Source organism: Streptomyces sp. NPDC001852 (assembly GCF_042891825.1).
Classification (GTDB): domain Bacteria; phylum Actinomycetota; class Actinomycetes; order Streptomycetales; family Streptomycetaceae; genus Streptomyces.
Window position 1 is genome coordinate 482768 of record NZ_JBIATN010000003.1, and the last position, 55546, is coordinate 538313.

The following is a 55546-nucleotide window of genomic DNA, read 5'->3' on the forward strand; positions in this document are numbered from 1 at the left end:
ATCCAGGGTCAGGTGACCCGCGACGGCGAGCCGGTGACGGGCTACGTCCGTCTGCTGGACTCGACCGGCGAGTTCACGGCCGAGGTGCCCACCTCGGCGACCGGTCAGTTCCGGTTCTACGCGGCCGAGGGCACGTGGACGGTCCGGGCGCTCGTCCCGGGCGCGACGGCCGACCGCACGGTCGTCGTGGCGGAGAAGGGCGCGCTGGCCGAGGTCGCCATCGCGGTCTGAACGGGCCTGCGCGAAGCAGCTGCACAGTGACGGTCGAAGGGCCGCACCCCTGGGTTGGACGCCAGTGGGGGTGCGGCCCTTCGGCATGCGCGGGCGCCCGTTGCTAGCGCGGCTCGCCCCATTGCGCCAGCAACGACACGCTTGCCGCTGGGGTAGCGACTTGTCATAAGATCATCCAAAAGGTCTAGCGCTCTGTCAATTACCCCTTTTCCATGGGGAATTGACATCCTCTCGAGGAACGCTGAGCGGCCGTCATGTGCTGCAATTCCCCCGTTTGGTGCACAAAATCCCTGTCTCCCGGCATTCCCGACATGACAGCCATGGCGGTCGGTCCGTACGTTCATGACGACCGGCCAACGAGTCGGCGTCTCAGAGACTGGAGTTGCACCATGAAGTTCTCTCGTTCCACGATCGTCACCGCCGCCGGCCTGGGGGCCGCGGCTCTGGCGGCGACTGGCGTGACCTACGCCTCGGCCGCCTCCTCGCCGGAGGCAGCGCCGGCCGCTCCCGCGCCCCAGGCGGCCCCGGCCGCCGCCGCACCTCTTGGTGGCGCCGGTGAGAACAACGGCAACGGCAACGGCAACAACAACAACAGCAACGTCAACAACAACAACGGCAAGGGCAACGAGGGCAAGGGCGAGGAGGGGCGTCGCGAGGGTCGCCGCCACTTCGAGGGCCGGATCCAGATCAACGAGCGGTCCTACTCCGCCCACCCGGGTGACTGCATCACCGTGATCAGCGGCCTGGGTGCCCGGACGCTGAACATCCGCAACGACAGCCACAAGGTCGTCGAGGTGTTCCGCGGTGCCGTCTGCGACAACGGCGCTCCCGTCGCCACCGTCGGACCCTTCAGCCAGAGTGACGGCGTGCACGTCCACCGCACGGAGGGCATCCACGTCAAGGACGGCGTGGTCGGCAGCTTCCGCGTGGTCGGGCACGACGGCTGGGGCTGGGGCGGCGAAGGCGGCTGGGGCGGCGAGGGTCGCGACGGCGGCGAAGGCGGCTGGGGCGGCGGCGACGGCGGCTGGGGCGGCGAAGGCGGCGGCCGGTAACCCACAACCCCTTGCAGGAATGGAGCCCCGGCCCGCCGGAATCGGGCCGGGGCTCCGGCTTGTCCGGCGTCCGACGACGGACGGGACGTGATCGGGCCGGAACGGCGCTAACCGAGCGCCCGCCCCAGTACCCACACCACCGGCGCGGCAGCCGACAGCGGCAACGCCACGCCGGCCGTGAAGTGCACGAACCGGGAGGGGTAGTCGTAACTGGCCACGCGGTGACCGATCAGCGCGCACACCCCCGCGGCCGCGCCGAGCAGCGCGCCCTTCGCGCCCAGTCCGGTCATCCCGCCCACGGCGATCCCCGCACCCGCCGCCGCCAGCAGCGACACCACGACCGACGCCGGTGCAGGCAGCGGCAGGGCCCGGGCCAGGACCGCCACGGCCACCGCCGCGGCGCCCACGGACACCGCGTGCGCGTCGGCACCCAGGTACCCGGTGGCCAGCACCGACAGCGCCGCCGAGACGACCGTCGCCATCAGGCCGTACATCCGCTCGTCCGGCGAGGCGTGCGAGCGCAGCTGCAGGACCAGGGCCAGCAGGACCCAGACGCCGAGCGGGCCGAGGATGGCCGCCGGGGCGTGGTCGCGGCCGGCGGCCAGGACCGCCGCGTCGGCCGCCAGCCCGCCCAGGAACGCCAGCGCGATGCCCTGCCGGGCCGGCCACATGCCGTTCAGCCGGAACCAGCCCGCCGCCGTCACGCCCTGGAGCACGATGAGCGGCACGACCAGCGCGTACGAGGCGACCGGCGCCGACGCGGCCAGCAGCAGGCCGAGCACCGCGGTCAGCAGCGCCGGCTGCATACCGGGCTCGATGACCGGCGAGCGGCCCTCCAGACGGGCCCGCTGGGCATCGGTGATCCGGGCGTTCCCGGCGAGCGTGGCGGGGCCGTAGTCCGGCCCGGACCCGGGTGCGGCGTCCGGCGCGGCTCCCGGCGTGGGCGCAGGGGCCGGTGCCGGGGCGGGCGCGGGTGCCTGCTGCGGGTGCGGGGCGGCCGGGTACTGCTGCTGGTACTGCCCGTCGAAGCCCTGCGGCGCCGGATACGACGGCTCCGCCACCTGCGCGGGCATCTGCGTCGGGGCGTGGTTCTGCGTCTCCCAGGTCTGGCCCTGCCACTGCTGGGTGAGCTGGGGGTCGTAGCCGGGGTGCTGTCCGTGCGGTTGTTCGTACCCGGGCCATTGCTGCTGGTACGGGTCGTAGCCCTCGTAGCCCTCGTACGGGCCGCCCTGATAGGGCTGACCCCCCTGATACGGCTGGTCGGTCACTGCCTCACCCTCCTGCGAACGGCGGGAGCACCTCGACCGTGCCGCCCTCGGCCAGCCGTACCGTCTCATGCGCGCGGGTCCCGACGGGGTCACCGTCGACGAGGAAGGAGCATCGCTGCAGCACGCGCGTGAGTTCACCGTGGTGTCGCGCGCGCACGGCGGCCAGCGCGTCGGCCAGCGTCTCCGCGTCGTACGGCTCCTCGGCGACACCGGCCGCGGCCTTGGCGGCGGCCCAATAGCGCACCGTGACCTTGGGCATCTGTTTCCTCAATCGACGGCAAGAAAGAAATCAAGAGTGCTGTCAGGCTAGCCCGCCTTGGCGGCGGCCCATTCCCCGATCCGGGCGAGCAGGCCGTCGTCCGCCGCGTGCTCGGCGTGGCCCATGCCCGCCTCCACCCAGAGTTCGCCGTGGTCACCGGCCGCCTCGGCGAGCATCCGGGGGTGGTCGAGGGGGAAGTAGCCGTCGCGGTCACCGTGCACGATCAGCAGGGGCGTGGGGGCGATCTCGGGCACGGCCTCGGCCGGGGAGAGCGGCACCGGGTCCCACTCACGGCAGTGGATGCGGGTGCGCAGACCGTAGCGGCCGACCAGGCGGCCCTCGGGGCGGGTGACCAGCCAGTGCAGGCGGCGCATGGGGGCCGTGCCCCGGTAGTACCAGCGGGCCGGGGCGCTCACCGAGACCACCGCGTCGACCGTGCCGGGGCCCAGGGCGGCGTGCCGCAGGACCACCGAGCCGCCCATGGAGAACCCGACGGTCGCCACGCGTGCGTGCCCGAGGCCGCGGGCCCACGCGACGGCCGCCGCGAGGTCCAGGACCTCCCGGTCGCCGACCGTGGAGCGGCCGCCGGAGCGCCCGTGGCCGCGGAAGGAGAAGGTGACGACCGCGCCGTAACCGCGCAGCACGCCCGCCACCCGTCGTACGTGCGGACGGTCCACGTCCCCGGTGAAGCCGTGCGCGACGACGAACACCAGGTCACGAGAGGGCGAACGGCGGGCGTCGGGATCGGATCCGGAGGTTTCGTATACGACGGCGCCCGGATCGTATACGGAATCGATCGGAATTCCGTCGACGGTGCGCAGAAACGTCCGGGTAGGGGCCTGTCTGTGCGTCTCGGTATTCGGACGAACGGTGGAATGCGCCACGTGACCTGCCGAACGGTTCCTCATGTGGGCTATTCTGCTGGGCAGAGGACTCGGGCAGCGCAGCCCCCGGGTCCTTTTGTGCTTTCGGAAGCGTTGTATACGAAGTGGGAAACCTCAGGTGAAGGCGCCGGGGCGACCGCCGGTGTACGGGCCTTCGGGATCGCAGAGCAGTGCCCGTCCGCACAGCCTCGCAGGGACCGAGGAGGAACCAGACGTATGAGTTCTCTGCTGCTCCTGACCAACGCCCTCCAGCCGTCGACGGAGGTGCTGCCCGCCCTCGGCCTGCTCCTGCACAATGTGCGGGTGGCCCCGGCGGAGGGCCCCGCCCTCGTCGACACGCCGGGCGCCGACGTCATCCTCGTCGACGGCCGCCGTGACCTGCCCCAGGTGCGCAGCCTGTGCCAGCTGCTGCGCTCCACCGGCCCCGGCTGTCCCCTGATCCTCGTCGTCACCGAGGGCGGTCTCGCCGCCGTCACCGCCGACTGGGGCATCGACGACGTGCTCCTCGACACCGCCGGTCCCGCCGAGGTCGAGGCGCGGCTGCGGCTGGCCATGGGCCGGCAGCAGATCGTCAACGACGACTCCCCGATGGAGATCCGCAACGGCGACCTCTCCGTGGACGAGGCGACCTACAGCGCCAAGCTCAAGGGCCGGGTCCTCGACCTCACCTTCAAGGAGTTCGAGCTGCTGAAGTACCTCGCCCAGCACCCCGGCCGGGTCTTCACCCGCGCCCAGCTGCTGCAGGAGGTGTGGGGCTACGACTACTTCGGCGGCACCCGGACGGTCGACGTCCACGTACGGCGGCTGCGCGCCAAGCTCGGCCCCGAGCACGAGTCGCTGATCGGCACCGTCCGCAACGTCGGCTATCGGTTCGTCACGCCCGAGAAGGCCGACAAGGCCGAGCGGGCCGGCGAGGAGGCCCGGGCCAGGGCGGAGCGAGCAAAGGCGGAGGATGCGGACACATCCGCCGTCCATGACGGCGCCGAGGTGCACGCGGAGGCGTAGATGCATTGCTTCCGCACATCCAAGCACTGATACGCCCTGCCCAGAACGGGTCAATCCGCGTAGACTCCGCGCGTGGCCAAGGTGACTCGGGATGATGTGGCGCGACTGGCGGGCACTAGCACCGCCGTCGTCAGTTATGTCATCAACAACGGACCCCGGCCGGTCGCCCCGGCCACGCGCGAGCGTGTCCTCGCCGCGATCAAGGAGCTGGGGTACCGCCCCGACCGGGTCGCGCAGGCGATGGCGTCCCGGCGCACCGACCTCATAGGCCTGATCATCCCGGACGCCCGCCAGCCCTTCTTCGGCGAGATGGCGCACGCGGTCGAGCAGGCCGCCTCCGAGCGCGGAAAGATGGTCCTGGTCGGCAACACCGACTACATCGGCGAGCGCGAGGTCCACTATCTGCGCGCCTTCCTCGGCATGCGCGTCTCCGGGCTGATCCTGGTGAGTCACGCCCTGAACGACCTCGCCGCCGCCGAGATCGACGCCTGGGACGCCCGGGTGGTACTGCTGCACGAGCGCCCCGAGGCCATCGACGACGTGGCCGTGGTCACGGACGACCTCGGCGGCGCCCAGCTCGCCGTGCGCCACCTGCTGGAGCACGGCTACGAGTACGTCGCCTGTATGGGCGGTACGGCCGAGACGCCCGCCGTCGGCGACCCGGTCTCCGACCACGTCGAGGGCTGGAAGCGGGCCATGGCCGAAGCGGGCCTGTCCACCGAGGGCCGGCTGTTCGAGGCGCCGTACAACCGCTACGACGCCTACCGGGTCGCCCTGGAGGTCCTCTCCGGCCCCGAGCGGCCGCCGGCGATCTTCTGTTCCACCGACGACCAGGCGATCGGTCTGCTGCGGGCCGCGCGCGAGCTGCGCATCGACGTGCCCGGCAAGCTGGCGGTGGCCGGGTTCGACGACATCAAGGAGGCGGCGCTGGCCGACCCGCCGCTGACCACGGTCGCCTCGGACCGCTCGGCGATGGCCCGGGCGGCGGTCGACCTGGTGCTGGACGACGGGCTGCGGGTGGCGGGGTCGCGGCGGGAGCGGCTGAAGACGTTCCCGTCCCGGCTGGTGGTGCGCACGTCCTGCGGCTGCGAGTCCTGAGCCACGCCGACGCGTCTTTATATCGGGCAAACGAGGTTCTGCCGGGCTTCTCAGCGAGCACTCAGGAAGCTCTCATGGTCACAGGGGAGGCTTGTGGACATGACCGAGAGCCAGGGTGACCACACCCAGCCGCAGCAGCCGCACAGCTACGCCGCTCCCGTGAACCCGGAGTGGCCGCCTCCGCCGCCGTACGGGCCGGCCATGGCCACGGAACCCGCTCCCCACAAGGGGAAGCGCACCCGGGGTCCGGCGGCCCTGCTCGCGGCCGTCGCGATCGTCGCGGCGGCGGTCGGCGGCGCCACGGCGTACGGCTTCCAGGAGCTGACCGGCAAGGACACGGTCGCCTCGGCCGGCACCGGCACCACCGTGGTGCCCACCGGAAAGAGGGGTGACGTCGCCGCGATCGCCGCCGCGGTCAGCCCGAGCGTGGTCGAGATAAACGCGACGCTCAGCAGCGGCTCCTCCACCGGCTCCGGCGTGATCATCACGTCGAACGGCGAGATCGTCACCAACAACCACGTCATCTCCGGCGCACAGTCGATCAAGGTGCGCACCAGCGACGGCGAGAGCTACACCGCCGATGTCGTCGGCACCGACAGCTCCAAGGACCTCGCGCTGATCAAGCTGCGCGGCGCGTCGGGTCTGAAGCCCGCCGCCCTCGGCAACTCCTCCGGCGTCCAGGTCGGCGACACGGTGGTCGCGATCGGCTCCCCCGAGGGCCTGAGCGGCACCGTCACCAGCGGAATCGTCTCCGCCCTCAACCGGGACGTGACGGTCTCGACGGACGAGAACCAGGGCCAGGACCAGGGCGGCGACGGCAACTGGCCGTTCCAGTTCGGCGGCCGCCAGTTCAACGGCGACACGGGTTCGTCGACGACGACGTACAAGGCGATCCAGACGGACGCCTCCCTCAACCCCGGCAACTCCGGCGGCGCGCTGATCGACGCGAGCGGTCATGTCATCGGCATCAACTCCGCGATGTACTCGTCGAGTCAGCAGTCCTCGTCGTCCTCGGACGCGGGCAGCATCGGCCTCGGTTTCGCGATCCCCGTCAACACCGTCACGTCCGACCTGGCCAAGCTGCGGGCGGGCAACAACAGCTAACGCTTCACCCTCAGTCAGCAGGGAGTACGTCATGATCACCAAGGTCTCGCACCAGATCGCCGACCACGGTCCCGCCGCCCTCGCCCTGGCCCTCACGGTCACCCTGGACCTGCACCTGCCCATCCCGGCGCCCCGCAGGCCCGAGTCGGCGGCCCGCGCACCCGAGGTGGTCGTCACGCCGGTCCCCGAGCTGATGGGCCTGCGCACCGCCCCCGTCCGCACCCACCGCCGCAAGGTCCCCCTGAACCGCCTGACCGCAGTCCGCGCCTGACCGCGGCCGGGCCCGCCCTCCGGTCGACCACCGCCCCCAGCCGGGCCCGGCTCCCAGCCGGGCCCGGCTTCGGGTCGGGCCCGGCCGCCGCCTCAGTCGGTCGCCTCCCGGGCCCGCCCAGACAGGTCCGCCTCTCGGGGCGTCGGCCGTGGCAGGCTGAGAGGCAGGCGAGACACATCCGTCCATATCAACCACCGCACCCCGAGGAACCGCGAGCCATGAGCCCCGCCGAAGGCGACCGTGACCCCCAGCGCATCCTGATCGTCGACGACGAGCCGGCCGTACGCGAGGCGCTCCAGCGCAGCCTCGCCTTCGACGGGTACGACACGGAGGTGGCCGTCGACGGCGCGGACGCGCTGGAGAAGGCGACCGCCTACAAGCCCGACCTGGTCGTCCTGGACATCCAGATGCCGCGCATGGACGGGCTGACCGCGGCGCGCCGCATCCGCGGGGCGGGCGACACCACCCCGATCCTCATGCTCACGGCCCGCGACACCGTCGGCGACCGGGTGACCGGCCTGGACGCCGGCGCCGACGACTACCTCGTCAAGCCCTTCGAGCTGGACGAGCTGTTCGCCCGCATCCGCGCCCTGCTGCGCCGCAGCTCATACGCGGCCGCGGTGTCGGCCGAGGCCCAGGAGGACGAGGCCCTCACCTTCGCCGACCTGCGCATGGACCTCGCGACCCGTGAGGTGACACGGGGCGGCCGGCAGGTCGAACTGACCCGCACCGAGTTCACCCTCCTGGAGATGTTCATGGCGCACCCGCGCCAGGTCCTCACCCGTGAGCAGATCCTGAAGGCGGTCTGGGGCTTCGACTTCGAGCCCTCCTCCAACTCCCTCGACGTCTACGTCATGTACCTGCGCCGCAAGACCGAGGCCGGCGGCGAGCCACGCCTCGTGCACACGGTGCGGGGCGTGGGGTACGTGCTGCGCCAGGGCGGCGCCGAGTGAGCAGGCTGGTACGGCGCTACCGGTCCCTGCCGATCAGGGCCCGCCTGGCGATGCTGGTCGCGGCGGCGGTGGCGTTCGCCGTGGCGGCGGTCTCAGTGACCTGCTGGTTCATCGTGCAGGGGAAACTGTACGACCAGGTCGACAAGGATCTGCAGAACGCGTCGCAGCATCCCGTGCGGACCGGGCAGGTACTCGATCTGCTGGCCACCTGCCCGCAGAAGCCGACACAGTCCGCCAGCGGGCCGCCCCGCAACACCCTCTACTGGCAGCTGGTCAAGGCGGACGGCACGGCCTGCGTCAACTCGGACTCCCCGGGCGTTGTGAAGATCACCCGGGCGGACCGCGAGGTCGTGGGACGCGAGAGCGGCCGGGGCATTCTCCGCAACGGCACGGACACCGACGGCAACCCGGTCCGGGTACTCACCCTTCCTCTGCTGGTCGTCCAGGACGGCGTGCCCCAGGTGTATCCGGGTGCCGCCTGGATGACCGCCGTGCCGCTCGCGAACACCGAGAAGACCCTGAACGACCTCGCGCTCGTCCTTCTCCTCGTGTCGGGGATAGGAGTCCTCGGCGCCGGCGCCGCCGGCCTCGCCGTCGCCCGGGCGGGTCTGCGCCCCGTGGACAAGCTGACCGAGGCCGTGGAGCACGTGGCACGGACCGAGGACCTGACCATCCGGATCCCGGTGGAGGACGACAGCGAGGACGAGGTGGCCCGGCTCTCCCGGTCCTTCAACTCCATGACCGCCTCCCTGGCCAGCTCCCGCGACCTCCAGCAGCAGCTGATCGCCGACGCCGGCCATGAACTCCGTACGCCCCTGACGTCGTTGCGCACGAACATCGAGCTCCTCACCCGCAGCGAGGAGACGGGCCGTCCGCTCCCGCCGGAGGACCGCAAGGCGCTGCTCGCCTCGGTGAAGGCGCAGATGACCGAACTGGCCGCGCTGATCGGCGACTTGCAGGAACTGTCGCGCTCGGAGGGGCAGCGCGGCGAGCGCGTCCAGGTGGTCTCGTTCCAGGACGCGGTCGAGGCGGCCCTGCGCCGTGCCCGGCTGCGCGGCCCGGAGCTGACGATCACCGCGGACCTGGAGCCCTGGTACGTCCGCGCGGAGCCCTCCGCGCTGGAGCGGGCGGTCGTCAACGTCCTCGACAACGCGGTGAAGTTCAGCCCCGAGGGCGGCACGGTCGAGGTGCGGCTGACCGACGGTGTCCTGACCGTCCGCGATCACGGCCCAGGCGTCCCCGAGAACGAACTCCCGTACGTCTTCGACCGCTTCTGGCGCTCCCCCAGCGCGAGGGCCCTACCGGGCTCCGGCCTCGGCCTGTCCATCGTGGCCCGTACGGTCCACCGGTCGGGCGGCGAGGTCACCCTCTCCCCCGCGGAGGGCGGCGGCACGGTGGCAACGGTACGCCTGCCGGGAGCACCGACACCGCCCCCGGAGACACCGGAGCCGGCCGGGTGATCGCCAACGGTTCGTTCTCGGTGTGGTCGTCGTGTTCACTCGAACGGGTGGACGCTTGTCATGTGCCCTGGTCATATACATCGCCACGCCTACGGTGATCGCGTTGCTTGTGCCGCACGCACACCCAGCCCACACTTGAGGAGGAGGTGCCACCTTGACCGCTCTCGCACAAGAGAGGCCGAAGACCATGTCCGAGGCTCAGGCCGAATCTCTGAACGGACCGGACCTGGACGAAGTCCTGTGGCAGGCATGGAAGGCCATGGAACTCCCCGAGGGCTACCGCGCCGAGATCATCGAGGGAGCCATCGAGGTGTCGCCCACCGGACGCTTTGCTCATGCCCAGGTCGTCAACCGCCTTCGGGATGCCTTGGTGCTCCACCTGAAGGACAGTGAGTGCGCGGCATGGAACGACACGAACGTAATCCACTCTCGTAAGGCGTGGATTCCCGACGCACTCGTGGCTCCCCGGGACGCCGAGCTGATCGAGGACGAAGAAGGCCTCGGCATCAAGGCCTCTGCGGTCGCGGTCGTCATCGAAGTCGTCTCCCCCGGCAAACGCAACCAGGACCGCGACCGTATCCGCAAGCGCCGCGAATACGCCCGTGCCGGCATTCCCGTCTACGTCCTCATCGACGACTACGACGGTCAGGGCGCCGTCACCCTCTTCACCGGACCGCGCCCCGACAAGGCCGACTGGGAGGACATCCACCGGGTCCCGTACGGCACGGAGGTCACCGTCCCGGAAGGCCCCGCCAAGGGATTCGTCATCGGGGAGGGCATCACCGGGCCCAAGCGGACCTGAGGATCAGCGTGTCGTCGGTCGTCGGGGCGGGTGCCGTCAGCGCGTCCGGCAGGGGTGATGCCGGCCGGGCCGGCGGTCCCCCCGCGTCAGCGGCCAGAACCGGTGGAAGGCCTTCCGGGCTTCCCTGAGCATCGACGAATCCTTTCCACAGCTGTGGACACACGGCCTGCGCACATGCCCGAGGCGGAGCCACCGGTGCGACCACGCAGTAACCGGTGACCCCGCCTCTGGAAAGACATGGAATTTCCCCTCCCTGATTCTTGATTTATACCCAGCTCGCTTTTACGACGGGATCACTTGTGGCCCACCGGTCGCTTGGGCTCGTGCTTCTTCGGCTCGTGCTTCCGGGGCTTCGGAGCCGAAGCCGGGCGGGCTTGCGGGTCTTCTTCACCGGGAAGATCTTGTGGAAGCTCATGGTTTGACCTCTCTCTTCGGTGTCGTCCGCGCCTTTCGCTTTCGACATGGAAAACATTACGAGATACGAGAGCCGAGAAAAGCCAATTCCGATGAGACCTCAATTAAAGAGCCCTGTGGGTAATACACAGGGGTTTTGCGGAACCGCGGCGCCATTCACATGGGTTTCACGGGACGCCTGCCGTACCCTCTACGCATGAGCAGCGACGACATCGCCCGCCCCTTTCCCGCCCGCTCCATCGAGACGCGCTCCGCGCTCACCCCGGACCTGGCCGAGGCCGTGCGGGCCCTGCTCGCCGAGGCTGTCGCGGTCGACGGGCAGCAGCCGGTGTCCGAGCAGGGCCGGCTGCAGTTGCGCGGTGGTGCCCGCGAGGGCGTCTCGCATCTGCTGCTGTCCGTCGACGGCGAACTCGTCGGCTACGCGCAGCTGGAGGACACCGATCCGGTGGAGGCGCCGGCCGCCGAACTCGTCGTACACCCCGCGCACCGCGGGCACGGGCACGGCCGGGCGCTCGGCTCGGCCCTGCTCGCCGCCTCCGGCAAGCGGCTTCGGGTGTGGGCGCACGGCGGGCATCCCGCCGCCCGGCATCTCGCCCAGGTGCTCGGCCTGACCCTGTTCCGCGAACTGCGCCAGATGCGGCGGCCGTTGACCGGTCTGCAGCTGGCCGACCCGGTACTGCCGGAGGGCGTGAGCGTGCGCACCTTCATGCCCGGCAAGGACGACGCGGCCTGGCTCGCGGTCAACGCGGCCGCCTTCGCCCACCACCCCGAGCAGGGCTCGCTGACCCAGCGCGACCTCGACGACCGCAAGGCCGAGCCGTGGTTCGACCCGGCCGGGTTCTTCCTCGCCGAGCGACGCGGGGAGTTGGTCGGCTTCCACTGGACCAAGGTGCACGCCGAGGAGGGGCTGGGCGAGGTCTACGTCCTCGGGGTCCGCCCCGGCGAACAGGGCGGCGGGCTCGGCAAGGCCCTCACCACGATCGGCCTGCGCCACCTGGCCGGCCAGCAGCTGCCGACGGCGATGCTCTACGTCGACGCCGACAACCAGGCGGCGGTGTCGGTGTACGAACGGCTGGGGTTCACGACGTACGAGACGGACCTGATGTACCGCACGGAGACGTGACCCTGCGGGGCTGAGACGGGCCGCCCGCGCGCCGGGAGGCCTGCTCTCCGTACGCGGGTGCGGGCGGACTGTGGCTGGTCGCGCCCGCGCGGCGGAGCCGCATGTCGAACACAGCCCCGCGCCCCCTTGCGGGGCGCTGCAGTGCCGCCCGCTTCCGGCCACCGCCGCTGCGGGCGCCCGGCACCGGGTGCCACGCGACCCCGCCCAGTCCCCGCACCGGCCCTGGCCCCGCCGCCCAGCCCGTCGCTTTCGCGGCCGTGACCCCCGCGATCCGCCCCGCGCTATCCCGCACGTCATGTCGCCGTAACCATCGATTCAGCCGGGCTTGCGACGCTCGGCCAATGAAGCCCGTCGTGCCAGAGCCTTCGCCGCCCCCCGAGGGGCCTGCGGGGAACGGGGCCGTGACGCTCCCGCCCGCACGCTCCGACGCGCCTGTGATGCCCTTGGCGCGGAAGAATGGGGTCATGAGTCAGCCAGACACCCAGGCAGAGGTCCAGCGCATCCAGCCCGACGTGGGCTCCATAGCCGCGCACCGCACGCATGTCGCGCAGGGCGCGGTCTCCGACCTCGAACCCGACCTCGACGCGGACCTGGACGCGTACGAAGAGTCGAAGGCCGAGGGCACCCTCCTGCCCCAGGGCCGTTTCCTCGACCGGGAGCGCAGCTGGCTGGCCTTCAACGAGCGCGTTCTGGAGCTGGCCGAGGACCCGAACACGCCGCTGCTGGAGCGGGCCAACTTCCTCGCGATCTTCGCCAGCAACCTGGACGAGTTCTTCATGGTCCGGGTGGCAGGGCTGAAGCGGCGCATCGCCACGGGCGTGGCCACGCGCTCCGCCTCCGGGCTGCAGCCGCGCGAGGTGCTGGAGATGATCTGGGCCCGCTCGCGCGAGCTCATGGCCCGGCACGCCGCCTGCTACCACGAGGACGTCGCCCCCGCGCTCGCGGAGGAGGGCATCCACCTGGTCCGCTGGAACGAGCTTGCCGAAAAGGAGCAGGCCCGCCTGTTCACGCTCTTCCGGCACCAGATCTTCCCGGTCCTCACCCCCCTGGCCGTGGACCCCGCGCACCCCTTCCCGTACATCTCCGGCCTGTCCCTGAACCTGGCCGTCGTCGTACGCAACCCGGTCAGCGGCCACAAGCACTTCGCGCGCGTGAAGGTGCCGCCGCTGCTGTCCCGCTTCCTGGAGAGCAGCCCCGGCCGGTACGTCCCCATCGAGGACGTCATCGCCGCGCACCTGGAGGAGCTGTTCCCGGGCATGGAGGTGCTGGAGCACCACGCCTTCCGGCTCACCCGCAACGAGGACCTGGAAGTGGAGGAGGACGACGCCGAGAACCTGCTCCAGGCCCTGGAGAAGGAGCTCATGCGGCGCCGCTTCGGCCCGCCGGTGCGCCTGGAGGTCGAGGAGTCCATCGACCGCGAGGTGCTGGACCTGCTGGTCCGCGAGCTGAAGATCAGCGAGGCGGAGGTGTACCCGCTGCCGGGCCCCCTCGACCTCACCGGCCTCTTCCGCATCCACAGCCTCGACCGGCCCGAGCTGAAGTACCCGAAGTTCGTCGCCGGCACCCACCGCGACCTCGCCGAGGTCGAGTCGGCGTCCGCGCCGGACATCTTCGCCGCCCTGCGCACCCGGGACGTGCTGCTGCACCACCCGTACGACAGCTTCTCCACCTCCGTGCAGGCCTTCCTGGAGCAGGCGGCGGCCGACCCGGACGTCCTCGCGATCAAGCAGACCCTGTACCGCACCTCCGGCGACTCCCCCATAGTCGACGCGCTCATCGACGCCGCCGAGTCCGGCAAGCAGGTCCTCGTCCTGGTCGAGATCAAGGCCCGCTTCGACGAGCACGCCAACATCAAGTGGGCGCGCAAGCTGGAGGAGGCCGGCTGCCACGTCGTCTACGGCCTGGTCGGCCTGAAGACGCACTGCAAGCTGTCCCTGGTGGTACGCCAGGAGGGCGAGACCCTGCGCCGCTACAGCCACGTCGGCACGGGCAACTACCACCCGAAGACGGCGCGCCTGTACGAGGACCTGGGCCTGCTCACCGCCGACCAGCAGGTCGGCGCGGACCTCTCCGACCTCTTCAACCGTCTGTCGGGCTACTCCCGCCGGGAGACCTACCGCCGCCTGCTGGTGGCCCCCAAGTCCCTGCGCGACGGTCTGATCTCGCGGATAGAGAAGGAGGTCCAGCACCACCGCGCGGGCCGGCCGGCCTTCGTCCGCATCAAGGTCAACTCGATGGTCGACGAGGCGGTCGTCGACGCCCTCTACCGCGCGTCCCAGGCGGGCGTGCCGGTGGACATCTGGGTGCGCGGCATCTGCGCGGTCCGCCCCGGCGTCGCCGGCCTGTCCGAGAACATCCGGGTCCGCTCGATCCTCGGCCGCTTCCTGGAGCACTCCCGCGTCTTCGCCTTCGGCAACGGCGGCGAGCCCGAGGTGTGGATCGGCAGCGCCGACATGATGCACCGCAACCTCGACCGCCGGATAGAGGCCCTGGTGCGGGTCGTCGACCCCGCCCACCGGGCGGCCCTCAACCGGCTGCTCGACACCGGTATGTCCGATTCGACCTCCTCCTGGCACCTCGGTCCGGACGGCGAGTGGACGCGACACGCGACCGACGCGGACGGCCAACCCCTGCGCAACGTCCAGGAGATGCTCATAGACGCCCGGAGGCGCCGGCGTGGCACAGCAACACCTTGACCCGACGGACCCCACGGCCGAAGCGGTGACGGGGGACGCCCTCGCGGCGTACCTGCGCGCCCAGGCCACGGAGTTTCTCCGCGCCCTGCGCCTGCACCGCGAGAACGGCGGCAACGGTGGGGGTGCCCCTGCGAGAACGGCGGCAACGGCGGGCGGGGGCGGCGCGGAGGAGTCCGTCGACGCGGCGCGCCTGCTGCGCCGCTCGGCCCGCCGCATCAGCGGCAGCCTGCACACCTTCCGCGCGCTCCTCGACCCGGACTGGTCCGAGGAGATGCGGCCCGAACTGGCCTGGCTGTCCGGCACGCTGGGCCTGGAGCACGCCTACGAGTCCCGGCTGGAACGGCTGTTGCTGGCGTTGCACCGGTTGTCGGGGGCGACGGCTTTCCCGGGCCAGGTGGCCCCCGTCGAGGCCGCCGCAACGGCGCTCTCCCCCGCCGGTGGACCGGCGGCCCCGGCACCGGAACGCGCCAACCTGACCGTGGGCGCGGCCAAAGCGGGCGCCCTGCTCGAACGGCAGCTGACCCTGGCCCGGACCCGGGCCCACTCCACGGCGCTCCAGGCGCTGGGATCCAGCCGCTTTCACGCCGTCGCCGACAAGGTCGCCGTACTCGCCAGCGAGGTACCCCTCACCCCCACCGCCCCCACCACCGACCTGCGCCCCCTGGCAGCCGCTGCGGAGGAACGGCTGACAGACGCCGTCGCAGGACTCCCCCTGGTCACCGCGGGCCACCCGTACAACGCGGAGGCCCTGGTGCACGGCCTGTCCCCGGACCCGTCCCCGCACCCCCAGGACGGCCCCTGGCACCAGGTCCGGCTGCTGCTGCGCCTGCACCGGTACGCCCAGGAGGCGCAGCACGGCGGCAACGCGCCGGTGGATGTGCGCGTGCTCACGGCCGGCCAGGCCCTGAACCGGCACCGGGACGCCTCGGAGGCGGCAGCGGCGGCGGCCCAGGCCGCCCGTACGCCCCGGATCGCCCCGGCGACGGCGTACGCGCTCGGCGTGCTCCACGCCGACCAGCGGCACGAGGTGGAGGCCGCCAGGTTCGCCTTCCAGCAGGCCTGGCAGAAGCAGACCGTCAGCACACCCTGAGTTCTCCGAGGAGGCGGTGTGAACGACACGTTGGTGCGGGCGGCCGGCTGCGTGCTGTGGCGCCGCTCACCGGTCTCCGGCGACCTGGAGATCTGTCTGGTCCACCGGCCGAAGTACGACGACTGGTCGCACCCGAAGGGCAAGCTCAAGCGCGGCGAGGACGCGCTCGCGGGCGCCCTTCGGGAGGTCGCGGAGGAGACCGGGTACACGGCCGCACCCGGCGCGGAGCTGCCGACCCTGCGGTACTTCGCGAACGGCCGCCCGAAGCAGGTGCGTTACTGGGCGGCCGAGGCGGTCTGCGGGCACTTCACCCCGAGCGACGAGGTGGACCGGATCCTGTGGCTCTCCCCCGCCGCGGCCCGCAGCCGCCTCACCCAGCCGCGCGACCGCGAGCTCGTCGACGCCCTTCACAGCTCGGCGGAGTGAGCCTCCGCGTCCGTACGGGCCTGGCTGCGGGCCCGGCGGGCCGGACCGCGCCAGCCACAGCTGCAGCGGGCCACGCAGAAGCGGCCCTGTTCCGTCGTCGAGGTGCGGTGCTCCTGCCCCTGCCGGACGCGCTCCGGCCCCTCCTCCTGCGCCACGCTGACAACGTTACCGGCCGCACGGTAAAGGGCTCGTGCGGCTTTCCCCGCCTCCGACGGCGCGTGACGGCGCCCCCCACCCGTCGTTATCCGGACGTGTAGGGGGCCCGTGACGGACGTACCGGCTGGGGGTAGGCAGGCGATGGATCGGCGGCAGCACAGGAACGCGGGCAGGACGGTCGTCGCGGTGGGCATCATGCTCGGCCTCGGGGCGGGTGCCACGGGCTGTTCCGGCTTCGGGGCCGCCGCCGAGGACGTCAAGGGCGGGGGCGATCCGGTCGCCGTCCTGCGCCGGACCGCCGACACCCTGGGCGGCGCGGGCACGTCCAAGGCCACCACCTCCATGGAGATGGCCACGGGCGGCACCCGGGTCACCATCCGCGGCCGGGGCGTCTACGACTACCGGCACCGGCTCGGCCGGCTCACCGTCGTCCTGCCCGAGGACCCGGCGGGCACCTCCGAGCACAAGCCGATCACCGAACTCCTCGCCCCCGGCGCCCTGTTCATGAAGAACCGGGGCGCGGGCGTGCCCGCCGACAAATGGGTGCGGGTGGACACCGCCACGCTGTCCGACGGCAATCTGGTCACCGGTGGCGCGACCGACCCGTACGCGGCGGCCGAGGTGCTGCGCGGGACGCGGACGGCGGCCTACGTCGGCCGGACCGAGGTCGGCGGCACCGCCGTACGGCACTACCGGGGCACGGCGGACCTGAGCAGCGCGGCCCGCCAGGCCTCCGCCGAGAACCGGGCACCACTGGCCGCGGCGGCGAAAGGGTTCGCCACGGCCGAAGTCCCGTTCGACGTGTACCTCGACGACCAGGGCCGCATCCGCAAGCTCAGGCAGCGCTTCAGCTTCGTCAACGGCCTGCAGAAGACCCCCGTGGCGGTCGCCTCGACGACCCTCCTGTACGACTTCGGCGCCCCCGCCGACGTACGGCTGCCGCGCTCGGCGGACATCTACGCGGGCCGGATCGCCGAGGAAGGCAACTAGTCCCCGGCACCACCCCGTAAGTAGCCCGTCCGTGCCATGCGCGGTGTGTAGAGCGCTGCCTACTCTAGGAAGTCGGTGACGGCGGAGAAGAGGTGAGGCGGGTGGCTCGGGCCGGCGGTGCGGCGGTGCAGGACCATGTGGCCCTCGCCGAGATCGAGCTCTGCGGAGAGCTGATCATCGCGGCCTCCGCGGCCGAGGACCGGCTCAGCCTGGAGAGCATCGACGAGGTGCTGCGCGTGTCCGAGGAACGCGACGGCCAGGACCGCCAGGCCTAGGACCTGTCGTCAAACTCCCGTCGTCCGCCCGAAGGGCGGGCCCTGCGGCGTCAGGTGCGTGCTCTGGGGGTCCCCCCGGCCGAAGGCTGGGGGAGTGCCGGGCCCTGGCCCTCGTACTGGACGTACTTGGGCCCGGGCCCGGTGCGGCGAGAGTGCGTGCATGGCGTCGCGGGGCTGGGGGCACCTCCCGGCCGAAGGCTGGGGGAGGGAGTTTGACGACAGGGCCTAGGACCGGAGCAGGCGGCCGATCGCCTTGGTGGCCTCGTCCACCTTCACGTCGATCTCGTCGCCGCCCTTGAGGGCCGCGTCGGCCACGCAGTGCCGCAGATGCTCCTCCAGCAGCTGCAGCGCGAAGGACTGCAGCGCCTTGGTGGAGGCCGAGACCTGGGTGAGTATGTCGATGCAGTACGTGTCCTCGTCGATCATCCGCTGCAGGCCCCGGATCTGCCCCTCGATCCGGCGCAGTCGCTTGAGGTGCTCGTCCTTCTGCTTGTGGTAGCCGTGCGTGGCGCCGGCCTCGGTCGTCGTCATCACAGGCCTCCCTCTCCCGACGAGCTGCGGATACATACCCCTGGTGGGTATATGGTAACCAATTCCGCGGGGTAGGGAGCCCTTGGTACGCCCCCGTGCTGATCACTGTGCCCGATGGGCGACACTGGGATGCGGCCCGTTAGCCGTGGCCGGATGATGCGCCTAGCATCAGCCTGACCGAAACCGAAGCACCCCGAGGACCCCACGTGCGCTTTCGTCTGACCCCCAGGGAGACGAGCTTCTACGACATGTTCGCCGCCTCCGCGGACAACATCGTCACCGGCTCGAAACTCCTGATGGAACTGCTCGGGGCGGACGCATCTGCCCGAGCCGAGATCGCAGAGCGTATGCGGGCCGCGGAACACGCGGGTGACGACGCCACGCACGCGATCTTCCACCAGCTGAACTCCTCGTTCATCACGCCGTTCGACCGCGAGGACATCTACTCCCTCGCCGGGTCCCTCGACGACATCATGGACTTCATGGAGGAGGCCGTCGACCTGGTCGTCCTCTACAACGTCGAGGAACTGCCGAAGGGCGTCGAGCAGCAGATCGAGGTCCTGGCCCGGGCCGCCGAGCTGACGGCGGAGGCGATGCCGAACCTGCGCACCATGGACAACCTGACCGAGTACTGGATCGAGGTCAACCGCCTCGAGAACCAGGCCGACCAGATCCACCGCAAGCTGCTGGCCCACCTCTTCAACGGCAAGTACGACGCGATCGAGGTGCTCAAGCTCAAGCAGATCGTGGACGTCCTCGAAGAGGCGGCGGACGCGTTCGAGCACGTGGCGAACACGGTGGAGACCATCGCCGTCAAGGAGTCCTGAGGCGTCGATGGACACCTTCGCCCTCATCGTGACCATCCTGGTCGCGCTCTTCTTCACCTACACCAACGGCTTCCACGACTCGGCGAACGCGATCGCGACGTCGGTGTCGACGCGGGCGCTGACCCCGCGGGCGGCCCTCGCCATGGCGGCGGTCATGAACCTGGCCGGCGCGTTCCTGGGCTCGGGAGTCGCCAAGACGGTCAGCGAAGGCCTGATCGAGACGCCCTCCGGCGCACACGGGATGGGCATCCTCTTCGCCGCCCTGCTCGGCGCGATCACCTGGAACCTGATCACCTGGTACTTCGGCCTGCCGTCCTCGTCCTCCCACGCCCTGTTCGGCGGCCTGGTCGGCGCGGCCCTGGCGGGCGGTACGGCGGTCCACTGGAACGGCGTGCTGGACAAGATCATCATCCCGATGTTCCTGTCCCCGGTGGTCGGCCTGATCGTCGGCTACCTCGTCATGCTGGCGATCATGTGGCTGTTCCGCCGGTCCAACCCGCACAAGGCCAAGCGCGGCTTCCGTATCGCGCAGACGGTCTCCGCGGCCGGCATGGCCCTCGGCCACGGCCTCCAGGACGCCCAGAAGACCATGGGCGTGGTCGTGATGGCACTGGTGATTTCCGGCCACGAGACGTTCGGCGACCCGATCCCGGTCTGGGTGAAGATCGTTTCCGCCCTGATGCTCTCCCTGGGCACCTACGCGGGCGGCTGGCGCATCATGCGCACCCTGGGCCGCAAGATCATCGAGCTGGACCCGCCGCAGGGTTTCGCCGCGGAGGCCACCGGCGCCTCGATCATGTTCGGCACGGCCTACCTCTTCAAGGCGCCGATCTCCACGACCCATGTCATCACCTCGGCGATCATGGGCGTGGGCGCGACCAAGCGCGTCAACGCCGTCCGCTGGGGCGTGGCCAAGAACATCGTCCTGGGCTGGTTCATCACGATGCCGGCAGCCGCGCTGGTCGCCGCGCTGGCTTTCGGGGTGGTCGACCTGGTGGCGCTGTAATCCCTGGTAGGGTACGGATACGTACCCGTACCCATGGCGTGCAGAGGAGTCCGATGATGTCCGACGCCAACGTCCGTATCCCTGAGGAAGCCCGGGACCGGCTCGCCGCCATAGCGGCAGCCGAAGGGATGTCGCTGCGCGCCTATCTGGCTCGGCTCGCCGAAACCCTGCTCACCCCCGCCGAGCGGGCCGAGCGGGCCGAGCAGGCCCGCGCCGCCTTGACGGAATGGACCGGCTACGCGCCCAGTCCCGCGGAGGAACGGGACCTCGACACCGAGCTGGACCGCCGACTGGCCCGGGCGGGGGTCCGGTGAGCGACGCGATGCACATCGTCCTGGACGACACCGCCATGGCTGCGGCTGGCCAGGGCAATGTCCTTGCCTCCCGGTTGATCCACCGCGCCCACGTGGAGACCGGCTGGTACCTCTACGCCCCGGCGTGCGCTCTGGTCGAAGCAGACCGGTCCCGCCCCGGCACGGCAGAACATCTCGCCGCCCTGCCCGGCATCACCATCCTGGACCTGGACCTGCCCGCCGCCCTGGCGGTGGCCCGGCAGAACACGTGGGCCGCAGCGCACTGTCAGTACGCCGCACAGCCCACCCCGGACCGTCCCGACGGAGCGATCATCGCCACCACCACGCCGGACGCGTGGATCGGCGAGCCGGTCCGTGTACTGGACCTCGCCCCGCAACAGCCCTGACGGCCGCCCCACGGCCCGAGCCGAATGCAGTGGGCCCGCCCCCGGGAGCCAGGGGCGGGCCCTCTTGCGTCCTCGCGGTGGCACCGCCATGCAGCACCGCGAGGGGTCCTACCGGCCTAGCCGAAGCGGCCGGAGATGTAGTCCTCCGTCGCCTGCACGGACGGGTTGGAGAAGATCCGCTCGGTGTCGTCGATCTCGATCAGCCGGCCGGGCTGGCCCACCGCCGCGAGGTTGAAGAACGCCGTACGGTCCGAGACACGCGCCGCCTGCTGCATGTTGTGCGTCACGATGACGATCGTGAAGCGCTCCTTCAGCTCACCGATCAGGTCCTCGATCGCGAGGGTCGAGATCGGGTCCAGGGCGGAGCAGGGCTCGTCCATCAGCAGGACCTGCGGCTCGACCGCGATCGCGCGGGCGATGCACAGACGCTGCTGCTGACCACCGGACAGACCCGAGCCGGGGCGGTTCAGGCGGTCCTTGACCTCGTTCCAGAGGTTCGCGCCCCTGAGCGACTTCTCGACGACGTCGTCCAGCTCACTCTTCTTGAACCGGCCGTTCAGACGCAGTCCGGCCACGACGTTGTCGTAGATCGACATGGTCGGGAACGGGTTGGGACGCTGGAAGACCATGCCGACGGTGCGGCGCACGGCAACCGGGTCGACCCCGGAGCCGTACAGGTCCTGGTCGTCCAGGAGGACCTTGCCCTCGACCCGCCCGCCGAGGGTGACCTCGTGCATGCGGTTGAGGGTGCGCAGGAACGTCGACTTGCCGCAGCCGGAGGGGCCGATGAACGCCGTCACCGAACGCGGCTCGACCGTCATCGAGATGTCTTCGATCGCCTTGTGGGAGCCGTAGTAGGCGGTCAGTCCGCTTACGTCGATTCGCTTGGCCATGTCTTCTACTTCACTTCCAGAAATTCAAGCTCGGTCGCTGTATGGCCGCGTCAGCGACCGGTCTTCGGGGCCTTCCAGCGGGCGATCCCGCGGGCCACGAGGTTGAGGATCATCACGAAGGCGATCAGGACGAGAGCCGCCGACCAGGCGCGGGCGTAGGCCTGGTCCGTGCCGAGGAGGTACTGCTCGTAGATGTAGAACGGCAGCGACGACTGCGGCCCGTTGAACGGGTCGTTGTTGATCATCTGGTTGCCGAACACGAGCAGCAGGACCGGAGCGGTCTCACCGGCGATACGGGCCACGGCCAGCATGATGCCGGTGGTGATGCCGCCGAGCGCGGTGGGCAGGACCACCTTCAGGATGGTGCGCCACTTCGGCACGCCGAGCGCGTAGGACGCCTCACGCAGCTCGTTGGGCACGAGCTTGAGCATCTCCTCGGTGGACCGCACGACGACCGGGATCATCAGGATGACCAGGGCGAGCGAGCCGGCGAACCCGGAGTAGTGGAAGCCGAGGGCCAGGATCCAGAAGGCAAGGATGAACAGACCCGAGACGATCGAGGGGATGCCGGTCATGACGTCCACGAAGAACGTGACCGCCAGAGCCAGCTTGCCGCGCCCGTACTCGACGAGGTAGATCGCGGTCAGCACACCGATCGGCACGGCGATCAGGGAGGCGAGGCCCACCTGCTCCAGGGTGCCGATGATGGCGTGGTAGACACCGCCGCCTTCGTCACCTGCGAGGACGCCGGCCATCGAGTGGCTCAGGAAGTTGCCGTCGAGGTCCTTCACGCCCTTGGCGATGGTGGTCTGCACCAGCGAGTACAGCGGTACGACGGCGAGGACGAAGCACGCCCACACCAGGCTCGTGGCCACCCGGTCCTTCGCCTGGCGGCGGTCCTCGACGACCGCGGTGGTCACGTACGTGCCCAGGACGAAGAGCACCAGGGCGATCAGGCCCCACTGCACGTGGCTGGACAGGTCGAAGGCCAGCCCGATCGTGACACCCAGGGCGACGGCGACCACGGCGATGGCGGCCGGGACCCAGCGGGGCATCCGGCGGTGGGTGAGGGAGCCGCGCGGGACCAGGGGACCCGTGGTCGGACGCTGGTCGGTCATGGTGTCGCTCATGCGTTGGCCCCCGAGTACTCCTTGCGGCGAGCGATGATCACCCGGGCCGCGCCGTTGACCACCAGGGTGATCACGAAGAGCACGAGACCGGAGGCGATGAGGGCGTCACGGCCGAGGTCCGTGGCCTCTCCGAAGTGCGCGGCGATGTTCGCGGCGAAGGTGCCGCCGCCCGGGTCGAGCAGGTGTGCGCTCAGGACGTTGGAGGACGACAGCACGGTGGCGACGGCCATGGTCTCGCCGAGCGCGCGGCCGAGGCCCAGCATGGAGGCGCTGATGATGCCGGAGCGGGCGAACGGCAGGACCGCCATGCGGATGGTCTCCCAGCGGGTGGCGCCGAGGGCCAGCGCGGCCTCCTCGTGCGCCTGCGGGACCTGGCGGATGACCTCGCGGCTGACGTTGGTGATGATCGGCAGGATCATGATCGCCAGCAGGATGCCCACGGTGAACAGGTTGCGGGGCGCGGTACCGGGGTTGGACTGGTCGAAGATGACCGTCCAGCCGAGGTACTTGTCCAGCCAGGACGTGAGCCCGCTCAGATGCGGCACCAGGAAGAGGGCACCCCACAGGCCATAGACGATCGACGGCACGGCGGCGAGCAGGTCGACGATGTAGGCGAGGGTGCCACCCACCTTGCGGGGGGCGTAGTGCGTCATGAACAGCGCGATGCCGACCGCGACGGGGACGGCGAGGACCATCGCGATGACTGAGCTGACGAGCGTGCCGTAGAGCAGGACCGCGATACCGAAGACCGGCGGGGTGGCGTTGGCGTTCCACTCGGAGCTGGTGAGGAAGTTGCCGTGGTCCTGGGAGATGGCGTGGACGGCCCGCACGGTGAGGAAGACCGCGATGGCGGCCATGATCACGAGGAGCAGGACGCCGGACCCCCGGGACAGACCCGAGAAGAGGCGGTCACCGAGTCGGGTGACGGAGCCTGCTCCCTTTCCGGCGGGGGACGCTGGAGGCGCGGGTGAGGTGTTTTCTACGGATATTCCCATGTCGTTCTCCGGTCTGGTTGGGGGATCGCTCCCCCGGCGGCGGTGCACCGGATGGGTGGTGACGCCAGTCCGGTCCCACGGCCGTCATGACCGCGGGACCGGGCCTGCTCCGGGCGCCCGTCCGCTCCCCTGCGGGGTGCCGGACGGGCGCCCGGGACGTCAGGACAGGCTGCTGATCGCGGACCGCACCTTGGTGGCGATCTCGGCCGGCAGCGGGGCGTAGCTCTGGGCGGCGAGCTTGGACTGGGCGTCGTCGCCGGCGATGTAGCTCAGGAACGCCTTGGTGGCGGCCAGCGTGTCGGCCTTGTTGCCCTTGTCGCAGACGATCTCGTTGGTGACCAGGACGATCGGCCACGCGCCGTCCGCCTTGGTGGCGTAGTTGAGCTTGAGCGCCAGGTCGCTGCCGGTGCCGACGATCTTGGCGTCGGCGATCGCCTTGGACGCCGCGTCCGTGGTCAGCGCGACCGGCTTGGAGGCGCCGGTGTTCAGCTGGGCCATCTGCAGCTTGCCGGAGGTGGCGTACGACAGCTCGACGTAGCCGATGGCGCCGTTGGTCTGCTTGACGCCGGCGGCGACACCGGAGGAGCCCTTGGCGGACTGGCCGCCCGGCGCCTGCCAGGCCTTGCCGCCGCTGTACGTCCAGTCGGCCGGCGCGGCGGCCTTCAGGTACTTGGTGAAGTTGTCGGTGGTGCCCGAGTCCTCGGTGCGGTGGAACGCCTGGATCGCCAGGTTGGGCAGCTTGACACCCGGGTTCAGCTTGGCGATCGCCGGGTCGTTCCAGTTCTTGATCTTGCCGTCGAAGATCTGGGCGACCGTCTTGGCGTCCAGGGTCAGGTTGTCGACGCCCTCGAGGTTGTAGGCGAGCGCGATGGGACCGCCAACCATCGGCAGGTCGATGGCCTGGCCGCCGTTGCTGCAGACCTTCTTGGACTGCGCGACCTCCTCCGGCTTCAGCGGCGAGTCCGAGCCCGCGAAGGCGGTGGCACCCTGCAGGAACTCCTGGATGCCGGCACCGGAGCCGACACCCTTGTAGTTGATCTGAACACCGTTGCAGGCGGCCATGAAGTCCTTCGACCACTGCCCGATGGCGTTCTGCTGCGCGGTGGAACCGGAGGCCAGCAGGTTGCCCTTGGCGTTGTCGCACTTGACGGAGCCGGCCTGGGCCGACGCCGGGGACGAGCTGTTGGAGCCGGTGCTGCTGTTGTTGTTGTCGGAGCCGCACGCCGTCAGGGCCAGGGCGCCGGAGACAGCGATCGCACCGAGCGAAAGGGCGCGCAGCCGGTTCTTGCGCTGAAGCTTCACTTTCGGGAGTTCCTTCCAGGAGCCGCCGCGGTCGGCGGCGTGCGAGGTTTCGGGAGTGCGCGAGCGCATCCAGGGCCGCACTCCGCACCGTGCACGGCCGAAATTAGGCAGAACAGGTGAAGCCGCCGATGGCCGGAAGTGAACGGGGGGTGAACCCCTGCCGTCGGCCCGGTTAGGTCACGGAATGCTCACGGGGAGGGCACATGGAGGTTCCGACGGCCGGGTTACGCACACACGTCTTCGACGTTCGTTCCTCTGTGCGAGAACTGTTACGAACCAACGTGGCCATGCGGTCGTCTCACCCCACGTAGGGCCAAGGGGGCCCGTGGAAAGGCGACACAGGACGATGGGCATGGAACGGCGTACGTTCATCGCGGGCGGCACGGCCGTACTGGCCGCAACCGCACTGACCGGCTGCAGCTCGAGGACGAACGGGTCCACCGCCACGGCGAACACCCGCTCATCCTCGCTCACGTCCCTCAAGACCACCAGCGCGAACGCCGCCGCGAACTGGACGGCACTCGCCCATGACCTGGACGGCACCCTGGTCCGGCCCGGCGACGCGACCTGGACGACGGCCCACCAGCTGTACAACACCCGCTTCGACGCCCTGAGGCCCGCCGCGGTGGCGTACGTCGCCCACGCCGACGACATCCGTACGACCCTCGCCTACGCGCAGGCCCATGGCGTCCGGATCTCCATACGCAACGGCGGCCACTCCTACGCCGGCTACTCCTCCGGCGACAACCGCCTGATCCTCGACGTGTCCAGGCTGAACCGCATACGGGTCTCCGGCGGTACGGCGGTCGTCGGCGCCGGCTCCAAGCTGATCGACGTCTACCGGGGCCTGGCCGCGAAGGGCGTGACCATACCCGCCGGCTCCTGCCCCAGCGTCGGCGTCTCCGGCCTGGTGCTCGGCGGCGGCCACGGCGTCGCCTCCCGCGCCTACGGCCTGACCTGCGACAGCCTCACCCAGGCCACGGTCATCACGGCGGACGGCACCCAGGTGACGGCGAACGCGTCGACCCACTCCGACCTCTTCTGGGCCCTGCGCGGCGCGGGCAACGGCAACTTCGGCGTCGTCACCGAGCTGCAGTTCCGGACCCACCCGGCGCCGCAGGCGGTGACGGCGTACCTGACCTGGCCCTGGTCGAGGGCCGCGGCCGTGCTGAAGGCCTGGCAGGAGTGGGGCCCGAGCCAGCCGGACGAGATCTGGTCCTCCCTCCACCTGTCCTGCTCACCGGGCGGCACACCCTCCGTCTCGGTGGCCTGCTTCTCCCTCGGAACCTACGGCGAACTGCAGAACGCCGTGGACCGCCTGGCCCACGCGGCCGGCGCCAACGCCTCCTCCGTCACCCTGCGCCGGCGGGGATACGAGGAGGCGATGGAGATCTACGCCGGCTGCTCCTCCTTCTCCGGCGACGCCCAGTGCCATCTGCCCGGCTCCACCCCCGGCCACTCTCCCGAGGGCCGCCTGGGCCGGGAGACGTACGCGGCCCGCTCCGACTTCTTCGACCGCTCGCTGTCGGCGGCGGGCATCCAGACGGTCCTGCGGCAGATCAGCTCCGTCCGGGGCGGCGCGGGCAGCATCGCGTTCACCGCCCTCGGTGGCGCGGTCAACCGCGTCTCCCCCACGGCGACGGCCTTCGTCCACCGCCGCTCCCGGATGCTGGCCCAGTACATCGCGTCCTGGGGCGCGGGGGCCTCCGGCGCTTCGGCCCAGTCCTGGCTCACGTCCGCCCACGGGGCGATGGCGCCGTACGCCTCCGGCGCGGCGTACCAGAACTACACGGACCCGACGCTGAAGGACTGGAGGAAGGCGTACTACGGGGATGCCGCGACCCGCTTGGGCAAGGTCAAGAAGCAGTACGACCCGCAGCGGTTCTTCTCGTACGCGCAGGGGTTGTAGGACGCCGTAGCCGTGCACCTCCCAGCGAGCAGCGCCCGACCCATCAGCCGCGGTACCGGCTAGGCCGCCAGGTCCCGTTCCTCGGACTCCACCGGCTTGCGGGCGCCGGGAAGCACCGCCCCCTCGCCCGCCCCGCTCACCGGCCGCCTCCGTACGACCCACCCCGCCCGCGACGACCGCTCCACCGCTCGCATCAGCGGGGTGAGCAGCGCCATGGCCGGCGGCGACAGCAGCAGCGCGACCGCCGTACCCAGCGCGAAGCCCCCGACGACGTCCGTCGGATAGTGCACGCCCATGTAGACCCGGCAGAACCCCTCCAGCAGCGCGAGCCCGATGCCCGCGATCCCGAAGCGGCGGTTGGCGACGAAGAGGCCGACGCCCAGCGCCATGGTGATGGTGGCGTGGTCGCTGACGAAGGAGAAGTCGGTCTTGCCGGAGACGAGGACGTCCAGCCCCTGGTGGTCGACGAAGGGGCGGGGGCGCTCCACGAAGCCCCGGATCGGGACGTTGACCAGTACGGCGATGCCGGCCGCGAGCGGCGCCCAGGCCAGCGCGGCGACGGAGGACGCGGCGTCCTCGGCGCCCCGGCGCCGCACGGACCACCAGCACCACAGCACGAGCAGCACCATGGCGAGCAGCAGCCCGTACTCACCGACGAACTCCATGACCCGGTCGAACCAGTGGGGCGCGTCCTTGGCCAGGCCATTGATGTCGTAGAGCAGGTCGACGTCGGGGTTCGATCCGGATTCGGCGAGTACAGCCATGGTGCTGCGGCCCCTTCGTCGTCTACCGGACGCACCTCGTGTGCGCCGCTCCTACCCCCGTGGTTCGTAGATCTGCTTCCGCTGCACTGCCGCACTGCCCGTACTGACGTCCGCTCGGCTACGTCAACAGGAACGCACGGCCCCCATCAATACGTTCCACTCTCCACTGAATGATCACGCAGACGTTATCGAAGAGAGACTCATCATCGCAGCTCAGGGGGATGTTTCACGCTCCGTCACCACGTCTGACACGATCTCACACCGCCTCACACCGCCGTGGGGAGCGCTTTTGCGCCATCTTCGGTGACACGGGTGGCGCCGAAGTAGTCGGGCGTGTCGATCGGGTCGAACCGGATGACGGCCCCGGTCCGCGGCGCGTCGATCATGTACCCGCCACCCACATAGATCCCCACGTGATGGATGGCCCGCGAATCGCCCGGGTCGGTCGAGAAGAACACCAGGTCACCCGGGAGGAGCTGATCCCGCGTGGGATGCGGCCCGGCGTTGTACTGATCGTTCGCCACGCGCGGCAGGCTGATCCCCACCTTCGCGTACGCGGCCTGCGTCAGCCCCGAACAGTCGAACCGCCCACCCTGCTCGGCCGACCCTTCCCCACCCCACAGATAGGGCGTCCCCAGCTTGCCCTGTGCGAAGGCGATGGCACCGGCGGCTTGTTGGGTGGGGTCGATCCGGCTGACGGGCGCGGCGAAGCTCTTGGCCAGGCTGTTGATCCGCTGGACGTAGTTCTGGGTCTCGCTGATGCCGGGCACCCCGCCGGCCTTTATCACCCGGTACGCACCGGCGTTGTAGGCGGCGAGCATGTTGTCGGAGACGTTGCCCGGCACGTCCTTCACGTCTTTCGCCAGCTGGCAGTCGTATGAAGCGGCAGACGGAATCGCGTCGTTGGGATCCCACACATCCCGCTTGCCGTCCCCGTTGCCGTCGATGCCGTAGATGGCCCACGTGCCGGGGATGAACTGCGCGATGCCCTGCGCGTTGGCCGGGCTGACGATTTTCGGATTCCAGCCGCTCTCCTGGTACAGCTGCGCGGCGAGCAGCGCGGGGGTCAGCTGCGGGCACAGGTTGCCCCACTTCTGCACGAGCCCCTGGTAGGCAGCCGGTACGGCCCCCTTGGACAGCCCCCGGCCCGCCGAGGCGATCCCGCCCATGAGGTTCCCGGCGACGACGTAGACCCCGACAACGAGCAGCATGACGAAGCCCATGCCGAGCCCGACGGCCGCCCCACCGATCACCCATACCTTCCGCACGGTTCAACTTTCCCCCATGCACGAGCGGTTCAAGGCACCTTTTGCGTGATGTGGCGTCATTTCACAGTGAAGCCTCGGCACATGATGCTGCTGTAATCGCTGGGAGTCCGGATGTGGAACCACTGCACCGTCCAGTCGCCGGGATCATTGCCGACAGGGATGGACGGCCAGGTCTTCTTCCCGTCCGGCGACCAGGAACGGAAGTCGTCCGGGTAGGTGAGGTACGTCCAGTCGGACTGGTCACCGCTGTAGAGATCGATGGGCTTGCTGGTGTAGCCCAGCGTCGCGCTCTGCATGAGCGCCCCGGCGGGGGGCTTTCCGGTGCTCGGGTCGATGCTGTGCGGCGGCTTCACGCTGATGACCACGTAGTAGGGGCCATGGATTCCGGGGTGCCCGGCGTAGTTGTTGTGCCAGAACCCGAGCCGTACCTTGTGGGCGAAGACCGGGCGCTCCGTGGTCTTGCCGGGGTCGTCGGCGTCGGACATGGCGGACAGGAAGTCTGCGGGCGCCCGCTCGGCGTCCGGCAGCTGGCAGTCTCCCGTCGACGGCTTCCAGTACTGGCGGTCGATGTCGTCACCCGCGTATGCGGGCGCGTGGCCCGGACCGGTGGCCGTCCTGGACGCCGTCACCCGCGGACTGGACGCCTTGCCCGGCGACCCGGCGGAGGTCCGGCCCCCAGCGGTGTCCTTGCCGTCACCCCGCTGGGCGAGCACCACCGCGGTGGCCGCCCCGATCCCCACCACGAGCCCCACCGCCACGGCCAGCAGCCACCGCTTGCCCGGGCGCCGGGTCGACCGGGCGACCAGCTGGGTGGGCGTGTAGCCGGACGGGCCGTACGGCGTGGGCCCCACCGTCGGCAGATCGTGCGGTCCCACCGGCGGAGCCACCGGCTGTCGTACCGGCGTCGGCGGGGTCTGCGGCACGGCCTCGCCCAGTGCGGCGAGGCCGGCGTACACCGGGTCCTCCACCAGTGCCGTGCGCACCCCGCAGCGCGCGATCACCTCGGCGAGCCCCGGCCGGGCGGCGGCGACCTTGGCCACGCACGCCTCGATCAGGGATGCCGGCTCCGGTGCGACACCGGCCAGGTCGATGGGCTCATGGACGGCGCGGTAGCTGACCCCGTTCGGGTCGCCGCCGCCGAACGGGGCCCGGCCGGTCGCCGCGTACGCGAGGGTGGCGCCGAGGGCGAACACGTCCGCCGGCGGCCCGACCTCGTTGCGCAACAGCACCTCGGGGGCGGTGAAGCCGGGCGTGCCGGGCGCGAACCCGGCGTCGGTGAGGGCGGTCTGGCCCACGCCGCGGGCGATGCCGAAGTCGATGAGCTGCGGGCCCTGGGCGGCGAGGATGACGTTCTGCGGCTTCAGGTCCCGGTGGGTGACGCCCTGGGCGTGGACCGCGGCCAGGCCCTCGGCGAGGGCGGCGAAGAGGCCGCGGCAGGTTTCGGGCGGCAGCGGGCCGCGCTCCGCCACGGCCCTGGCGAGGGTCGGTCCGGCGACGTACTCGGTGGCCAGCCAGTAGGGCGCGCTGTCCAACGAGGCGTCAATCAGGTTGGCCGTGTACGCACTCCGGACCGCCCGCGCCGTCTCCACCTCGCGCCGGAACCGGGCCAGCGCCTCGGGATGGTCGGTGATCTCGTCCCGGATCACCTTGATGGCGACGAGCCGCCCGCCCGGCGACCGCCCGAGATAGACCTGTCCCATCCCACCAGCCCCGAGCCGCGCGAGCAGCGTGTGCGTGCCTATGTGCGAGGGGTCCTGAGGCTTGAGCGCATCCACGGACCAACCTTGTCACGAAGATCAGTTCGCCGTCCGGGGTGCTTCAATCTCCTGCCGGACGCGCGCCTCCTCCGTACACCGGGAAGTCACCAGTGCCGACATCGATGCCGAACGGCTCCGGCAACGGCACCGACTCCCCGAACTTTCCCGGCAGCACGTCCTGGTAGGTGCCGTTGTCCGGGCGGCTGTGCAGGGCCCAGGTGGCCTTGCGGGGGTCGATGACGAGCAGCAGAGGGACGCGCGCGACGGCGTACCAGTCGGCCTTGTCACGGATGCCCCGGGACTTCTCGGAAGAGGAGATGACCTCGACGGCGAGCGCGGTGTCCTCGGAGGCTGCGAGCCAGTCGTCGTCGTCTTCCCACTCCGTGGGCAGAACAATCAGATCCGGCGTCACGTAGTCGTCCGGGTCGTCGGGCAGGGCGATCGAGGACACCTCGTACACGTCCAGCCCGTCGGGAAGGACCATGCCCTCGAGCTGTCGCCGCAACCGCTTCACCACGCCCGCGTGCTTACCACGCGGAGTCGGGGACATCACGAGCTTCCCTCCCACGATCTGCGCCCGCAGACCCGTCGCTTCCTCGATGCTCTCCGCGAGCTCGCGGAGGTTCCCCGACCTGGGAGGCGGGCCGTTCCAGGTGCCGGACGACACGGACATGGCTCGCCGCCTCCGTCCTTCCGCCTCGGTGGTCTCCTCGGCCGAGCGAGCGGGTTCGGTGGGAGGTCCGACGTCCCGCTCTGCTTCGTAACCACGGTACTGGGCAGTCTTCTGCCCCGCCTCCGCATCGCATACCCTCACCGCCACCACGACACCCTCCCTGACGCTGGGAACCCATGCGATTACGGTACGTCACATCACTGACAGTCCGCCCACAGCAGCTTCCCGCCCCTGGACGCGCCCAGCTCCCGCAGCACGGACACGCCCCATGAATCAGCACAGGCCCGTACGAGCTGCAGCCCGCGTCCGCATTCCGCGTCCTCCGGTACGACATCGGGCGCGGCGTCGGCGGTGAAGCCGGGCGGCACACGCGGGTCACTGTCCCAGACGGCCACCGTCAGCCGGCCCGACTCCCTGCCGAGGAGGCGGAGCGCGTAGGGCCGGAGGTGTGCAGATGCGCGTTGGCGAGCAACTCGGCGGCCAGGAGTTCGGCGGTGGGCGTGAGCGAGGAGAGCTCGTGCGCGGCGAGGACGGTACGCAGTGTTGCGCGGGCGATCCCCGGTGCGCGTGGATCCTGCGGGAGGTGGAGGGTGTAGGTCCAGGGCTTGGATACGGTGGACATCGAAGTCTCCGTTCATCAAAAGGCGTTGAGGTGCGGATGTTCGATTGCCCAGTGACCGTCGCCGCTCCGTCGAGCGGGGCACTTCCGGGCGGGGGCCCGAGTAATAAAGTAGCGGCGTGCGTAAAAGTTCTTAGACGGTTTGCGTGGTAGAGCTGATTCGCCATCCATGTGGGTGACAGGGAGGGTGGGACACCCGTGAGGAGCAACCCGACGGGGCGCCAACTCCGTTTGGGCGCCGAGCTGCGCAAACTCCGCGAGCGGGCCGGTCTGACGTCCACCCAGGCGAGTCAACTGCTCGGCGTCCAGCAGAACCAGATCAGCAACGTCGAGGCGGCCCGCGCAGGCGTGAGCCCGGAGCGCGTCCGCACCCTGGCCTGCCACTACGACTGCGCCGATGCCGACCTCGTCCAAGCCCTGTGCGACATGGCCGCCGAGCGGTCGCGCGGCTGGTGGGAGCAGTACCGCGAACTCCTGCCCACCGCGCTGTTGGACCTCGCCGAGCTGGAACACCACGCCACCCGCCTGCGCAGCGCGGTGGTGATCCACGTGCCGGGGCTGTTCCAGACCGCCGAGTACGCCCGTGAGATCTTCCGCCAAGCGGTGCCCGAGCTTCCGGCGCCCGATGTGGAACACAGGGTGTCGTTCCGAGTGAAGCGGCAGGCCGTGCTCTTCCGGGACCCACCCACCCCGCACCAGGTGATCGTCCATGAGGCCGCTCTGCGCATGAGATTCGGCGGCCCGGAGGTGACACGCGGTCAGCTCCAGTACCTCCTGGACATGAGCGAGCGAGCCGACATCACGATCCAGGTGCTGCCGTTCGGCTCGCTGGTCTTCCCTGGATCGGGACAGGCGATCTACTACGCCGAGGGACCGGTGCCCGAGCTCGACACGGTGAACCTCGACCAGTCACACGGTCCCGTGTTCCTCGACGCCGAGGCCCAACTCACCAAGTACCGCGTACTGCTGGACCGCATGGAGGCCGCCGCCCTCGCCCCCGATGAGTCTCGGTCGTTCATCCACACCGTGCTCAAGGACCTGTGAAGGAGTGACCCATGCCCGGACTCGTCTGGCAGAAGTCGTCGTACTGCCCGGAAGGCAACTCCTGCATACACATAGCCACCACCCCTGGCACCATCCACCTCACCGAATCCTCCGACCCCACCGGAGCCATCCTCACCACCACCCCCGCCACCTTCGGTGCCCTCCTCGCCGCCCTCAAGACGGAACCGGCCCCCACCAGCCGGGACGGCAACGACGACGCTCCCCTCCGCCTCCGCTCGGCGAACACCGTCGTCACGACCACCCGCCGCAAGTGGAACGCCTTCGTACTCGGCGTACAGGCAGGCGAGTTCGACCACTTCGCGGCCCGCTAGCCGCTCCGCCGGCGCCGCCTCACGCCCGCAGTCCCTCCAGCACAACCGTCCGCAACTCCCCGTACCGCTCCGCGAGGTCCGCGCGGCGGCTGAGGACGTCGGAGATGTGCTGCATGCCGAAGAAAGCGGAGACGAGGACCCGGGCCGCGGAGCGCGGGGTGATGCCGGCGCGGAGTTCGCCGGCCTTGTCCATCGCCTCGACCAGCCCGGTGAGGTAGTCCTCCCAGCCGACGTACGGCTCGGGCAGGTCCGCGTCGATCAGGGAGCGTTCGATCTGCAGGCGGGCACCGGCCTGGACGACGACGTCGTCATGGAAGGCCCCGGTGACCCGGTCCAGCACCGCGACGAGCGCCTCGTACGGCGGCAGTTCACCGGCCGAGACCTCCGCCAGCAGCACCGGCCAGCGGGCGTAGTGCTCCTGCACCACGGCGACGGCGAGGTCTTCCTTGTTCTTGTAGTGGAAGTACACCGCCCCCTTGGTCATCGACGCCCGTTCGGCGACGTCCTGCAGCGTCACCGTGGCGTAGCCCCGCTCGGCGAAGAGTTCGGCCGCCATCCGGAGGATCTGTGCCCTGGTCCGCCGCGCCCGTTCCTGCTTCGGCTCCGTCCTGCTGGTTGGCATGTCGCTCCACCTTCCCCGTGTTCTGCGTTGCAATATACATTCCCGAAGGTATATTTCTTGGCGGGGGGCCGCGTAAGGCGGAAGAGTCACGAAGGCCCCCTTTGCGCGTACGCATTCAGCCTTGGGGGGAAACAGGCATGTCTGTCAGCACGCTTCAGTCCACATCCGCGTCCGCGTCCGTCGAGGACGCCCGCGCCGCTCTCACCTTCGACCGCACGGTCCCGCGGCAACTGGTGCACCGCGCCTCCGTCACCGAGGTCTTCCTCACCGACGGCGCGCCGGTCGCCGCCGACCGCTTCCTGGTGGGCGCCCAGTGGCCGCGCCACCACGCGCTCTACCACCCCGACCCGTCCGGCCGCTGCGACTTCATGCTGCTCGCCGAAACGGTCCGGCAGGCCGGGATCTTCCTGCTCCACCGGTACTACGACGTCCCGCTGGGCCACCACTTCGTCTTCAAGTCGCTCGACCTGCACATCGACGACCTCGACGCCCTCCGGATGGGCGGCACCCCGCTCGGCGCCGTCCTGGACGTCACCGTCGACGCGACCGCCGCCTCCGACGCCCGCCGCTTCGACGCCCGGCTCGACATGACCATCGAGGCGGACGGCCGGGTCTGCGCCTACGGTTCGGTGGCCGTGGTCGTGGTCGACGCGCGTCGCTACGAGGCCGTACGGCACCGCGGCCGCGACATCGTCGGCGGCACCACGACAGCTCCCGCGGCCTCGGGCACCCCGGCCACGGCGGCCCCCACGACGGCCCCCGTCATCGCCGGCCGCCAGGACGCCAACGTGCTGCTGCGCACCGCGACCGACGCCGAGTCCTCGACCTGGCTGCTCCACGTCGACCTGCGGCACCCGGGGTACTTCGAGCACCCCTCCGACCACGTGCCCGGCATGATGCTGCTGGAGGCGTTCCGTCAGGCGGGCCATCTGACCGCGGCCCGCGACTGTGCCCTCACCGCGCTCCAGGCCCGGTTCCTGTCCTTCGGTGAGCTGTTCCAGCCCATCGTCATCCGCTCGGCCACCGGCCCCGAGGGACTGCTGCGCCTCACCGCCGTCCAGGGCGAGCGCGCCCTCGCCGAGGCCGACGCCCTCTTCGTCCGGAACTGACGGGACCGACGAGACCGACGAGACCGACGGGACCGAGCATGGACATCCACCGCCTGCGCACCTTCCGCGAGGTGGCCCGCGAGCTGAGCTTCACCCGCGCCGCCCGCAATCTGCACTACTCCCAGCCGACCATCACCGCCCAGATCAAGGGCCTGGAGGAGGCCGTGGGCCAGCCGCTGTTCGTCCGGCGCGGCAACCGCGCCGTCGAGCTGACCACGGCGGGCGCCCGGCTGTGCCCGTACGCCGACCGGATCCTCGACCTGGTCGAGGCCGCCCACACGGAACTGCGCTGCGACAGCCCCCGCGCCGCCGCGACGCACGCCGCCCACGCTTCCCTTCACCCGCAGAGGTTCACCGACTCATGACGACGACGACCGACCCCGAGAGAGCCACGACGACCGAGCCGGTCAGATCCGTGACCGCCGAGCCGGGTGGAACCACGACCGCCGAGCCGGGTGGAACCACGACCGCCGACTCCGTCGGGCTCAGCACCACCGACCGCGTCAGCGCCGCCTTCTTCGACGTGGACGAGACGCTGATCTCCTGCAAGAGCATGCTGAGCTTCCTCGCCTTCCACTGGGGCCGTGAGGGCCGCGCCCCCGCCCGGCTGACCGCGGCCCGCGCCGCCCTCGGTCACCAACTCCGCTCGGGCGTCCCCCGCGAACAGGTCAACCGCGCCTACTACCGCCTGCTGCGCGGCAGTCGCGAGCGGGACCTGGAGGAGAGCGGCCGCCTGTGGTTCGCCCGCGAACGCGCCCGCGACCTCTTCCACCCACCGGTCCGCGAGGCCTTGCGGCAGCACCACCGCGCCGGACACCTCACGATCCTGCTGTCCGGCTCCTTCGCCGCCTGCCTGGCGCCCATCAGCCGGTCCGTCGGCGCCGACCTCCTCATCTGCACCACCCCCGAGGCCACCGACGGCATCCTCACCGGCGACCTCGTCGACCGGCCCATGATCGGCGCGGCCAAGGCGGAAGCGGCCCGCCGCGTCATGACGGCCTTCGGCCTCGACCCGGCCGACTGCCACGCCTACGCGGACGATGCCAGCGACCTGCCCCTGCTGGCCGCGGTGGGCCACCCCGTGGTCGTAGGAAGTGACCCGGTTCTGGCCTCCCGGGCAGCCCTCGACCACTGGCGCCGCCTGCCGAGCCCCGCCATGAGTGGTCTTCTGGCACCGGCTGCCTGACGGCGAGTCGTTCCGCAGTTCCCCGCGCCTGACCACGGGGGCGGCCGTCAGCGCCCCAAGGGGCGCGGGGAACTGCACGACATGCGGCTCCGCCGCGTGGGCGCGACAGGCCACACCGCACCCGCACCCGCCGACGACCCGTCACTCCCCGGGCTCACCCGCTCCCGGCCCCGCCAGCGCCGACAGCACAGGCTCCCACAGCTCGGCAGGGTCACCGGCGGAAGCCCACGCAGTGGCCTGCACACCCACCACCAGCGCCACCACCATCCGGGCCAGCACCTCCGGCCGGTGCCCCGCGTCGATCCGCCCCTCCCGCCGAGCCTCCAGGACCAACTCCCGGACTCTGCACCCGAGTTCCACGAGGGGCACCGGCTCCTCCCGCTCCACCCGTGCGGCATCCGTCGTGAGCCTCAACCCCGCGGCGAACCGCACGTCCTCGTCCATCCTGCGGGCCAGCCCCACGGTGAGTTCCCGCAGCGAGGTCCCGGCCGAGGCCAGCACCTTGCCCCACGCCTCCTCGAACCCCCGGGTCAGCTCCTCGGCCAGCTCGGCCTTCGACGCGAAGTGGCCATAGAGCGCGCCCTTGGTGAGGCGGGCGCGGGCGGCGATGTCGGACAGGTTCGTGCCCGCGAATCCGTGGCGGACGAACTCGGCCGCCGCCGTGTCGAGAAGCAGCTCGTGTGTCCGTCGCGCTCTGTCCTGCTTCACCTCGTCCGTCCCCGCTGTCGACCGATGCAGTCAGCAAGAAAATACCTTCCCGATCGAATTTTTTTCTACCCGTCCTCAGTCCGTCTCCAATACGTCTCCAGTCCGTCTCCAGAGCGACCCCAGAAAGGCAGCCATGACCACCGCCCTTCCCGCCCTCCCCACTCTCCCCTCCGGCCTCCCCCTCGCCCCGACCGCCGTGTCCGGCCTCGCCGCGCGGCACGCCCGCGACGCCGAAGAGGCCGCGCGGCTGCACCCGGAGGTGGTCGCCGCGCTGCCCGCCGCCGGCTTCGCACGCCACTTCGTCCCGCGCCGGTGGGGCGGACGGGCGGGCGGCTTCACGGAGTTGGTGCACGCCGTGGCCGCCGTGGGCGAGGCCTGCGCGTCCACCGCGTGGTGCTGCGCCCTGCTGGCCGGGCACGGGCGGCTGGCGGCCCATCTGCCCGAGGCGGCCCAGGCCGAGCTGTGGGCCGACGGCCCCGACACGCCGATCGCGGCGGCCGTCGTACCGCCCGCCGGCCGGCTCACCCGGGTGCCCGGCGGCTGGCGGCTGACCGGCCGCTGGTCCTTCGCCAGCGGCGTCGAACACGCCGACTGGATCCTGCTCGCCACCCTCGACGAGAGTCCCGGCAAGACCCACGGCAACACCCCCGACGAGATCCTCGACACATCCCTCGCCGAACGGCCGGCCGGCCAAGCCACCGCTCCCGACGGACGGCCGGCCACCCCGCCCCCCGCCTACCGCATCCTGCTGCTCCCCCGCGCCGACGTCCGCGTGCACCGCACCTGGGACAGCGTCGGCCTGCGCGGGACCGGCAGCCACTCGGTCTCCGTCGAGGAGGCCTTCGTCCCGGAGCACCGCAGCTGCCTGCGCGACACCCTGATGACGGGCGTGCCCGAGGCCGACGCGGCGCCCTGCCACCGGGTGCCGTACACCCTGGTCGCAGCGCTGCTGTTCTGCGCGCCCGGACTCGGTGCGGCGCGCGGTGCCCTGGACGCCTGGACCGCGTCGGCCCGTGAGCGCGGCGGACCGGGCGACGCCGGTGTGCAGCAGACGTACGCCCGCTGCTCGGGCGAGATCGACGCCGCGGCGCTGCTGCTCCAGGCCGCGGCGCAGCGCGCGGACCGCGCGGCGCTCACCCCGGCCGCCGCCTTCGAACCGGGGACGGCGGCGCGCAACCAGCGGGACGCCTCGCTCGCCGCCGGCATGCTGACCGGCGCGGTGGAGCAGCTGTTCCGCACGGCCGGCAGCCGCGCCCTGGACCGTTCGAACCCGCTGCAGCGGGCCTGGCGCGACCTGCACGCCGTGGCGGCGCACGGCGCCCTCCAGCCGGGACCGGCGGCAGCGTCGTTCATCAGGGTTCTCGATAATAATTGATACCTTCGCGAAGGTTTTGTTTGATGGAGCCATGACCGAACCCACCAGCTCCACTCCCGCCGACGAGGAGGGCGCTCCGGCGTCCCTCCCCGGGCGTCAGGCGTCCCTTTCCGGGCGTCACGGGGCGAGCAGGACGCCGCTGGCCGATGCCGTGCTCGCGGTGGCCCGCCGGGACATCGCCTCCTTCCACGCCCTTCCGCTCTCCCACGGCCGGTCGATCCGCGACTCCCGCGTCCGGGAGTCCTACGAAGCCCTCTTCGGCGCGGCCCAGCTCGCCGCCGACGTGTCCTACAGCGGCACGATGCTGGACTCCTTCTTCCGGCCGCGCGGCCCGCTCCGCGAGGCACAGCGGCTGGCCGCCGCCGGCTTCGGCGCCGACGCCACGTTCTTCCTGTCGACCGGCACCAGCACCGCCAACCGGGTCGCCCTGACCGCCCTGGCCCGCCCCGGCAGCCGGGTGCTCGCCGACCGCAGCTGCCACCAGTCCGTGCACTTCGCGCTCGGCGCGCTCGGCGTGGACGTCACCTACGCCCCCATGCAGCGCTGCTGCGCCGACTGCCCGCGCACCTTCGGCGACCTGCCCCGGCTGCTGCAGACGTTCCGCACGGCGGTGGCCGAGGGACGGCCGTACGACACGGTCGTGCTGTCCGCGGTGTCGTACGACGGTGTCCGCTACGACCTGCCGACGGTGCTGGCCGAACTGGCCGCCGCCCACCCGAAGGTGGCCGTGCTGGTCGACGAGGCCTGGGGCGCGGTGCACCGCTTCCACCCGCAACTGCGGCCGCTGACCGCGCTGCACGCGGTGGAGCACCTGCGCCGCACCGGGGGCCCGCTGCCGCTCGCGGTGGCCGTGACGCACTCCGCGCACAAGTCGATGTCGGCGCTGCGGCAGGGTTCGTACCTGCATCTGGTCGGCGACGGCGAGGCCCGGGAACGCACCGCGCAGGCGCTGTTCCAGCACCACACGACCTCGCCCAGCTGGCCGGTGCTGGCGAGCCTGGACCTGGCCCGGCTGCAGGCCGAGACCGAGGGCGAGCAGCTGCTGGAGAGGTCGCTGAACCTGGCCCGCACCCTGCGCGCCGAACTCGGCGGCGACCCGCGCCTGTCGGCGTACCGGGCGCTGGGCCCGGAGGGTCATCTGACCGACCCGGCGCTGCTGGTGAGCGACGACCCGACCCGGGTGCTGGTGGACATCAGCGCGCTCGGCATCACCGCGGCCGACTTCCGCCGGATCCTCTTCGACGACTACGGCCTGTACGTGGCCCGGGAGAGCGGCGACGCCGTGCTCTTCCACGTCCACATCGGCGTCGACGAGGCCACGCTGCTGCGGCTGCTGGAGGCGCTGCGCACCATCCAGCGCACCTACCGCACCGCGTCGGCGGCCCTGACCCAGGGCACCTCGGACCACTTCATCATCGCCTACCCGCCGGGCATCCCGATCACCGTGCCCGGTGAGCGGCTGTGCGACCGCACCCTCGGCGAGATCGGCGCGCTGCGCTCCAGCGGCTGCGAGATCTACACCCTCCAGCAGCCCGGCACCTCCACCGCCACGTACGGCGTCCCGTCCGGCCCGGCGGTGCCCACCACGACGGACACCCGGCCACCGGCCACCGTCTCCGCCACCCAGGCGCACTCGCCGACCACCTCCGCCCCGGCCCCGCCACCGGCCCCCACGGCCCGTGTCACGCCCGCGACCATCGGCGCCCCGGCGCCCTCCAGAATCCCCGCCACCCCCATCTCCGCGGCCCCCGCAGGCGCGTCGGCCGCCCCCGCAATCCCCGCCGGAAGGAAGTGACCGTCAATGATCAAGCTCTCGGACATCCGCAAGCACGCCGAGCGTCGCCCCGGGCACGTCGCCGTGGTCGACGGTGAGGTGCGGCTGACCTGGGCCAGCCTCGCCGACAAGGTCGCCCGCGTGGCGAGCGCCATCGAGGAGCGGCTGCCGGACATACGGCCCGCCCGCGCCGTGTTCGTCGCCGAGAACCGCTGGGAGCTGGTCGTCGCCATGGCGGCCGTCTCCTCGCTCGGCATCCCGTGCGTCGGCCTCGACCACACCACCGGGCCCGAGGCCACCGCCGGCGCGCTGGAGCAACTGCGGCCGACCGTGGTCATCAGCACCACCGCCCATCGCGCCGTGCTCACCGAGGTCGGCTGGCCCGAAGGCCGGGACGTGCTCGACATCCGGCTGGACAGCGACCCGCCGAGGAACGCGGCCGGCGTGGCCTTCACCGACCTGCTGCTGTCGGAGCCGCGCGAACCGCGGGCGGTGGAGCAGCCGTTCGAGGCGTTCTCCTTCACCTCCGGCACCAGCGGCATCCCCAAGCTGGTGATCCGCCGGGCCTCCTTCGAGGCGCGCCGCTTCGCGGACCTGGTGGACCAGTACTCCTTCGACGAGGACGACGTCCACCTGGTGACGGTCCCGCTGTACCACGCCTCGGGCCCGGGCTGGGCGCGGATCTTCCTGTCGCTCGGCGGCACGATCGTCCTCGGCCCGTACGACGACGAGGCGGGCCTGATCCGGCTCATCCAGGACGAGGGCGTCTCCACCACGCTCATGGTCCCGCCGGTCCTCAAGCGGGTCGTGGCCCACCCGGCCTCCGAGCATCTGCACAAGACCTCCCGGCTGCACTTCGTGCTCTCCGGCGGCCGGCATCTGAACCGCTGGGTCGTCAACAACACCTGGGACCGCCTCGGACCGGTGCTGCACCTCTACTACGGCACCACCGAGACCGGCGTGAACGTCATGATCGGCCCCGAGGAGCTGCATGTGGCGCCGTGCCGCTCCGGACGCCCGATGCCGGGCAACACCATCGCCGTACTGGACCCGGACAACCGCCCGCTGCCCAAGGGCATGCGCGGCCGGGTCGCCATCGCCAGCTACCAGCTGATGGACGCCTACGCCACCGCCGAGCCGGAGTTCCTCACCCTCGACTACGGCGGCCGTACCCAGCGCTTCCTGCTCACCGGCGACAGCGGCTTCATCGACGAGGCGGGCCGGCTCGAACTCACCGGCCGCAACGACGGCGTCTCCAAGGCCGCCGAGGGCAAGCCGCTGGACGTCAACATCTTCGGTCTCGAGAACGACCTGATGGACCTGCCCTGTGTCCGCGAGACCGCCGTCCTGCGCACCAAGCTGCCCGAGACCGGCGAGGACGTGCTGATCGTGCCGTTCGCGGCGGTCTCCCCGGAGCGGCTGGAGAGCGGCCGGCGCGCGGTCACCGCCGCCTGTGCCCGCCGGGTGCCGTGCCTGCCCGCGTACGTGATCCCGGTGGCGGCGGTTCCGTACAGCCCGACCGGCAAGGTGCGCGCCGGGCGGCTGCTGGAGACCGTCCTGCCGCTGGTCCGCGCCGAGGCCGCGGCCCGCCGCGGCGCCACCGACCTCATCCCCGCCTGACCCGTCCGATCAGTCCCCTCCGTCCCCCCACTCGACAGGAAGAGTCATGAACGATCAGAAGAACTACGGCCGGGGCGTGCTGCTCTGCCTCCTCGCGACCGTGTCCTGGGGAGCGATGTTCCCCCTCATGGACGTGACCCTGAAGCACATCGACCCGTTCACCTTCACCTGCCTGCGGTACGCGATCGCCGGCGCGATGTTCCTGGTGTTCCTGCGGTTGCGCGAGGGCGCGGCCGGGCTGAAGCTGAAGGGTGAACGGATCGGCCTGGCCTGGCTGTTCGGCACGGCCGGGTTCGCCGGATTCCAGTTCCTGGTGTTCTTCGGCCAGGACCTGATCGGTGCCCGGGGCGCGCTGAACGCCTCGATCATGATGGCGACCATGCCCATGATGGGCTTCCTGGTCAACTGGGTGCTGCGCAAGGTGGTTCCGCCGAAGGGCGCGCTGGCCTTCATCGCGATGTCGTTCGTCGGTGTCATCCTGGTGGTCTCCGACGGCAGCCTGTCCACGCTGCTCTCCCACCCGGGTGACTTCGGCCCCGACGCACTGCTCCTGTTCGCCGCGCTGTGCTGGGTGATCTACACCTCCGGGGCCACCTACTTCCCGGGCTGGTCGCCGATCAAGTACACCGCGATCACCACGGTCCTGGGCCTGGCCAGCGCCACCGTCATCACGGCGGTCATCCTGGCCACGGGCGGTGTCCCGGTCCCGACCGCCCACGCGGTGACGACGATCCTCCCCGAGCTGGCCTACATGAGCGTCATCGCCGGTTTCGTGGGCGTCCTCGGCTGGAACTTCGGCAACCGCTACCTCGGCCCGCTCAACGGTGTCCTCTTCATGGACGTCGTCCCGATCACCGCGTTCGTCATCTCCGCGCTGACCGGTGTGGTCCCGGCCGGCATGCAGGTGGCCGGCGCCTCGCTGACCGCGCTGGCGCTCATCTTCAACAACCTGTACCTGCGCCGGGTCGCCCAGCGCACGGCGGCGGCAGCGGCGGCGAAGGCCGCGGCCGAGAAGGCTGCGGTGAAGGCGGCGGAGGGGAGGACGGCCCCGGTGGCGGCGAGTCGCTGACCGGCCGTCAGGCCGACCGGAGGACGGCTGTCGTAGGGGGCACCCCCTGCGGCAGCCGCTTTCCCGTCCTCAGTCCTTCAGGGATCGCCGATCGCGTCCCTGTACAGTTCGGCCGCGCCGCTGCCCAGCACCACGCTGTACGACACGTCGTCGGTCGAGCCGCCCTCCTCGTGGCCGCCGAGGACGCCGACGACCTGGCCGTCACCGTTGATCCAGGGGCTGCCGCTGGTGCCGCTGGCCAGGGAGGGGCAGTCGATGCGCTGCTGGGTGCTGCTGTGCGCGACCGGCTTGTTGGTGCACCTGACGGGCACCTCACGGGAGTCGGGGTAGCCGATGACGGTGACGGCGGTGGCGCCGGTGGCCGTACCGGTGGTGAAGCGATTGGCTCCCACGACGTCCTCGATCCGCCTGCCGTCCAGGTCGTCGACGGTGACGAGGGCCAGGTCGCTGTCCTCGTCCTGGTCCTTGGCCCAGCCGTCGGGCAGGTAGCGCTTGGAGACCTTCCACACCCCGTACGGCGCCTGTCCGTCCCGGTAGCCCGGCGCGAACACCAGGTCGTTGTCGGGGTCACCCACGCAGTGTGCGGCGGTGACGAGGAGGTTGCCCCGCGGGCTGTGCACGACCGAGGCCGTGCAGAAGTGGCCGCCGGACAGGTCTTCGGCCCGGTCGGCGCCGAACAGCGCGCCGACTCGCGCCGTGTGCCGGTTCGCGACGGCATCGGCGGTGACCCCGAGGGGCCCGGGCCCGTCATCGGCTGCCGCTACGGACGCCGAGGTCAGGGCGAGCATCACCACGGCCCCGAGCAGCGCGGGACGCGAGGTGACCGTGATGCGTGAGATGCGCTTCATCAGGTCTCACTGTCCCCCACGAACGTGAGAATCCGGCTGAGACTTATCTGAGATTTTCCTGTGAAACCTTGTGACGAGCGGGAGTGTTGTCTACAACACCCCGCCGACCAGGCGCGATTACATCACGTGACGAATCCCGGCGCCACCGGCTCGACCGTCGCACGGCGATGAACTCTCACGCATGCCCGGACGTATTCCCTATGGGCCCTCTTCACTCGGAATGACCGCCCTTCGCCCAGAAGGTGATGAGTCGGATGGCAACCTCGACCCACATGACCCGTACCCGCACTCCTGCCCGTACGCACACCCGTACGACCCTCGGTACGACGGCGGTCGCCTGCACCACCGCCCTCGTGCTGGCCGCCTGTTCCGGCACGGGCGGCGGTCACCCGAACGCGAGCGGCTCGGCCAAGGCCGGGCCGGGCACCCGCGTGACCGTCACCGAGACCGAGTTCGCGCTGAAACTGTCCCGGTCCTCCTTCACGCCGGGCACCTACACCTTCGTCACGGACAACCACGGCAGGATCACGCACGCGCTGTCGGTCGACGGCCCCGGCGTGGCGGACGCCAGGACCAAGAACCTCCAGAGCGGCGGGCAGGGCACGCTGACGGTCACCCTCAAGAAGGGCAGGTACGACCTGTACTGCCCGGTCGACGGTCACAAGCAGCTCGGCATGGAGCAGCACATCACGGTCGGCTGACCGGCTTCAGCTCCCACTCCACCCCGGTCAGCTCCTCCGACAGAGTCCACAGGCGCCGGGCCGCCCGTGCGTCGCTGGCCGCCCTGCTGCGGCCGACCAGGGTCGGGGCGCCCCGCATCTCGCCCAGGCCGGAGGGGCCGACGTAGGACGCGCCGGGGAGGTCCTGGCTCGCGGCGTAGAGCGTGGGCAGGGCGCCCGCCTCGTCGCTCTGCGCGAAGACCCTGTTGCCGACGGCCATGAGGCCCCTCACCACGGGGTTCGCGTGGTGGCTCTGGAGGTTGGTGGCCGCGTAGCCGGGGTGCGCGGCGAGGGCGCGGACGGTGGAGCCGGCCTCGGTGAGGCGGCGCTGGAGCTCCAGGGTGAACAGGAGGTTGGCCAGCTTGGACTGGGCGTAGGCGCGGGTCGGGCTGTAGCGGCCGCGCAGATTGACGTCCTCGAAGTGGATCACTCCGTCGCCCCCGCGGTGGAGGCCCGAGGACACCGTCACCACCCGGTCCGTCACCAGGGGCAGGAGCAGGTTCGTCAGCGCGAAGTGACCCAGGTGGTTGGTGCCGAACTGCATCTCGAAGCCCTGCTTGGTGCGCTGCTCCGGCAGCATCATCACGCCCGCGTTGTTGATCAGCAGGTCCAGCGGGCGGTCCCAGCCGGCCGCGAACTCCCGCACCGAGTCCAGGTCGGCCAGGTCCAGGCGGCGCACCTCGGTGCTGCCGCTCACCTTCGCCGCGGCGGCGCCGCCCCGCGCGAGGTCCCGCACGGCGAACACCACGTGCGCTCCGGCCCGGGCCAGCGCCCGGGCGGTGGCGAGACCGAGGCCGCTGTTGGCGCCGGTGATCACGGCCGTACGGCCGGTCAGATCGGGGAGGTGGGTCGCGTTCCATGTGTCAGAAGCCATGCCCCCAAAGTAGGCATCGACAACAATGATGTCAATGACAACATCCAGTTACGATGGTCCGCATGCCGCGCATGTCCCCCTCACCGACGAACCGCCCCTATCACCACGGAGACCTGCGCGCCGCCCTGCTCAAGAGCGCCGAGCGCACCCTGCGCGAGAAGGGGGTCGGCGCGCTCTCGCTGCGCGAGCTGGCCCGGGACGTCGGGGTGAGCCACGCGGCCCCCGGCCGGCACTTCAAGGACAAGCAGGCGCTCATGGACGCCCTCGCGCTGGACGGGTACGAGCGGCTGAACCGGGCCCTGGACACCGCCGCCGGACAGCCCGGGCTCACCTTCGAGGGGCGGATGACGGCCCTCGCCCGGGCCTACCTCGGCTTCGCCGTCGACAACCCCGAGCTGCTGGAGCTGATGTTCGCGCGCAAGCATGCCCCCGAAGGCTCTGCCGGCGCCGACCGGCTCGCCGCCGCCGTCGACCAGTCCCTCGGCTCCCTGACCCGGATGGTCGCGGACGCCCAGGAGCAGGGCGAGATCGTCGCCGGGGACCCCGAGCGGATCACCATGATCGCCGCCGCGAGCCTGCACGGCCTCGCCGCCCTCATCGCCGCCTGCGCGCTCGACGCCGAGGACGCCCTGAGCGGCCTGGACGAACACGTCCACCTGCTGCTCCACGGCCTCAAGCCCCGCTGAGCCCGGCCGCCCTCCTCCGTGCGGACCCTGTGCACCGGGTCAAGCCCCGCCCAGCACAGCGCCAGCACACAGCCATTGATCAGTAAGCCGCCAACCGCCTTGGGTAACGCGGTGGTCAGGATTCCGAAAGCCTCTTGTTGTCGCGTACTCAACAAAGCGATGGTCGTCGCGGGCCGCCGCCCCCACCGGTCACCCACCAGTGGTCCCCCACACCCGCAGGCCTCTGTCCACCACTCCCAGGAGGCTGTACCTTGCGTACGACCACCCCCAACTCCCCCCACATACGCGGCAGATGGCACCGGATCGGGTCGGCCGCCGCGGCCGCCGCCGCACTCCTCGCCGCCGGCCTGACCACCGCGGCCCACGCCGAGGCCGCCACCTCGGCCACGAACCACAAGGTGAGCGCCAAGGCCATCGCCGCCCAGGTCGCCAAGGCCCACGTGCGCTACGAGAAGGCGTGCGGCGCCACCCCGAAGAAGGGCTACGCCGCCTGCAACGCCCTGCGCGTCACCGGCGGTACCACCGCCTTCATGGAGAAGCAGGCGGCCCTGAAGGGCATCGCGCCGAAGACCGTCTCCCCGAAGGCCGCCTCCGACTCCCCGACCGGCTACGGCCCCTCCGACCTCCAGTCGGCCTACGGCCTGACCGACGCGGCCTCCGCGAACGGCTCGGGCGAGACCGTCGCCATCGTCGACGCCTACGACGACCCGAACGCCGAGTCCGACCTCGCGGCCTACCGCTCGTACTACGGCCTGCCGGACTGCACCACCGACAACGGCTGCTTCAAGAAGGTCGGCCAGACCGGCTCCACCACCTCGCTCCCCTCCGCCGACAGCGGCTGGGCGGGTGAGGAGTCCCTCGACCTCGACATGGTCAGCGCGGTCTGCCCGAACTGCAACATCCTGCTGGTCGAGGCCAAGTCCGCGTCCGACGCCAACCTGGGCACCGCGGTGAACGAGGCCGTCAAGCTGGGCGCCAGGTTCGTCTCCAACAGCTACGGCGGCTCGGAGTCCTCCTCCGACACGACGTACGACTCCTCGTACTACAAGCACCCGGGCGTCGCCATCACCGCCAGCGCGGGCGACGGGGGCTACGGCGCCGAGTACCCGGCCGCCTCGAAGTACGTGACCGCCGTCGGCGGCACCGCCCTGAAGACCTCCTCCGACAGCCGCGGCTGGACCGAGTCCGTCTGGAACACCTCCAGCACCGAGGGCACCGGCTCCGGCTGCTCGGCCTACGACGCCAAGCCCAGCTGGCAGACCGACTCCGGCTGCTCCAAGCGCATGATCGCCGACGTCTCCGCCGTGGCCGACCCCGCCACCGGCGTCTCCGTCTACGACACCTACGGCTCCGACGGCACCGGCTGGAACACCTACGGCGGCACCAGCGCCAGCTCACCGATCATCGCCTCGGTCTACGCCCTCGCCGGCACCCCGGGCAGCAGCGACTACCCGGCCCAGTACCCGTACAACGCGGCCGGCACCTCCGCCCTGAACGACGTCACCAGCGGCAGCAACGGCAGCTGCTCCACGTCGTACTTCTGCACCGCCGGGTCCGGCTACGACGGCCCGACCGGCTGGGGCACCCCGGAGGGCACGAGCGCCTTCTCCGCGAGCTGACCGACCCGCAGGACCGCCCCGTCGGGTCACGGGGAGCCGCCGGATGAGGGGGACGTGGGGTCCCCTCGGCGGCACGGAAAGGAAAACGGGCCACGGCACCCGGCCGCGGCCCGTTTTCCCTGCCCACCTCGCGCTTCTGTCCAACTCCCTTGCGAAGTCTTCCTCCACGACCCGCGGCAGGACGGAGACGCTCTGGAGGACGAGCAGCGCCGAAGGCACCGGCTCCGGCTGCTCGGCCTGCACCACCAGCTACCTGTGCACCGCCCAGGCGGGCCACGACGGCCCGACCGGCTGGGGCACCCCCGAGGGAGTGACGGCCTTCACGGGCTGACCGCACCCACCGCCTCGCAGGTCAAGGGCTCGACGGCACCCGCCGCCGGGCCCTTGGCCATTTTCCGCTCCCCGCCCATGAGAACATCATCTCGACCCCTCACCCGACCAGCCGTCAGAAACCGTGCCAGGTCGTAGAGGAGGACAACGACCGAACCACACGACAGGTTCCGGTCGGACCTCGTTGCCCGGCGTGACCTGCCGTGATACACAGAGTGACCGTACGCGCCATTCGTACGAAACCCGCCAGTCAATGACGTCAAGTCGACATGCGTTGGCGGCGTTGTCGGCGACAATGAGGCCTGACCTCTGCACACCGCAGGGGCCGACGGAACTACCCACCAGGGGCGGTGACTTACATGCTCTTTGCGGCCGACAAGGGAGACATCAACACCATCATCGGCGGGATCGCTCCGGACTGGGGCCCCTTCGGCAGCCTGGGCAACGAGGCCAAGGTGATGATCGAGGTGGTCATGGCGGTGGCCATCCTGCTGTGCCTCGGCATCGCCGTATGGGGCGCGGCCAAACAGCGCATCGGCGCCACGGCCCTGCGGGACACCTTCAGCGCGGAACAGGGCAAGGGCCTCATCATCGCCGGCCTCACCGGGGTCTTCATCATCGGCTCCCTCGGCACCCTGTTCACGATCGTGTACGGCATGGCCGTCTGAGTCCGCTGAAGGTCCCTGAAGGTTGCGTCTCCCTGATGTCGAGTCACCACACCGCGCCCGCGCGGCAACCAGCACGGCTACCGTCGTACGCCTACGAGGGTGAGGGAGCGCGCACGCCATGACCTCCGGAGACGACCAGTCCTACACCGACTACGGCGGCGACACGGGCCACACCCGCACCCGTCTCCCCGAAACCGACCCCTACGGCGGCGCCCCCCGCCGAGGCCCCCACCGCTCCTCCTCCCGCTCCCTGATCACCGTTGTCGGCGTAGTGGTCCTCCTCATCGCAGCGATCGCCTTCGCCAACAGAGGGGATCATTCGTCGACGGACGGCTCGGCATCCAAGGGCTCCCAGTCGCACACCTCACCCACCGCCGCCACGGGCACACGCCCGGTGGAGACCAAGTCCGGCGGCATCCCGTCGGGCTTCGCCCATACGGAGCAGGGGGCGGAGAGTGCGGCGGCGAACTACGCGACCGTCCTGGGCTCTGACGGCATGTTCAACAATGTCCGGCGGCACCAGATCGTGCAGACCATCGCCGACCCCAGCGCCGTGGACAGTCTCCAATCGGGATTCGACGCCGACTACTCGGCCGCGTTCCTGAAGAAGATCGGGCTCAACAACGACGGCAGCGCACCCACGGGCAACACGTTCGTGAATCGCACGATCCCGGTCGGGACAAAGGTGACGTCGTACAGCGACGGCGCCACCACGGTCGAGGTCTGGTGCAACGGCCTTTTCGGCATCGCCGGCGAAAGTTCAACCAACCCGGTGACCAGCAGTTGGTTCACCGTGACCATGAAATTGCGCTGGACCAACAGTGACTGGAAGGTCCTGGAATCCACCCAGAAGACCGGTCCCACACCCGTCACCGGTGACAACCCTGTGTCCGGAGCCGACGAGATCAGCAAGGCGGTCCAGGAGTTCGGAGGCTTCACCTATGCCCGGTAGCCAGCACCGCACGCTCAAGCTCACCGGCCTGGTGGCCGCCGTACAGACCACCGCCGTACTCCTGGCCTCGCGTGCCGCCGCAGCCCCCACCCCCACGCCGTCCCAGAGCAACGACCCCTGTTCGCTGATCGCCGGGCCTGCCAAGAAGTACTGCCAAAACGACAGCGGCGGCTCCAAGAGTGGGATCACCGGGCCCACCAACAACCCCCTCACCGACACCCTCGACCCCCTCTCCTCCCTGGCCAAGGGCTGCGCGGACGCCGCCTCCTGGACCATCGGCAAGCTCAGTAAGGCCGTACAGGAGACCGCCAACGTCGACTTCACCAATCCGAAGTTCCTGCAGCAGTACGCCATCGTCTTCGCCGCGTCCACGATCCTCACTCTCCTGCTGTGGCTCCTGGCCGTGGCCAAGCGAGCCGTGCGCGGCGTGCCGCTGACGACCGCGATCTCGGAAGCCGTCGGATTTCTCTGGCTGACCGTGCTCGCCTCCGCCTTCACCCCGCTGATCCTCTACACGGTCGTATCGGCCACCGACGGCGTCACAGACGTCCTCGCCAAGGCCACCGGCGACCAGGCCGACACGTTCTTCGGCACCTTCTCCGGCGCCCTCGGCAAGGGCACCAACATCGGCGGCGGCCCGATCATGCTGATCGTCGTCTCCCTCGTGAGCATCCTCGCCGCCGGCGTCCTCTGGCTGGAACTGGTCATCAGGGCCGCGCTCCTCTACGTCGGCGCCCTCCTCGGCACCGTCGTCTACGCGGGCCTGGTGGACAAGAACCTGTGGGGACACGTCCGGCGCTGGGCCGGAATCATGATCGCCGTGATCCTCGTCAAGCCGGTGATCGTGATAGTGCTCGGACTCGCCGGCGCCCTCTCCTCCGGCAACGGCCCCGACGCCTTCTCCGCCGTCGTCTCCGGCCTCGCCATCATCCTGCTCGCCATCTTCGCCAGCGCGATGATCTACCGCTTCGTCCCCGGCTTCGGCGACGAGATCGCGAACGGCCGCAACAACCGCATCATGCAGGGCGCCGAGAGCAAGGCCGCCGCCGTCATAAGCTCCCCCGCCACCCTCGTCGCCCAGGGCATCAAGACCCACAGCACCCGCGCCGACAACAACGGAGCAGGGGGACAGTCGAGCAGCGCTCCCCGCCCCGCCAACCCCGCCACCGGCGGTGTCGCCGCCCACAGCAGCCGTACCCCCACCGGGGGCGGCGGAGCCGTCCCCTCCGCCGCGCCCGCGCCCCGCGCGCCCAGCCCGGCCAGCCCCGCGAACACCCCGCACGCCAGTAACACCCGCAACATCAACCGCACGGGAGGTGAAGGGCGTTGACGACCGAGTCCCACCTGTCCCATCCGGTCACGCCCCGCCGTACGTATCTCATCGGCCGCGCCCGGCCGAACGCGATCGTCGGCCGGAACCGCGAGTCCGGCGAGATCGCGCTGATCATCGCCGGCGCGTTCCTCGGCATGATGTGCGGCCTCCTCGTCCCGGTCCTGTCCCTGCGGATCGTGCTGCTGACGGGCTTCCCGCTGCTCGCGCTCGCCGCGGTCTACGTGCCGTACAAGCACCGCACCTTCTACAAGTGGTTCGAGATCAACCGCAGCTACAAGCGCACCGTCAAGGGCGGCCACGCGGTCTACCGCTCGACCGCCATGGAAGCCGGCACCCGCCTCGACGGACGTGAGGTCGAAGTCGGCCCCCCGCCCGGCATCGGACGGATCACCTGGCTCGCCGCGCCCTTCGGGCCGGACGAGATCGCAGTGCTCCTGCACGCCGACCGCAAGACCGTCACCGCCGCCATCGAGATCGAAGGCCCCGGCGTCGGCCTGCGCGACTCCGAGGACCAGGAGGCCCTGGTCGACCGCTTCGGCACGCTGCTCAAGCACGTCGCCAACGGGGACGGATTCGTCACCCGGCTGCAGATGCTCGCCCGCACGCTCCCCGCCGACCCCGACGCCCACGCCAAGGACGTCACCCTGCGCGGCGACCACCGCTCCCCGCAGTGGCTAAGGCAGTCGTACGACCAACTGCAGTCCATGGTGTCCACCAGCAGCGAGCAGCACCGCGCCTACCTCGTCGCCTGCATGCCCTACAACCGCGAACTGGCCGCCGAGGCACACGCCATGGCCCGCGCCGTCCGCGCCCGCGGCGGCAAGGTCGACCGGGACACCGGTCTCGCGGTGGTCATGGCCCGCGAGCTGACGGACATCTGCTCGCGGCTCCAGGAAGCCGACATCCGGGTCCGCCAGCCGCTCGGGCAGGGACGGCTGGCCTCCCTGATCCACTCCATGTACGACCCCGACCACCCGATCGACCACATCCAGGCCATGACCCAGCGCAACGCATGGCCGGCCGAGCTCGACGCCACCGAACCCACCTTCCTCCAGGCCAAGACCCGCGAGTCCAACACCCGCGCCCCCTGGTGCCACGCCACCGCCTGGGTGAAGGAGTGGCCGATGACCCCGGTGGGCGTCAACTTCCTGGCTCCCCTGCTCGTCCACACCCCGGACGTCATCCGGACGGTCGCCGTCACGATGGACCTCGAGCCCACCGAGGTGGCCATCGAACGCATGCTGACCGAGAAGACCAACGACGAGGCCGAAGCCTCCCGCGCCGCCAAGATGAACCGCACCGTCGACCCGCGCGACGTCGCCGCGCACAACCGCCTCGACCAGCGGGGCGAGGACCTCGCCAGCGGCGCGGCGGGCGTCAACCTCGTCGGCTACATCACCGTCTCCGCCCGCACCCCGGAAGCCCTGGGCCGCGACAAGCGCACGATAAGAGCCTCCGCCGGCAAGTCGTACCTCAAGCTGGAGTGGTGCGACCGAGAGCACCACCGCGCCTTCGTGAACACACTTCCCTTCGCCACCGGCATCCGAAGGTAGGGGCTGATTCGCCGATGCGGGATCCGCTGTCCGTCCTCACCGACGCCTTCACCTCCTTCCTCTTCGGGAAGGTCGAGACGACCCGGCTGCCGGTGCGCACCTCCACGGGCCAGGCCCAGGCGGTGTACCTGCCCACGGCCGCGCCCGGCCTCGGCGACTCCGGCGTCATCATCGGCCGCGAGGTCTACTCCGGCAAGGGCTACATCTACGACCCCTTCCAGCTCTACGGCCAGCAGCTCCCGGCCCCGCACTGGCTGGTCCTCGGCGAGTCCGGCAACGGCAAGTCGGCCCTGGAGAAGACCTACGTCCTGCGCCAGCTGCGCTTCCGCGACCGCCAGGTCGTCGTCCTGGACGCCCAGGGCGAGGACGGGGTCGGTGAATGGAACCTGATCGCGGAGGAGCTGGGGATAACTCCCATCCGGCTGGACCCGACGGCGGCACTGGACCACGGCATCCGGCTCAACCCTCTCGACCCGGCGATCACCACCACCGGTCAGCTCGCGCTGCTCCGCACGATCATCGAGGTCGCGATGGGCCACGGCCTGGACGAGCGTTCCGGCTTCGCCCTCAAGGTCGCCCACTCCTACGTCAACGAGTCGATCCTCGACCGCCAGCCGGTCCTCTCCGACATCGTCGAGCAGCTACGGCACCCGGAGCCGGAGTCGGCCGAGGCGATGAACGTCGCCATAGACGACGTACGGGCCTGGGGCCTGGACGTCGCCCTGGTGCTGGACCGGCTGGTCGACGGTGACCTGCGCGGCATGTTCGACGGTCCGACGACCGTGGGGATCGACCTGGACGCCCCCCTGATCGTCTTCGACCTCTCCCACATCGACCGCAACTCCATCGCCATGCCCATCCTCATGGCCATCGTGGGCGTGTGGCTGGAGCACACCTGGATCCGCCCCGACCGCAAGAAGCGCATCTTCCTGGTCGAGGAGGCCTGGCACATCATCAACAGCCCGTTCGTCGCGCAGCTCTTCCAGCGCCTGCTGAAGTTCGGCCGCCGGCTGGGCCTTTCGTTCGTGGCGGTGGTGCACCACCTGTCCGACGTCGTGGACGGCGCCGCGGCCAAGGAGGCGGCGGCGATCCTGAAGATGGCCTCCACCCGCACCATCTACGCCCAGAAGGCGGACGAGGCCCGGGCCACCGGCCGGGTGCTGGGTTTGCCGAGGTGGGCCGTGGAAATCATCCCGACACTGACGCCCGGCATCGCCGTCTGGGACGTCAACGGCAACGTCCAGGTGGTCAAACACCTGGTCACGGAGACGGAACGACCGCTGGTCTTCACCGACCGCGCGATGACCGAGTCCTCCAGCGACCTCACGGCCGACGACGCCCTGCGCGCCGCCGAACTGGAGGCCGAGCAGCGGGCGGCGGCCTTCGTGGAACAGCATCTGGGCGACTCCGAGTCGACGGTGGCGTAAGGGCAGCGGCAGGCGCCGCGCGGAGGCCGGAGTCGGGGCAGAGGCAGGAGTCGGGGCAGGGGCAGGAGTCGGGGCAGAGGCCGGAGTCAGGGCAGGGGCAGGAGTCGGGCAGAGCAGGGGAGGAACGCGTGAGACCGGACGCTCGCGACCGCCGCGAGGACCGCCGGGAGGGCCAGGGCGGCATCCCCGACGGCCTGCTGATCGGCATACTCGCGTTCCTCCTCGGCATGACGCTGCTGGTGTGGACGGCCACCGGCCTCGCAGCCCTCTTCGCCAAGGGCGCCTGGCCGCACGGCGTCACCTTCACCCGCACTCCCCTGGCCATGCGCCACCTCATCGGCGAACCTCACGACATCACCGGCGCCTGGCCCGACACCCCCGCGTCCCAGCTCTCCGGCTGGGGACTGTTCTGGGGCCTGTTCATCGGCCAGCTGATGGTCCTGTTCGTCCTCACCGTGTTCGTGATGGGAGCGGTGGCCCGGTGGCGGGCGGGAAGGGCCACACGGCGAGCGGAGAAAGAAGCAGTGCCGGAGGCCACGCGGTCCGCACCCCCGCTCGCGGCCGAAACGCTTCACGAGGTACCTGCACCCCGCAGCGAACCCGAGCCGCAGCAGCTGCTCAGCCTGCCGGCCGACGGTGAAGACGGTGAAGACGGTGAACCGGTGGGCGGGTGGGAAAAGATCCTCGTGGCACCCAGGGAAAGCCGCCACACCAGCGCGACCCAGGCAATCCGCGACGCGGACGGCCCCGCCCTCGTCGTCACCTCGAACCCGACGCTCTGGCAGGACACGAAGGACGCCAGGGCCAAACTCGGCCCCACCCTCCTCTACGACCCCACCCACCTCTGCGACACCCCGGCCCGCCTCCACTGGTCCCCCACAGCCGGCTGCGAGGACAAGCAGACCGCGCTGAACAGAGCAACAGCGCTGCTCAGCCCCGTCCAGCCCACGGCCAAGATCGACCAGGCGGTCGTCGACACCGCACTGACGCTCCTGCGGAGCTACCTCCACGCCGCCGCCCTGGAGAACCGCACCGTCCGCCACGTCCACCGCTGGGCCCAGGGCACCCAGATCCAGGACGCCGTACGCACCCTCCGTACCCACCCCAAGGCCGCCCCCGGCGCGGCCGGCGAACTCGAGGCCGCCCTCACCGCACACCCGGAACGCCGGGACATCGCCCAGGAACTGACCGGCCGAGCCCTCTCGGCCCTGTCCACGGTCAACATCCGCGAGGCCTGCACACCGAACCGAACAGATGCCCTGTCGCTGGATTCCTTCGTGCACGAAGGGGGCACGCTTTATGTGGTCGGTGAATCCATCGAGGACCCCAGGAGCAACCCCGGCGCGATGCCACTGCTGACGGCCCTCGTCTCCAGCGTGGTCGAGCGCGGCCGGCGCATGGCCGAACGGTCATCCTCCGGTCGGCTCGACCCACCACTCAGCCTGGTCCTGGAGGACGTCGCGGCCGTGGCCCCCATCCCCCAGCTCCCCGACCTGCTCGCCACCGGCACCGACCAGGGCCTGCCCACCCTCGCCCTGCTCCGCTCCCGCGAACAGGCCCGCTCCCGCTGGCCGCACCAGGAACTGCCGGTCTGAGACAGACAGGAGAGAGGCCGCTCTCAGGACGGCCACTCCAGCACGAACTCCAACTCGTCCTGGGAAGCGTCCTTGAAGAACGGCACGATCACCCCGCTCGGCACGAACCCCGCCTTCCGATAGGCGCCCTGGGCCCGTTCGTTGTCAGCGTGCACCAGTAGCCGCACCCGCT

58 protein-coding genes (2 of these 58 cut by a window edge) are annotated in these 55546 nt (G+C 70.8%); 38 read left to right on the forward strand and 20 right to left on the reverse strand.

Features of this window, described 5'->3' with window-relative positions:
• Together ACFYZB_RS07635 and ACFYZB_RS07640 are read left to right on the forward strand one after the other, a co-directional pair.
• On the forward strand, window positions 1–231 hold the 3' portion of the coding sequence (locus ACFYZB_RS07635; RefSeq protein ID WP_004000115.1) for a DUF1416 domain-containing protein. Its footprint begins 60 nt before the window's first position; the window shows 231 of its 291 coding nt (coding positions 61–291); the start codon falls outside the window, past its left edge; the stop codon is at window positions 229–231.
• Window positions 232–620: 389 nt separating this feature from the next.
• Window positions 621–1283 (forward strand): hypothetical protein, encoded by a 663-nt coding sequence (locus tag ACFYZB_RS07640; RefSeq protein ID WP_388755498.1) that lies wholly within the window; start codon window positions 621–623, stop codon window positions 1281–1283.
• A 107-nt stretch (window positions 1284–1390) separates the two neighbouring features.
• Here the strand turns inward: ACFYZB_RS07640 and ACFYZB_RS07645 are convergent, their stop codons facing one another.
• The 3 genes from ACFYZB_RS07645 to ACFYZB_RS07655 are packed head-to-tail and all read right to left on the reverse strand — an operon-like array spanning window position 1391 to window position 3718.
• Window positions 1391–2551 carry a hypothetical protein gene (locus tag ACFYZB_RS07645; protein ID WP_388755501.1) on the reverse strand — a complete coding sequence of 387 codons (1161 nt, stop codon included), beginning with the start codon at window positions 2549–2551 and terminating at the stop codon, window positions 1391–1393.
• A gap of 4 nt (window positions 2552–2555) precedes the next feature.
• Entirely contained in the window at window positions 2556–2810 is a 255-nt protein-coding gene (locus ACFYZB_RS07650) for a MoaD/ThiS family protein (RefSeq protein ID WP_388755504.1), read from the reverse strand.
• Window positions 2811–2857: 47 nt separating this feature from the next.
• The gene (locus ACFYZB_RS07655) at window positions 2858–3718 is read right to left on the reverse strand and encodes an alpha/beta hydrolase (RefSeq protein ID WP_388755507.1); all 861 of its coding nucleotides are present in this window, start codon (window positions 3716–3718) and stop codon (window positions 2858–2860) included.
• Window positions 3719–3910: 192 nt separating this feature from the next.
• On the opposite strand from ACFYZB_RS07655, the gene ACFYZB_RS07660 reads away from it, so the two are divergent.
• The 11 genes from ACFYZB_RS07660 to ACFYZB_RS07710 all read left to right on the forward strand — a co-directional run bounded on the left by ACFYZB_RS07660 (window position 3911) and on the right by ACFYZB_RS07710 (window position 16136).
• Window positions 3911–4699: a response regulator transcription factor gene (locus tag ACFYZB_RS07660; protein ID WP_388755510.1), complete on the forward strand. Its 789-nt coding sequence runs from the start codon at window positions 3911–3913 to the stop codon at window positions 4697–4699.
• A 72-nt stretch (window positions 4700–4771) separates the two neighbouring features.
• A complete protein-coding gene (locus ACFYZB_RS07665; protein WP_351213686.1) occupies window positions 4772–5797 on the forward strand; it encodes a LacI family DNA-binding transcriptional regulator in 1026 nt (341 codons plus the stop codon).
• Between the two features lie 99 nt (window positions 5798–5896).
• Window positions 5897–6901 carry a trypsin-like peptidase domain-containing protein gene (locus ACFYZB_RS07670; RefSeq protein ID WP_351213684.1) on the forward strand — a complete coding sequence of 335 codons (1005 nt, stop codon included), beginning with the start codon at window positions 5897–5899 and terminating at the stop codon, window positions 6899–6901.
• Window positions 6902–6932: 31 nt separating this feature from the next.
• Window positions 6933–7172, forward strand: coding sequence for a hypothetical protein (locus tag ACFYZB_RS07675; protein ID WP_351213682.1), 240 nt, complete (start codon window positions 6933–6935; stop codon window positions 7170–7172).
• A 218-nt stretch (window positions 7173–7390) separates the two neighbouring features.
• Window positions 7391–8125, forward strand: coding sequence for a response regulator transcription factor (locus ACFYZB_RS07680; RefSeq protein WP_055706594.1), 735 nt, complete (start codon window positions 7391–7393; stop codon window positions 8123–8125).
• Window positions 8122–9585, forward strand: coding sequence for a sensor histidine kinase (locus tag ACFYZB_RS07685; protein WP_388755513.1), 1464 nt, complete (start codon window positions 8122–8124; stop codon window positions 9583–9585). The genes ACFYZB_RS07680 and ACFYZB_RS07685 overlap by 4 nt, the downstream gene beginning before the upstream one ends.
• Before the next feature lie 187 nt (window positions 9586–9772).
• Window positions 9773–10387 carry a Uma2 family endonuclease gene (locus tag ACFYZB_RS07690; protein ID WP_388755516.1) on the forward strand — a complete coding sequence of 205 codons (615 nt, stop codon included), beginning with the start codon at window positions 9773–9775 and terminating at the stop codon, window positions 10385–10387.
• Between the two features lie 610 nt (window positions 10388–10997).
• A complete protein-coding gene (mshD, locus tag ACFYZB_RS07695; RefSeq protein ID WP_388755519.1) occupies window positions 10998–11924 on the forward strand; it encodes a mycothiol synthase in 927 nt (308 codons plus the stop codon).
• Window positions 11925–12265: 341 nt separating this feature from the next.
• Window positions 12266–14620, forward strand: coding sequence for an RNA degradosome polyphosphate kinase (locus ACFYZB_RS07700; RefSeq protein ID WP_388755522.1), 2355 nt, complete (start codon window positions 12266–12268; stop codon window positions 14618–14620).
• A complete protein-coding gene (locus ACFYZB_RS07705; protein ID WP_388755525.1) occupies window positions 14601–15710 on the forward strand; it encodes a CHAD domain-containing protein in 1110 nt (369 codons plus the stop codon). Before ACFYZB_RS07700 ends, ACFYZB_RS07705 begins: the two co-directional genes overlap by 20 nt.
• An 18-nt stretch (window positions 15711–15728) precedes the next feature.
• Window positions 15729–16136 (forward strand): NUDIX hydrolase, encoded by a 408-nt coding sequence (locus tag ACFYZB_RS07710; RefSeq protein ID WP_351213668.1) that lies wholly within the window; start codon window positions 15729–15731, stop codon window positions 16134–16136.
• Here ACFYZB_RS07710 and ACFYZB_RS07715 read toward each other — a convergent pair.
• Entirely contained in the window at window positions 16118–16291 is a 174-nt protein-coding gene (locus tag ACFYZB_RS07715) for a hypothetical protein (RefSeq protein ID WP_351213666.1), read from the reverse strand. The genes ACFYZB_RS07710 and ACFYZB_RS07715 overlap by 19 nt on opposite strands.
• A gap of 142 nt (window positions 16292–16433) precedes the next feature.
• Between ACFYZB_RS07715 and ACFYZB_RS07720 the strand changes: the two genes are divergently transcribed.
• Together ACFYZB_RS07720 and ACFYZB_RS07725 are read left to right on the forward strand one after the other, a co-directional pair.
• On the forward strand, window positions 16434–17282 hold the full coding sequence (locus ACFYZB_RS07720) for a hypothetical protein (protein WP_388755530.1): 849 nt from the start codon (window positions 16434–16436) through the stop codon (window positions 17280–17282).
• Between the two features lie 92 nt (window positions 17283–17374).
• Window positions 17375–17557, forward strand: coding sequence for a hypothetical protein (locus ACFYZB_RS07725; RefSeq protein ID WP_351213662.1), 183 nt, complete (start codon window positions 17375–17377; stop codon window positions 17555–17557).
• Between the two features lie 225 nt (window positions 17558–17782).
• Here ACFYZB_RS07725 and ACFYZB_RS07730 read toward each other — a convergent pair whose 3' ends face one another.
• The gene (locus tag ACFYZB_RS07730; RefSeq protein ID WP_351213660.1) at window positions 17783–18088 is read right to left on the reverse strand and encodes a metal-sensitive transcriptional regulator; all 306 of its coding nucleotides are present in this window, start codon (window positions 18086–18088) and stop codon (window positions 17783–17785) included.
• 206 nt (window positions 18089–18294) lie between these two features.
• Here ACFYZB_RS07730 and ACFYZB_RS07735 point away from each other — a divergent pair, with 206 nt between their 5' ends.
• The 4 genes from ACFYZB_RS07735 to ACFYZB_RS07750 are packed head-to-tail and all read left to right on the forward strand — an operon-like array spanning window position 18295 to window position 20621.
• Complete coding sequence (locus tag ACFYZB_RS07735; RefSeq protein WP_094216994.1) at window positions 18295–18915, forward strand: DUF47 domain-containing protein; 621 nt, start codon at window positions 18295–18297, stop codon at window positions 18913–18915.
• 7 nt (window positions 18916–18922) lie between these two features.
• On the forward strand, window positions 18923–19921 hold the full coding sequence (locus tag ACFYZB_RS07740; RefSeq protein WP_388755534.1) for an anion permease: 999 nt from the start codon (window positions 18923–18925) through the stop codon (window positions 19919–19921).
• Between the two features lie 56 nt (window positions 19922–19977).
• Window positions 19978–20235 carry a hypothetical protein gene (locus ACFYZB_RS07745; protein WP_388755536.1) on the forward strand — a complete coding sequence of 86 codons (258 nt, stop codon included), beginning with the start codon at window positions 19978–19980 and terminating at the stop codon, window positions 20233–20235.
• Between the two features lie 8 nt (window positions 20236–20243).
• Window positions 20244–20621, forward strand: coding sequence for a hypothetical protein (locus tag ACFYZB_RS07750; RefSeq protein WP_388755667.1), 378 nt, complete (start codon window positions 20244–20246; stop codon window positions 20619–20621).
• 116 nt (window positions 20622–20737) lie between these two features.
• Here ACFYZB_RS07750 and pstB read toward each other — a convergent pair whose 3' ends face one another.
• The 4 genes from pstB to pstS all read right to left on the reverse strand — a co-directional run bounded on the left by pstB (window position 20738) and on the right by pstS (window position 24941).
• Window positions 20738–21514, reverse strand: coding sequence for a phosphate ABC transporter ATP-binding protein PstB (gene pstB, locus ACFYZB_RS07755; protein WP_351213655.1), 777 nt, complete (start codon window positions 21512–21514; stop codon window positions 20738–20740).
• A gap of 50 nt (window positions 21515–21564) precedes the next feature.
• Complete coding sequence (gene pstA, locus ACFYZB_RS07760; protein WP_388755540.1) at window positions 21565–22644, reverse strand: phosphate ABC transporter permease PstA; 1080 nt, start codon at window positions 22642–22644, stop codon at window positions 21565–21567.
• Window positions 22641–23639 carry a phosphate ABC transporter permease subunit PstC gene (gene pstC / locus ACFYZB_RS07765; RefSeq protein WP_388755543.1) on the reverse strand — a complete coding sequence of 333 codons (999 nt, stop codon included), beginning with the start codon at window positions 23637–23639 and terminating at the stop codon, window positions 22641–22643. The genes pstA and pstC overlap by 4 nt, the downstream gene beginning before the upstream one ends.
• A gap of 159 nt (window positions 23640–23798) precedes the next feature.
• Window positions 23799–24941: a phosphate ABC transporter substrate-binding protein PstS gene (gene pstS / locus ACFYZB_RS07770; RefSeq protein WP_351213803.1), complete on the reverse strand. Its 1143-nt coding sequence runs from the start codon at window positions 24939–24941 to the stop codon at window positions 23799–23801.
• A gap of 352 nt (window positions 24942–25293) precedes the next feature.
• Here pstS and ACFYZB_RS07775 point away from each other — a divergent pair, with 352 nt between their 5' ends.
• On the forward strand, window positions 25294–26850 hold the full coding sequence (locus ACFYZB_RS07775) for an FAD-binding oxidoreductase (RefSeq protein ID WP_388755546.1): 1557 nt from the start codon (window positions 25294–25296) through the stop codon (window positions 26848–26850).
• A gap of 59 nt (window positions 26851–26909) precedes the next feature.
• On the opposite strand, the gene ACFYZB_RS07780 is transcribed toward ACFYZB_RS07775, so the two are convergent.
• From ACFYZB_RS07780 to ACFYZB_RS07805, 6 genes are all read right to left on the reverse strand, one after another.
• Entirely contained in the window at window positions 26910–27614 is a 705-nt protein-coding gene (locus tag ACFYZB_RS07780) for a phosphatase PAP2 family protein (protein ID WP_388755549.1), read from the reverse strand.
• Between the two features lie 266 nt (window positions 27615–27880).
• Entirely contained in the window at window positions 27881–28837 is a 957-nt protein-coding gene (locus tag ACFYZB_RS07785) for an NlpC/P60 family protein (protein WP_388755671.1), read from the reverse strand.
• A 101-nt stretch (window positions 28838–28938) separates the two neighbouring features.
• Window positions 28939–30657, reverse strand: a complete 1719-nt coding sequence (locus ACFYZB_RS07790; protein ID WP_388755552.1) for a serine/threonine-protein kinase — start codon at window positions 30655–30657, stop codon at window positions 28939–28941.
• Between the two features lie 43 nt (window positions 30658–30700).
• Window positions 30701–31312: a Uma2 family endonuclease gene (locus tag ACFYZB_RS07795; RefSeq protein ID WP_388755555.1), complete on the reverse strand. Its 612-nt coding sequence runs from the start codon at window positions 31310–31312 to the stop codon at window positions 30701–30703.
• A 197-nt stretch (window positions 31313–31509) separates the two neighbouring features.
• Window positions 31510–31680 (reverse strand): hypothetical protein, encoded by a 171-nt coding sequence (locus ACFYZB_RS07800; protein WP_388755557.1) that lies wholly within the window; start codon window positions 31678–31680, stop codon window positions 31510–31512.
• 29 nt (window positions 31681–31709) lie between these two features.
• Entirely contained in the window at window positions 31710–31934 is a 225-nt protein-coding gene (locus tag ACFYZB_RS07805; protein WP_388755559.1) for a hypothetical protein, read from the reverse strand.
• Window positions 31935–32129: 195 nt separating this feature from the next.
• Here ACFYZB_RS07805 and ACFYZB_RS07810 point away from each other — a divergent pair, with 195 nt between their 5' ends.
• Complete coding sequence (locus ACFYZB_RS07810) at window positions 32130–32975, forward strand: helix-turn-helix domain-containing protein (protein ID WP_388755561.1); 846 nt, start codon at window positions 32130–32132, stop codon at window positions 32973–32975.
• An 11-nt stretch (window positions 32976–32986) separates the two neighbouring features.
• Window positions 32987–33307, forward strand: coding sequence for a DUF397 domain-containing protein (locus ACFYZB_RS07815; protein ID WP_388755564.1), 321 nt, complete (start codon window positions 32987–32989; stop codon window positions 33305–33307).
• Window positions 33308–33326: 19 nt separating this feature from the next.
• Here the strand turns inward: ACFYZB_RS07815 and ACFYZB_RS07820 are convergent, their stop codons facing one another.
• Window positions 33327–33929: a ScbR family autoregulator-binding transcription factor gene (locus ACFYZB_RS07820; protein ID WP_388755567.1), complete on the reverse strand. Its 603-nt coding sequence runs from the start codon at window positions 33927–33929 to the stop codon at window positions 33327–33329.
• 137 nt (window positions 33930–34066) lie between these two features.
• Here ACFYZB_RS07820 and ACFYZB_RS07825 point away from each other — a divergent pair, with 137 nt between their 5' ends.
• Genes ACFYZB_RS07825 through ACFYZB_RS07835 form a run of 3 tightly spaced genes read left to right on the forward strand, consistent with a single transcriptional unit; the run spans window position 34067 to window position 36224 of the window.
• Window positions 34067–35038, forward strand: a complete 972-nt coding sequence (locus ACFYZB_RS07825) for a ScbA/BarX family gamma-butyrolactone biosynthesis protein (protein ID WP_388755571.1) — start codon at window positions 34067–34069, stop codon at window positions 35036–35038.
• A 38-nt stretch (window positions 35039–35076) separates the two neighbouring features.
• Complete coding sequence (locus tag ACFYZB_RS07830; protein WP_351213638.1) at window positions 35077–35403, forward strand: LysR family transcriptional regulator; 327 nt, start codon at window positions 35077–35079, stop codon at window positions 35401–35403.
• Window positions 35400–36224 (forward strand): HAD family hydrolase, encoded by an 825-nt coding sequence (locus tag ACFYZB_RS07835; RefSeq protein WP_388755575.1) that lies wholly within the window; start codon window positions 35400–35402, stop codon window positions 36222–36224. The genes ACFYZB_RS07830 and ACFYZB_RS07835 overlap by 4 nt, the downstream gene beginning before the upstream one ends.
• A gap of 141 nt (window positions 36225–36365) precedes the next feature.
• Here ACFYZB_RS07835 and ACFYZB_RS07840 read toward each other — a convergent pair whose 3' ends face one another.
• Complete coding sequence (locus ACFYZB_RS07840) at window positions 36366–36932, reverse strand: TetR family transcriptional regulator (RefSeq protein ID WP_388755578.1); 567 nt, start codon at window positions 36930–36932, stop codon at window positions 36366–36368.
• 133 nt (window positions 36933–37065) lie between these two features.
• Here ACFYZB_RS07840 and ACFYZB_RS07845 point away from each other — a divergent pair, with 133 nt between their 5' ends.
• The 4 genes from ACFYZB_RS07845 to ACFYZB_RS07860 are packed head-to-tail and all read left to right on the forward strand — an operon-like array spanning window position 37066 to window position 42770.
• On the forward strand, window positions 37066–38307 hold the full coding sequence (locus tag ACFYZB_RS07845; RefSeq protein WP_388755581.1) for an acyl-CoA dehydrogenase family protein: 1242 nt from the start codon (window positions 37066–37068) through the stop codon (window positions 38305–38307).
• 31 nt (window positions 38308–38338) lie between these two features.
• A complete protein-coding gene (locus tag ACFYZB_RS07850; RefSeq protein ID WP_388755584.1) occupies window positions 38339–40102 on the forward strand; it encodes an arginine decarboxylase in 1764 nt (587 codons plus the stop codon).
• A 6-nt stretch (window positions 40103–40108) separates the two neighbouring features.
• Window positions 40109–41701: a class I adenylate-forming enzyme family protein gene (locus tag ACFYZB_RS07855; RefSeq protein WP_388755587.1), complete on the forward strand. Its 1593-nt coding sequence runs from the start codon at window positions 40109–40111 to the stop codon at window positions 41699–41701.
• 46 nt (window positions 41702–41747) lie between these two features.
• Window positions 41748–42770 carry a DMT family transporter gene (locus ACFYZB_RS07860; RefSeq protein ID WP_388755590.1) on the forward strand — a complete coding sequence of 341 codons (1023 nt, stop codon included), beginning with the start codon at window positions 41748–41750 and terminating at the stop codon, window positions 42768–42770.
• A 77-nt stretch (window positions 42771–42847) separates the two neighbouring features.
• Here ACFYZB_RS07860 and ACFYZB_RS07865 read toward each other — a convergent pair whose 3' ends face one another.
• A complete protein-coding gene (locus tag ACFYZB_RS07865) occupies window positions 42848–43618 on the reverse strand; it encodes a trypsin-like serine peptidase (protein ID WP_388755593.1) in 771 nt (256 codons plus the stop codon).
• A gap of 254 nt (window positions 43619–43872) precedes the next feature.
• Here ACFYZB_RS07865 and ACFYZB_RS07870 point away from each other — a divergent pair, with 254 nt between their 5' ends.
• Complete coding sequence (locus ACFYZB_RS07870; RefSeq protein WP_388755597.1) at window positions 43873–44319, forward strand: copper-binding protein; 447 nt, start codon at window positions 43873–43875, stop codon at window positions 44317–44319.
• Here ACFYZB_RS07870 and ACFYZB_RS07875 read toward each other — a convergent pair.
• Window positions 44306–45211 (reverse strand): oxidoreductase, encoded by a 906-nt coding sequence (locus tag ACFYZB_RS07875; protein ID WP_388755600.1) that lies wholly within the window; start codon window positions 45209–45211, stop codon window positions 44306–44308. The two genes, ACFYZB_RS07870 and ACFYZB_RS07875, sit on opposite strands and share 14 nt — an antisense overlap.
• A 53-nt stretch (window positions 45212–45264) precedes the next feature.
• Here ACFYZB_RS07875 and ACFYZB_RS07880 point away from each other — a divergent pair, with 53 nt between their 5' ends.
• The 8 genes from ACFYZB_RS07880 (at window position 45265) to ACFYZB_RS07915 (ending at window position 55374) form a co-directional block, all read left to right on the forward strand.
• The gene (locus tag ACFYZB_RS07880) at window positions 45265–45897 is read left to right on the forward strand and encodes a TetR/AcrR family transcriptional regulator (RefSeq protein WP_388755603.1); all 633 of its coding nucleotides are present in this window, start codon (window positions 45265–45267) and stop codon (window positions 45895–45897) included.
• Between the two features lie 251 nt (window positions 45898–46148).
• The gene (locus tag ACFYZB_RS07885) at window positions 46149–47516 is read left to right on the forward strand and encodes a peptidase S8 (RefSeq protein WP_388755605.1); all 1368 of its coding nucleotides are present in this window, start codon (window positions 46149–46151) and stop codon (window positions 47514–47516) included.
• A gap of 689 nt (window positions 47517–48205) precedes the next feature.
• Window positions 48206–48514, forward strand: coding sequence for a hypothetical protein (locus ACFYZB_RS07890; protein WP_014673544.1), 309 nt, complete (start codon window positions 48206–48208; stop codon window positions 48512–48514).
• A gap of 118 nt (window positions 48515–48632) precedes the next feature.
• Window positions 48633–49466, forward strand: a complete 834-nt coding sequence (locus ACFYZB_RS07895) for a hypothetical protein (RefSeq protein WP_388755609.1) — start codon at window positions 48633–48635, stop codon at window positions 49464–49466.
• The gene (locus ACFYZB_RS07900) at window positions 49456–50796 is read left to right on the forward strand and encodes a hypothetical protein (RefSeq protein WP_388755612.1); all 1341 of its coding nucleotides are present in this window, start codon (window positions 49456–49458) and stop codon (window positions 50794–50796) included. The genes ACFYZB_RS07895 and ACFYZB_RS07900 overlap by 11 nt, the downstream gene beginning before the upstream one ends.
• Window positions 50793–52352, forward strand: coding sequence for an SCO6880 family protein (locus ACFYZB_RS07905; protein ID WP_351213608.1), 1560 nt, complete (start codon window positions 50793–50795; stop codon window positions 52350–52352). Before ACFYZB_RS07900 ends, ACFYZB_RS07905 begins: the two co-directional genes overlap by 4 nt.
• A gap of 14 nt (window positions 52353–52366) precedes the next feature.
• Window positions 52367–53779 (forward strand): ATP-binding protein, encoded by a 1413-nt coding sequence (locus tag ACFYZB_RS07910; RefSeq protein WP_388755614.1) that lies wholly within the window; start codon window positions 52367–52369, stop codon window positions 53777–53779.
• A 128-nt stretch (window positions 53780–53907) separates the two neighbouring features.
• On the forward strand, window positions 53908–55374 hold the full coding sequence (locus tag ACFYZB_RS07915) for a type IV secretory system conjugative DNA transfer family protein (RefSeq protein WP_388755617.1): 1467 nt from the start codon (window positions 53908–53910) through the stop codon (window positions 55372–55374).
• Window positions 55375–55397: 23 nt separating this feature from the next.
• Here the strand turns inward: ACFYZB_RS07915 and ACFYZB_RS07920 are convergent, their stop codons facing one another.
• A protein-coding gene (locus ACFYZB_RS07920) for a GNAT family N-acetyltransferase (RefSeq protein WP_388755620.1) crosses the window boundary here: on the reverse strand, window positions 55398–55546 show its end. It continues 418 nt past the right edge of the window; only the last 149 of its 567 coding nucleotides appear in the window; its start codon lies off the right edge, out of view; the stop codon is at window positions 55398–55400.

Coding starts and splice junctions, on each gene's coding strand:
- ACFYZB_RS07850 (WP_388755584.1), top strand. CDS start 38,339: ATGACCGAACCCACCAGCTCCACTCCCGCCGACGAGGAGGGCGCTCCG.
- ACFYZB_RS07895 (WP_388755609.1), top strand. CDS start 48,633: ATGACCTCCGGAGACGACCAGTCCTACACCGACTACGGCGGCGACACG.
- pstC (WP_388755543.1), bottom strand. CDS start 23,639: ATGGGAATATCCGTAGAAAACACCTCACCCGCGCCTCCAGCGTCCCCC.
- ACFYZB_RS07830 (WP_351213638.1), top strand. CDS start 35,077: ATGGACATCCACCGCCTGCGCACCTTCCGCGAGGTGGCCCGCGAGCTG.
- ACFYZB_RS07910 (WP_388755614.1), top strand. CDS start 52,367: ATGCGGGATCCGCTGTCCGTCCTCACCGACGCCTTCACCTCCTTCCTC.
- pstA (WP_388755540.1), bottom strand. CDS start 22,644: ATGAGCGACACCATGACCGACCAGCGTCCGACCACGGGTCCCCTGGTC.
- ACFYZB_RS07660 (WP_388755510.1), top strand. CDS start 3,911: ATGAGTTCTCTGCTGCTCCTGACCAACGCCCTCCAGCCGTCGACGGAG.
- ACFYZB_RS07900 (WP_388755612.1), top strand. CDS start 49,456: ATGCCCGGTAGCCAGCACCGCACGCTCAAGCTCACCGGCCTGGTGGCC.
- ACFYZB_RS07845 (WP_388755581.1), top strand. CDS start 37,066: ATGACCACCGCCCTTCCCGCCCTCCCCACTCTCCCCTCCGGCCTCCCC.
- ACFYZB_RS07750 (WP_388755667.1), top strand. CDS start 20,244: ATGCACATCGTCCTGGACGACACCGCCATGGCTGCGGCTGGCCAGGGC.
- ACFYZB_RS07780 (WP_388755549.1), bottom strand. CDS start 27,614: ATGGCTGTACTCGCCGAATCCGGATCGAACCCCGACGTCGACCTGCTC.
- ACFYZB_RS07820 (WP_388755567.1), bottom strand. CDS start 33,929: ATGCCAACCAGCAGGACGGAGCCGAAGCAGGAACGGGCGCGGCGGACC.
- pstB (WP_351213655.1), bottom strand. CDS start 21,514: ATGGCCAAGCGAATCGACGTAAGCGGACTGACCGCCTACTACGGCTCC.
- ACFYZB_RS07805 (WP_388755559.1), bottom strand. CDS start 31,934: ATGTCCACCGTATCCAAGCCCTGGACCTACACCCTCCACCTCCCGCAG.
- ACFYZB_RS07860 (WP_388755590.1), top strand. CDS start 41,748: ATGAACGATCAGAAGAACTACGGCCGGGGCGTGCTGCTCTGCCTCCTC.
- ACFYZB_RS07730 (WP_351213660.1), bottom strand. CDS start 18,088: ATGACGACGACCGAGGCCGGCGCCACGCACGGCTACCACAAGCAGAAG.
- ACFYZB_RS07745 (WP_388755536.1), top strand. CDS start 19,978: ATGTCCGACGCCAACGTCCGTATCCCTGAGGAAGCCCGGGACCGGCTC.
- ACFYZB_RS07785 (WP_388755671.1), bottom strand. CDS start 28,837: ATGGGCTTCGTCATGCTGCTCGTTGTCGGGGTCTACGTCGTCGCCGGG.
- ACFYZB_RS07670 (WP_351213684.1), top strand. CDS start 5,897: ATGACCGAGAGCCAGGGTGACCACACCCAGCCGCAGCAGCCGCACAGC.
- ACFYZB_RS07825 (WP_388755571.1), top strand. CDS start 34,067: ATGTCTGTCAGCACGCTTCAGTCCACATCCGCGTCCGCGTCCGTCGAG.
- ACFYZB_RS07855 (WP_388755587.1), top strand. CDS start 40,109: ATGATCAAGCTCTCGGACATCCGCAAGCACGCCGAGCGTCGCCCCGGG.
- ACFYZB_RS07870 (WP_388755597.1), top strand. CDS start 43,873: ATGGCAACCTCGACCCACATGACCCGTACCCGCACTCCTGCCCGTACG.
- ACFYZB_RS07890 (WP_014673544.1), top strand. CDS start 48,206: ATGCTCTTTGCGGCCGACAAGGGAGACATCAACACCATCATCGGCGGG.
- ACFYZB_RS07675 (WP_351213682.1), top strand. CDS start 6,933: ATGATCACCAAGGTCTCGCACCAGATCGCCGACCACGGTCCCGCCGCC.
- ACFYZB_RS07655 (WP_388755507.1), bottom strand. CDS start 3,718: ATGAGGAACCGTTCGGCAGGTCACGTGGCGCATTCCACCGTTCGTCCG.
- ACFYZB_RS07880 (WP_388755603.1), top strand. CDS start 45,265: ATGGTCCGCATGCCGCGCATGTCCCCCTCACCGACGAACCGCCCCTAT.
- ACFYZB_RS07720 (WP_388755530.1), top strand. CDS start 16,434: ATGGATCGGCGGCAGCACAGGAACGCGGGCAGGACGGTCGTCGCGGTG.
- mshD (WP_388755519.1), top strand. CDS start 10,998: ATGAGCAGCGACGACATCGCCCGCCCCTTTCCCGCCCGCTCCATCGAG.
- ACFYZB_RS07775 (WP_388755546.1), top strand. CDS start 25,294: ATGGAACGGCGTACGTTCATCGCGGGCGGCACGGCCGTACTGGCCGCA.
- ACFYZB_RS07875 (WP_388755600.1), bottom strand. CDS start 45,211: ATGGCTTCTGACACATGGAACGCGACCCACCTCCCCGATCTGACCGGC.
- ACFYZB_RS07835 (WP_388755575.1), top strand. CDS start 35,400: ATGACGACGACGACCGACCCCGAGAGAGCCACGACGACCGAGCCGGTC.
- ACFYZB_RS07815 (WP_388755564.1), top strand. CDS start 32,987: ATGCCCGGACTCGTCTGGCAGAAGTCGTCGTACTGCCCGGAAGGCAAC.
- ACFYZB_RS07740 (WP_388755534.1), top strand. CDS start 18,923: ATGGACACCTTCGCCCTCATCGTGACCATCCTGGTCGCGCTCTTCTTC.
- ACFYZB_RS07680 (WP_055706594.1), top strand. CDS start 7,391: ATGAGCCCCGCCGAAGGCGACCGTGACCCCCAGCGCATCCTGATCGTC.
- ACFYZB_RS07865 (WP_388755593.1), bottom strand. CDS start 43,618: ATGAAGCGCATCTCACGCATCACGGTCACCTCGCGTCCCGCGCTGCTC.
- ACFYZB_RS07640 (WP_388755498.1), top strand. CDS start 621: ATGAAGTTCTCTCGTTCCACGATCGTCACCGCCGCCGGCCTGGGGGCC.
- ACFYZB_RS07650 (WP_388755504.1), bottom strand. CDS start 2,810: ATGCCCAAGGTCACGGTGCGCTATTGGGCCGCCGCCAAGGCCGCGGCC.
- ACFYZB_RS07795 (WP_388755555.1), bottom strand. CDS start 31,312: ATGTCCGTGTCGTCCGGCACCTGGAACGGCCCGCCTCCCAGGTCGGGG.
- ACFYZB_RS07700 (WP_388755522.1), top strand. CDS start 12,266: ATGAAGCCCGTCGTGCCAGAGCCTTCGCCGCCCCCCGAGGGGCCTGCG.
- ACFYZB_RS07690 (WP_388755516.1), top strand. CDS start 9,773: ATGTCCGAGGCTCAGGCCGAATCTCTGAACGGACCGGACCTGGACGAA.